This is a genomic window from Duganella sp. OV510 (assembly GCF_900100205.1).
Lineage (GTDB): Bacteria > Pseudomonadota > Gammaproteobacteria > Burkholderiales > Burkholderiaceae_D > Rugamonas.
In genome coordinates, this window is record NZ_FNEQ01000017.1 from 1 (window position 1) to 49,769 (window position 49,769).

Genomic DNA, 49,769 nt, shown 5'->3' on the forward strand with positions numbered 1-49,769 from the left:
GGCGTAGTTCGATTTTGGCTGCTTTGGCTTTTCCTCGATCGATACGGCGGTGCGCTGCTCGTTGAATTCGACCACGCCGTAACGCTCGGGATCGTGCACGTGATAGGCAAACACGGTGGCGCCACTGGTGCGCTCGGTGGCGCTGCGCAGCAGCGCGTCAAGGTCGTTACCGTAATAGATGTTATCGCCGAGGATCAGCGCCGACGGCGCGTCGCCGACAAACTCCTTGCCGATGATGAAGGCTTGCGCCAGGCCGTCCGGCGATGGCTGCACCGCGTAGCTGATGCTGATGCCCCATTGGCTGCCATCGCCCAGCAGGTCCTTGAAGCGCGGCGTGTCTTGCGGCGTCGAGATAATCAGCACTTCGCGGATGCCGGCCAGCATCAGCACGGTCAGCGGATGGTAAATCATCGGCTTGTCGTAGATCGGCAGCAGTTGCTTGGAGACGCTCATCGTCACCGGGTACAGACGGGTGCCGGAGCCGCCGGCCAGGATAATGCCTTTGCGTTGGATGGAGGTGCTCATTGCTGGCCTTCACGGTTAAAGTAATTGGTTTCCACCCACTTGGCGTAGCTGCCCGACTGCACGTCGGCCACCCATGCCTGGTTGTCCAGATACCACTGCACAGTCTTGGCGATGCCGGTCTGGAAGGTTTCGGCAGGCTTCCAGCCCAGTTCGCGCTCCAGCTTGCGCGCGTCGATGGCGTAGCGGCGGTCGTGGCCTGGACGGTCCTTGACGAAGGTGATCTGATCACGGTAGCTGCCTTCGGCTTTCGGTTTCAGCTTGTCCAGCATGTCGCACAGCGTGTGGACGACATCCAGGTTGGCCATCTCGTTCCAGCCGCCGACGTTGTAGGTTTCGCCCAGGCGGCCGGCTTCCAGCACGCGGCGGATCGCGGAGGCGTGGTCGGTGACGTACAGCCAGTCGCGCACCTGCTGGCCGTCGCCGTAGATCGGCAGCGGCTTGCCGGCTTGCGCGTTGGCGATGATCAGCGGGATCAGCTTCTCAGGGAAGTGGTACGGGCCGTAGTTGTTCGAGCAGTTGGTGGTCAGCACCGGCAGGCCATAGGTGTGGAAGTACGAGCGCACCAGGTGGTCCGATGCCGCTTTCGACGCCGAGTAAGGACTGTTTGGCGCAAACGCGGTGGTCTCGGTGAAGGGCGCGTCATCCGGTCCCAGTGTGCCGTACACCTCGTCGGTGGACACGTGCAGGAAGCGGAAAGCGGACTTCTCATCGTCCGGCAGCGCCGACCAGTAGGCGCGTGCGGCTTCTAACAGACTGAAGGTGCCGTTAATATTAGTATTGATGAACTCGCCAGGTCCGAGGATCGAACGATCGACGTGGCTTTCGGCCGCGAAGTGGACCACAGCGCGTGGTTTGTGTTGCTGGAACAACGCCAGCACTTGGGCCTGCTCGCAGATATCGCCGCGCACAAAGGTGTGGCGCGCATCCTGCTTCAGTGTTGCCAGGTTGTTGAGGTTGCCGGCATACGTCAGCTTGTCGTAATTAAGAACTGGCTCGTCCGACTGCGCCAGCCAGTCGAGGACAAAATTCGAGCCTATGAAGCCTGCACCACCGGTCACAAAAATCATTTGTCATTCCCGCATCAAAGTTGAATTAGTTGTAAGTGTGATTTTACGTCAAAACTATCTTGCACTGCACAAAAAAATCAGTCGTGCGCAACGCGTCTGGGCGCAGCAATTTTGCAACAAAGACTGAGGCGTGGGAACGAAAAAAAACCTCGCGGCGCGAGGTTTTTTACATCGTGCAGACGGGCAATTAAGCCGACTGGATGTTGGAAGCTTGCTTGCCTTTAGGGCCTTGCGTGACTTCGAACTGAACTTTTTGACCTTCTTTGAGGGTCTTAAAACCGTTCATGTTGATTGCGGAGAAGTGAGCGAACAAATCTTCGCCGCCGTCATCTGGAGTGATGAAGCCAAAACCTTTGGAATCATTGAACCACTTAACAGTACCAGTTGCCATAAAAAGAACTTTCTAAATTAAACCTATCACACGAGCCATAAAAGCAAGAAGCTTCTTGCCCCTCTCCTCACGCCCACTTCTTATCAACATGTACATTTCTGCACGCAGCCGATAAACGCATTGTTAGCGGACCAAATTTGAAAGTCAAGCAGATTTGTATGCATTTTGCTACTTTCCAACGCTAGGTGTTTATGCAACTCTTGATTTTGCGGAACGGGTCGCCATCTGCGGCAAGTTAAGAAAGCGCGTAAGATGGAAAACAATTGGATATGTGCAGCGAAATGCACATTGCATCAACCTCGAAAGCATTAGAATATAAGCGTATGGCAACCAAGCATGACAATGAAACCCTCTTGGAGCGGCAAACGCTGAAGCCGCCACCCCTGTACCAGGTGGCGTTGCTTAATGACGACTACACACCGATGGAATTCGTGGTAGCGGTCATTCAGGAGTATTTCAATAAAGACCGTGAAACAGCCACGCAGATAATGCTCAGTGTTCACCGCTACGGCAAAGGAGTGTGTGGAGTGTTCTCTAAAGATATAGCCTGTACCAAAGTGGAGTTTGTTTTAACGCATGCGCGCAAGGCGGGGCATCCCCTGCAATGCGTGATGGAGGAAGTATGATTGCGCAGGAATTGGAAGTAAGTTTGCATATGGCGTTTGTCGAAGCCCGACAGGCGCGCCACGAATTCATCACGGTGGAGCACTTGCTGCTGGCCTTGCTGGACAACCCTTCGGCTGCCGAAGTGTTGCGTGCATGTGCCGTCAACATTGAAGATCTGCGCAAAACGCTCACCAATTTTATTGGTGACAACACCCCGACCGTGCCAGGCACGGGCGAGGTCGATACCCAGCCGACGCTAGGCTTCCAGCGCGTGATCCAGCGCGCCATCATGCACGTCCAGTCGGCTTCCAACGGCAAGAAGGAAGTGACTGGCGCGAATGTGCTGGTGGCCATCTTCGGTGAAAAAGATTCGCACGCGGTGTACTACCTGCACCAGCAGGGTGTGACCCGCCTCGACGTGGTGAATTTCATCTCGCACGGTGTGCGCAAGGACCAGCAGTCCGACACCGCGAAAGCGTCGGAAGGCGTGGAAGAGGGCGCACCGGCCGGCGAAGGCCAGAGCAAGGAAAGCCCGCTCGACCAGTTCACCCAGAACCTCAACAAGTCGGCCGCCGACGGCAAGATCGATCCGCTGATCGGCCGTGAAGAGGAAGTGGATCGTGTGATCCAGATCCTGTGCCGCCGCCGTAAAAACAACCCGCTGCTGGTGGGCGAAGCAGGCGTCGGCAAGACCGCCATCGCCGAAGGCCTGGCCTACCGCATCACACAAGGCGATGTGCCCGAAATCCTGTCGAATGCCGTCGTGTATTCGCTGGACATGGGCGCGCTGCTGGCCGGCACCAAGTATCGCGGCGACTTCGAGCAGCGCCTGAAGGCGGTCCTCAAGCAATTGAAGGACAATCCGAACGGCATCCTGTTCATCGACGAGATCCACACCATCATCGGCGCCGGTTCGGCCTCGGGCGGCACGCTGGACGCGTCCAACCTGCTGAAGCCGGCCCTGGCCAATGGCCAGCTGAAGTGCGTCGGCGCGACCACCTACACGGAATTCCGTGGCGTGTTCGAGAAGGATCACGCGCTGAGCCGCCGCTTCCAGAAAGTCGACGTCAACGAGCCGACCGTCGAGCAGACGGTGCAGATCCTGCGTGGCCTGAAGTCGCGCTTCGAAGAGCACCACGGCGTCAAGTACTCGTCGTCGGCGCTGTCGACTGCGGCGGAACTGGCGGCGCGCTTCATCAACGACCGTCACCTGCCGGACAAGGCGATCGACGTCATCGACGAGGCTGGTGCGGCGCAACGCATCCTGCCGAAGTCGAAGCAGAAGAAAACCATCGGCAAGACCGAGATCGAGGACATCATCTCCAAGATCGCGCGCATCCCGCCACAGACCGTCAACCAGGACGACCGCAGCAAGCTGCAGACCATCGACCGCGACCTGCGCAACGTGGTGTTCGGCCAGGATCCGGCGATCGAAGCGTTGGCGTCGGCGATCAAGATGGCGCGTGCCGGCCTGGGCAAGACCGACAAGCCGATCGGCTCCTTCCTGTTCTCCGGTCCTACCGGCGTCGGCAAGACCGAGGTGGCGAAACAGCTGGCCTTCATCCTGGGCGTGGACCTGATACGCTTCGACATGTCGGAGTACATGGAGCGTCATGCCGTGTCGCGCCTGATCGGTGCGCCGCCGGGCTATGTTGGTTTCGACCAGGGCGGCCTGCTGACCGAAGCCATCACCAAGAAGCCGCACACGGTGCTGCTGCTGGATGAGATCGAGAAAGCCCATCCGGACATCTTCAACATCCTGCTGCAGGTGATGGACCATGGCACGCTGACCGACAACAACGGACGCAAGGCCGACTTCCGCAACGTGATCATCATCATGACCACCAACGCGGGCGCCGAGTCGCTGCAGAAGTCGTCGATCGGTTTCACCACCACCAAGCAGGCTGGCGACGAAATGGGCGACATCAAGCGCATGTTCACGCCGGAGTTCCGCAACCGCCTGGATTCGATCATCAGCTTCCGTGCGCTGGATGAGGAAATCATCCTGCGCGTGGTCGACAAGTTCCTGATGCAGCTGGAAGAGCAGCTGCACGAGAAGAAAGTCGAAGCGATCTTCACCGAGAAGCTGCGCAAGTTCCTCGGCAAGAAAGGTTTCGATCCGCTGATGGGCGCGCGTCCGATGTCGCGTCTGATCCAGGACTTGATCCGCAAGGCGCTGGCCGACGAGCTGCTGTTTGGCCGCCTGGTCACCGGCGGCAAGGTCACGGTCGACCTGGACGACAAGGATGGCGTCAAGCTGGAGTTCCCGGAACCGCCAGACGCGGCGCCGGCGCCCCCACCGGAAACCGTCGAAGTCGAATAAGCCCAAAGCCCGCGCAAGCGGGCTTTTTTTACATCGGGGTCAGAGCCGACGTGTGGTGAGAAAATTCCCCGTCGGACGCAAGCTGTGCCAGAATTGTCGATCCATTCGACAACTTTCCGACACTGTCCATGAACCTGTCCCGTTCGCTTGCCCTGATGTTGATGTCCGCCGGCCTGCTGTCCAGCGCCTCCGCCGCCGATGCTTACTATCGCTATCCCGCCATCCGTGGCGATGCCGTCGTGTTTACCGCTGAGGGCGACCTGTGGCGCACCGGCGCCCAAGGCGGCCAGGCCCAGCGCCTGACCACCCATCCCTCTGCCGAAACCAACGCCGCCATCTCGCGCGACGGCCGCTGGGTGGCTTTCTCGGCCTCCTACGAAGGCGCGCAGGAAGCCTATGTGATGCCGCTGGCGGGCGGCCTGCCGAAGCGCATCACCTTTGAAAACGGCGCGGTCTCGGTGCTGGGCTGGAGCGCGCAAGGCGAAGTGCTGGTAAGCATGGCGGGAGGTACCGGTCCGGGCCGCAGCTTTGTCATTGCCGCCGTCAGGCCGGACGACCTGCAACGCCGGATCTTCCCGCTGGCCGACGCCAACGACGCGGTACTCGACGACGCCGGCAAGACGCTGTACTTCACCCGCAACGGCCTGGCGCTGACCAACGACAACGTCAAGCTGTATCGCGGCGGCGCCTACGCGCAGCTGTGGCGCTACGAGGTGGACGGCAAGGGCGAGGCGGTGCAACTGCTGGCCGCCGACACCGGCAACAACAAGCGCCCGATGTGGTGGCAGGGCCGCGTCTATTTCATCAGCGACCGTGGCGGTTCGGATAACCTGTGGAGCATGGGCGCAGACGGCAGCGATCCGCGCCAGCTGACCAATCACGCCGCCTGGGACGTGCGCAACGCCAGCATGGGCGACGGCCGCATCGCCTACCAGCTGGGCGCCGATGTGCATGTACTGGATCTCAGCGCCGGCAAGGATGAAAAGCTGGCCATCGACCTGGTGTCGGACTTCGACCAGCAGCGCTCGCGCCAGATCCGTTCGCCGCTGGAGAGTCTGACCAATGTGCAGGTCGCGGGCAAGTTCGAGCGCATCGTATTGACCGCGCGCGGCCGCGTCAGCGTCGCCGGCACCGGCGCCCAGCGCCGCGTCGAAATCGCCATTCCGGAAGGCGCGCGGGCGCGCGAGGCGGTGTTCAGCCATGACGACAAGGCCATCTACGCGATTGTCGACAGCACCGGCGAAAACGAAATCTGGAAATTTGCCGCTGATGGCTCGGGCAAGGGAGAGCAGCTGACCAAGGACGGCAGCAGCCACCGCTGGCAGCTGTATCCGTCGCCGGACGGCCGCTGGCTGGGCCACACCGACAAGAAGGGCCGCTTCTGGCTACTGGACCTGGCCAGCAAGACCAATACCATCATCGACGATGCCGGCAAGGTCGGCCTCGGCAAGTATGATGAAATCCTGTGGTCACCGGACAGCAAGAACCTGGCGCTGGTGCGCGCCGGCAGTACCGAGCAGCGCAACCAGATCGGCCTGTACAACCTGGACGCCAGGCAGCTGAACTTCGTCACCAGCGACCGTTACACCTCGCGCTCGCCAGTTTTTTCGCCTGATGGTAAATGGCTGTACTTCCTGTCGGCGCGTAACTTCAACCTGGCCAATGGCTCGCCGTGGGGCGACCGCAATATGGGGCCGGTGTTCGACAAGCGCACCGGCATCTACGTGCTGGCGCTGCAACCGGATAATCGCTTCCCGTTCAAGCCGGACGATGAGCTGAGCAAGCCGGGCGACAAGCCGGCCGAAGGCGCGACCGAGCAGGCTGCCGAGAAGGCGGCCGAAAAAGCTGTCGCCAAGGCCGCGCCCAAACCAGCCGGCAAATCGCTGCCGGCCATCGTCTACGCCGGCCTGGCGGATCGCCTGTACGAAGTGCCGCTGGCGCCGGGTAATTACCGTGGCCTGCAAATCGACGACAAGCGCCTGTACTTCATCGACGCCGACGGCGCAGATGGCAAGGCCGCGCTGAAAACACTGGCCATCGCCAGCAACGAGCCGAAGCCGGAAGTGTTTGCGGCTGGCGTGCGCGAGTTTGACCTGTCGGCTGACAAGAAGCGCGTCTACTACCGCACCGCGACCGGCCCGGTGGGCGACATGCTGGTGGTGGAAGCAGGCGCCAAGGCGCCATCGGACGTCAGCAAGGCCAAGGTGAAAGTCGACGACTGGACCTTCACTTCCAATCCGCGCCTGGAATGGAAGCAGATGTTCAACGACGCCTGGCGTATGCACCGCGACTTTTTGTATGACGTGAAGATGCGCGGCGCCGACTGGCCGGTGGTGCGCGCCAAGTACGCGCCGCTGGTTGACCGCGTGACCGACCGCGCGGAGCTGGATGATGTGCTGGGCATGATGATCAGCGAAGTGGGCGCGCTGCACTCGCAGATCCGTCCCGGCGATGTCCGCCGTTCGGCGCCGGAAGGCACGCCGGCCGGCCTGGGCGCGCTGCTGTCGCGTACCGCCGACGGCTACCGCGTCGACCATATCTACGCCAGCGAACCGGAGCTGCCGTCGCAACGCGGCCCGCTGGCGCAGGCCGGTGTGGATGTGAAAGAGGGCGACATCATCACCGCTGTCAACGGCAAGCCGGTGCTGGAAGCGCGCGACATCGCTGACCTGCTGCTGAACCAGGCCGACAAGCAGGTGCTGCTGCAAGTGAAACGCAAGAACGAGATGCGCTCGGTGATCGTCCTGCCGGTCAACATGGGCAAGCAATTCACGCTGCGCTACAGCGACTGGGAACAATCGCGTGCACGCCAGGTGGACGCCGCGTCGAAAGGCCGCATCGGCTACCTGCACCTGCGCGCCATGGGAGCGAACGACATCGCCTCGTTCGCCCGCGACTTCTACGCCAACGTCAACCGCGAAGGGCTGATCATCGACGTGCGCCGCAATAACGGCGGCAATATCGACAGCTGGATTATCGAGAAGCTGCTGCGCAAGGCCTGGGCCTTCTGGGCGCCACCTGGTGTGGCGCCGTCGCCGAACATGCAGAACACCTTCCGTGGCCACCTGGTGGTGCTGGTGGATGAATACACTTACTCGGATGGCGAGACTTTCGCCGCCGGCATCAAGTCGCTGGGTCTGGCGCCGCTGGTCGGCAAGCGCACCGCCGGCGCCGGCGTCTGGCTGAGCGATAACAATCGCCTCAGCGACAACGGCATGGCGCGCGTGGCGGAGATGGGGCAGTTCAACACCGAGGATGGCCAGTGGCTGATTGAAGGCGTGGGCGTGTCGCCGGACGTGGTGGTCGACAATCCGCCGCACGCCACCTACCAGGGCCAGGATCGCCAGCTGGAAGTGGCGCTGGAGCTGCTGGACAAGAAGCTGAAGCAGCAGCCGGTCAAGCCGTACAATCCGCAGGTGATTCCCGGCCTGAATGTCCGGAATTGAACAGCGCAGCGTTCACTTTCGATCACTTCGGCGCTTGCCGGTGCTGAAAAACGCGTGGCATGGTTGTTGCAGTTTGAGGGCATGACCTCACACGGAGTTGACACATGAAGCTACGAGATTTGCGCATCGGCTGGCGTACCCTGATCCACGAACCGGCGTATACGCTGGCGGTGGTGCTGGGGCTGGGCATTGGCTTGGCCGCGTGCCTGCTGTTGCTGGGCTTTGTGCGCTACTCGCTGGACTACGACCGCCACGTGCCGCAGGTGGAGCAGGTCTACGTGGTCAAGCACCGCTTCAATGTCGAAAGCACGTCGCCATTGTTCGACATGGCGCCGATGTTCCTGCGCGAGATCGCGATGAAGATGCCCGGCGTGGTGGACGCCACCAGCTATATCTCCGCACGGCCGGCGATCACACCGCTGACCGTGCGCGCCGGCCGCAACCTGCTGACTGTGCATAGCCTGGTGGTGCTGCCGGGTTTTCCCTCGCTGCTGGGCATGCGCGCGCAGCAGGGCGACCTGGTCTCAGCGCTGGAGCGCCCCGACCGTTTTGTTATCACCGACACCGCTGCGCTGCGGCTGTTCGGCACGCGCAATGCGCTCGGCCTGACCATGGTGGCGGAAGGGCATACCATGCAGGTTGGCGCGGTGGTGCCTGCGTCGCCAGCGAATACCACCATCCCGTTTGAAATCCTGTTTGGCGTCAATGGCGCCGTCGTGGAACCGGATATCCGCCACGAGATGCTGACCGGTGAACATGGCTGGATGACCAAGATGCTGTTGCGGCTGAAGCCTGGCACGTCGGTGCCGGATATCGTCGCGCGCTTGCAGCAGGCGGTCGACGGCGCGCCGAGCCTGAACCTGTTTCCGCCCGAAGTGCGCGAGCGGCTGGGAGAGCGCAGGCCGATCGAACTGGCCATCACGCCGCTGCGCGACGCCTATTTCGACGAGCAGGTTCAGAACAGCTTCATCTCGCTGAGGGGCGATCGCACCAGTCCGCGCGTTGTCGCCGGCCTGGGCTTGCTGGCGGGGCTGATCCTGCTGCTGGCCGCGATCAACTACGTCAACCTGAGCACCGTCCGTGTGCTGCGCCGCCAGCGTGAAGTGGCGATGCGCAAGGTGCTGGGCGCCAGCATGCGGCGCATCGTACTGCAATTCCTGATCGAATCGCTGCTGGTGGCGCTGGCGGCGACCATGCTTGGACTGCTGCTGGCGTGGCTGGCGCTGCCGGTCTTTTCGCAACTGGTCAACCGCCAGCTGGATGCCTTGTTCTCGCTGCAGAATATCGTGGCGGCGTTTGGCATCGGCGCGCTGCTGGGTGTCAGCACGGCTGTCTACCCGGCCTGGATTGCGCTGCGCGTGCCGCCGACGCAGGCGCTGGCAGGGCGGCCCGATACCGAATCGCGTGCGAGCATGCGCTGGCGGCGGGCGCTCACCGTGGTGCAGATTGGCACGGCGATGGGCCTGGCCAGCGTGACCATCGCGGTGGCGTGGCAAACCAATTACGCCATCCATGCGTCGCCCGGCTTCGATCCGTCGGCCATGGTGATCGTCGATTTGCCAGACCATGTCAAGGACAGCGAGAAGGCACGGCGCTTCCTGTCCGCCCTGCAGGCACAACCGGGCGTGGCCGGTGTGGCGATTTCGGAAGACCCGGTCGGCCGCCTTGACTGGATCTGGACCCGCACCTTCAAGAGTCCCAGCGGCGTCAACGCGGCGCTGGAGATGAAAGCGGTCAGCGCGAATTTCTTCGAGTTGTATGGCATCGCACCGGCGGCGGGGCGCTTGTTCCAGTCCGCGCTGGACAAGGACGACGACAAGGCCGCGCTGGTGGTCAATGCGGTGGCCGCGCGCGAGCTGGGTTTCGCCAGCGCCGAGCAGGCCGTGGGGCAGATGGTGACTTTCTCCGGCTTCGACAACGTCCCCAGAGGTGCGCGCATCGTCGGCATTGCGCCAGAGCTGCGCTTCCGCTCCTTGCGCGACCGGCCCACTGCCACCGCCTACGAACTCAGTACGGCCGGCACGGTGCTGAACGTGCATGCCGCCGCCGCGCCGGCCGACATCGTCCGCACCGCGCAGACGCTGTGGCCCAGCTACTATCCGGATGCGATACCGCGTATCTATCGCGCCGGCGATGTGCTGGCGCTGCACTATGCCGAAGATGCGCGCATGGCCCGCCTGCTAGCGGCGGCAACCTGCATCGCGCTGGTGATTGCCGCTTTCGGCACCTACGTCCTGTCTGCCAATACGGTGCAGCGCAGGGCCAGGGAAATTGTGCTGCGCAAGCTGCACGGCGCGCGTGGCAGAGATATCGGCTTGCTGGTGTTGCGGGAGACTGCGGTGCTGATGCTGGCAGGCGGTGTGATTGGCCTGCCGGTGGCGGCGCTCGCCATCAGCCGCTATCTGGCCAGTTATGTCGAGCATGCGCCGATAGGCTACTGGACCCTGTTGTTTGCGTTGGCGCTGACCTTGTCGATCGCGTTGCTGGCCATTGCCCGCCACACCTGGCTTGCCATGCGCCTGCCGCCTGCCGACGCTTTGCGAAGCTGACCGGCGTTACAGGCTGGTCAGCGATTTGAACTGGGCCGCGCGACGGCGCGAGACCTCGACCTGCTTATCGCCGTGCAGCGTGAGATCCAGCCCTCCGGCCTCGTTGGCGGCGATGCGTTCCACCGCATCCAGGTTGATGATATGCCGGCGGCTGGCGCGGAAGAAGTGCTGCGGATCGAGCTTCTCCTCCAGCTGGCTCAATGAGCGCAGCATCAGCGGCTGCTGCGCGCCGAAATACACCCGCGTGTAGTTGCCATCGGATTCAAACAGGCGGATGTCCTGCAAGGGGACGAACCAGCATCGTTCACCATCCTTGATGAACAGCTTTTTCGGTGCCGCCGATGCCGCCGCATGTTGACGTACGGCGCAACGCTGCAACGCCGCCGCCATGCGCGTCGCCTGGATCGGCTTTTGCAGGTAATCCAGCGCATTCACTTCAAACGCCTGTAAAGCATACTGGTCGAAGGCGGTGGTGAAGATCACTTCGGGCGCTTCGTCCAGCGCTGCCAGCATGTCGAAGCCGGAGCCGCCCGGCATTTGTACATCCAGGAACACCAGGTCTGGCTTGAGGGCGTTGATCTGCGCCACGCCGTCGGCAGCATTGGTGGCTTCGCCGACGATTTCCACTTCGGGATGCGCCGACAGCAGGCGTCTTAGTTCGGCGCGCGCGAGGCGCTCGTCATCGATCAGCAGCGCGCGTGTCACGCGGCCTCCGTTATGGTCAGCGTGGCGCGTACCCAGCCACTGTGTTCAGATAAGTCCAGCTGCGCATTCTCGCCCAGCGACAGCGCCAGCCGCTTGCGGGTATTCATCAGCCCCACCTTGGTGGAATTGGCGAACGGCGCGATCACTCCCATGTTGGCAATCTCGATATGCACACCGCCATTGTCCATGCGTTGCGCGTGGATGCGGATTTCGCTGCCCGTGGCGCTGGCCTCGACGCCATATTTGACCGCGTTCTCGACCAGTGTTTGCAAGGCCATCGGCGGAATGCGCACCTGTTCCAGTCCTGCGCCGATGTCCACGCTGACACGCATGCGCTCTTCAAAACGGATCTTCTCGATGGCGAGGTAAGCCTGCACCGCCTCGATCTCCGCCGACAGCGGCACTGTGTCGTGATGGCCCGATTGCAGCGCGTAGCGCATCACGCTGGCCAGTTGGTCGATCATTTGCGCAGCAGCCTCCGGGTCTTCATAGATCAATGCGCGCACGCTGTTCATGCTATTGAAGAAAAAATGCGGATTGACCTGCGCCTGCAAGGCGCGCAATTCGGCATCCTTGGCAGCGACTTCCAGGCGCAGCGCCTGCGCTTCCGCGTGATTCGCGCGGCGCAGCGACTGCACCGCCATATAGAACACATTCCATACCAGGTACACGCCCCACCAGTACATCAGGGCGCCCGGTAGCCAGTACAGCCCTTTGGTCGTGATGCCCATCGGCCGTATCACCGCATAGCCGAGTGTCTGCGCCGCAGTGTGGATGACGCCGAGCACCAGCACCGCCAGCGCCATCTTTTCCCAGCCGATCCGTTCACCGCTGCTGATGCGGCGTTTGAGCAGATGGCGCCAGACGCCGGAAATCAGCAGCCCGAATGCCGCCCCCCACCAGGCGATCGCCATCATGCGCGCATCGCGCTGGCCGATCGGCTGCATGAACCACATCAGCAGCGGCAGGGTGCTCCAGCCGGCCAGCTGAAACATCCAGAACCAGTTCAGCCGGGCGAGCAGGGGGCGGTCATTGCGCATGGTGTCAGTTGAGGAAGCTGTTGATACGATCATACATCCAGGCCGGATCGTCGTACATGATGAAGTGGCGTGCATTGTCCGCCATCTCGATCCGCACGCCTTTCAGCTGGGCGAACTGGGTGGTGTAGACGGCGGTGGTGGTTTCCTTGGGCGCATAATCCTTGTAGGCGATCCAGGTGCCCAGCACCAGCGTTGGTGCCTTGATGCGGCTGATGTCCGCACGCAGATCGCCGCCCATCAGATCGGCCATGGCATTGATGACGGTGTCGCGGTCCGACTGCTTGCCAGCGGCGAGCACGCGATCCATGTCCTCCTGTTTGGTGATCATGCTGCGCATATTGCGCAACTGGGCGGTTTTGAACGCTTCCGCATCTTGCGAGCGCATGGCGCCGCGCATGCCTTCGGCCATTTGCTTCAGCTGCGCGCTGGTCATGTTCGGTGCCTGGATCGCGCCCAGTGCCGGCAGAGAATCGACGATCACCAGTTGCCCAACTTGTTCCGGGTGGTCGGCAGCCAGTTTTAGCGCGAGGTAGCCGCCGAGGCTATGGCCGATGACCACCGGCTGCGTGAATTTCTGCTCGGTGATATAAGCGCTCAATTGTTGTTCCACTGCCGGTAGCAGCGCTTCCTTGATGGCCGGCTGGCCGGCGAACCCTGCCAGCGTCAGCACGTGGCACTGACGCTTGCCGTCGCCGCAAAAGCGCGCCACCGTGCCGTCCCACACGCTGCCGGATGATGCCAGGCCGGGAATCAGGATGATGGGCGCGCCAGTGCCGGTAACGTCGACCTTGAAAGCCGGATGTTCGGCGGCGGTGGCCTGACCCAATATCAGGGTGGCAGCGAAAGCGGCGATGGTCTTGAGCAGCATGGTGTTCTCCGTTGGTGAGTAAGTGTCGCCATGCTAGCGGCGCGTCGTGCAGCTGGCGAGCGCTTTGGGATGAGCGGTATCCCGGCGTGATGAGTGGTCGTCAGCCTTCTGCCTTGAGCTTGCGCCAGAGCGTCGTGCGGCTGATGCCAAGGTAATCGGCAGCGGCGTCACGGCGGCCGCCGAAGCGGGCCACCACGTCGGACACCCGCTCGCTGGACGGCAGGGTAGGGACGGATGCGGCGCCCGGCCATGGCGACGCAAGCGGCGTAGAAGTAGATCCCGGACGGCCAGAGAGTTCGGGCGCCACGCTCAGCACGAAGGCGGGCGTCAGCGCCTGTAGCGGCTCGGCGGCGAGGAACAGCGCCAGGCGTTCGCTCAGGTTGCGCAGTTCGCGCACATTGCCCGGCCATGCGTAAGCTTGCAGCAGCGGCCCGCAGGCGGCCATTTCCGCGTGCAGATTGGGATGCGGACGGGCGCCGAGCGAGGCCAGCGCGTTTTTCAGCGACCACTCGGCAAGCGTCATGATGTCTTCCGGCCGCGCACGCAACGGCGGCAACGTCAGACGCAGCACCGCGAGGCGGTAGAACAGGTCGGCGCGGAAGCGGCCATCGCGCACGCGCTGTTCGAGGTCGCAATGGGTGGCGCTGATGATGCGCACATTGACCGGGACCGGCCGCGTTCCGCCTACGCGCACCACTTCGCGTTCTTCCAGCACGCGCAGCAGACGCGTTTGCAGCGTTAGCGGCATTTCGCCGATCTCGTCGAGGAACAGCGTGCCGTGGTTGGCCGCTTCAAACAGGCCGGCATGGCCGCCGCGCCGCGCGCCGGTGAAAGCGCCTTCTTCGTGGCCGAACAGTTCCGACTCCAGCAACGATTCCGCAATCGCGCCGCAGTTCACCGCGACGAAAGGACGGTTCTGTCCCAGCGTGCGTGGCGCCTCGCGGTGCATCGCCTGCGCCACCAGCTCTTTGCCGCAGCCGGTTTCGCCCTGTATCAGCACCGTCGCTGGCGATTTTGCGTACAGCACCACCGCCTGCCGCACCGACTCCATCGCTGCCGACTCGCCACGCAGGTCATTGATGCCATGCCGGGCGCGCAGCGTGTCGGTCACCACCGCGTTGCGCGTGCGGTGCCGATTGGATTCCAGCTGCGTCAGGCGCGCCATCTCCAGCGCGTCATCAAACGCATGGCGGATCGACGTAGCGGAGTAGACGAATACGCCGGTCAATCCCGCTTCCTCCGCCAGGTCGGTAATCAGGCCGGCGCCGACGATGGCCTTGATGCCGGCTGCCTTCAGGTCATTGATCTGCGCGCGTGCGTCCTCCTCGGTGGCGTAGGTGCGCTGCTCGACATCGAAGCCGAAGGTAGTGCAGAACTCTGCCAGTTCCGCCAGCCGGTCCTGGTAGGTGACGATGCCGATGCGGTCCGAGACTCGCCGCGCGCGCGCCAGCGCCTGCATCACATCCAGCCCGCTGAACTTCGCAATCACCACTGGCACCGACAGCCGGCCTTTCAGGTAAGCGGCGTTGGAACCGGCTGCGATCACGGCGTCGCAGCGTTCCGTCGCCAGGCGTTCGCGGATATGCCGGGCAGCTTCGTCGAAGCCCAGGTTGATCGGTTCGATGGTGGCCAGGTTGTCGTATTCCAGCGTGATGTCGCGGAACAGGTCGGACAGGCGCGATACCGAAACCGTCCAGATAACCGGCTTGTCGTTGACATCGAAGGGCAGGGGAGTGGAATGGCGCATGTTTCAATTATAGTTCAAATCTGTTTCAGTGTTTCATGGTGAAACGTTGTGTCTGGCGTAAGTGATTGATTTGTAAGACTTGATAAGGTGGCACGGCCTTTGCAATATAAAGCCCAACTTAACGCAACATCGAAAGGTCACACCATGAGTCAATACTCCGCAGGCGCCGCTTTCCGCAAAGCAGTCCAGGAAGAATCGCCATTGCAGGTTGTCGGCGCCATCAACGCCAACCACGCCTTGCTGGCCAAGCGTGCCGGCTTCAAGGCGATTTACCTGTCCGGCGGCGGTGTGGCGGCTGGCTCGCTTGGACTGCCCGACCTGGGCATCTCGAATCTGGACGATGTGCTGACCGATGTGCGCCGCATTACCGATGTGTGCGACCTGCCGCTGCTGGTCGACATCGATACCGGTTTCGGCGCTTCCGCGTTCAACGTGGCGCGCACCGTGAAATCCATGATCAAGTTTGGCGCCGCCGCCATCCATATCGAAGACCAGGTAGGCGCCAAGCGCTGCGGCCATCGTCCCGGCAAGGAGGTAGTCAGCCAGCAGGAAATGGCAGATCGCGTGCGTGCGGCAGTGGATGCGCGTACTGACGACCAATTTGTCATCATGGCCCGTACCGACGCGTTGGCGGTGGAGGGGCTGGACCGCGCGATCGAGCGGGCGGTCGCTTGCGTGGAGGCGGGTGCGGACATGATTTTCGCCGAGGCGCTGACTGATATCGACATGTACAAGCGCTTTGTCTCCGCCGTCAAAGTACCGGTGCTGGCGAATATCACAGAATTTGGTTCGACGCCGCTATTCACCAAGGAAGAGCTGCGCGACGCTGGTGTGGATATCGTGCTGTATCCGCTGTCCGCCTTCCGCGCCATGAACAAGGCGGCGGAAAACGTCTACGCGGCGATCCGCCGCGACGGCACGCAGCAGAACGTGCTGGCAACCATGCAGACGCGCGAAGAACTCTACCAAAGCATCAACTATCACGATTTCGAACAGAAGCTGGACGCGCTGTTCGCTGCACAGAAAAAATAAGAGGAGACACCAACATGACCGAAGCCACCACCTTCAAGCCAAAAAAATCCGTTGCCCTGTCGGGTGTCGCCGCCGGTAATACCGCGCTGTGCTCCGTCGGCAAAACCGGCAACGACTTGCACTACCGTGGCTACGACATCCTGGATGTCGCCACCACCTGCGAGTTCGAGGAAATCGCCTACCTGCTGGTGCATGGCAAACTGCCAGCCGAAGCGGAGCTGCGCGGCTACAAGGCCAAACTGAAATCGCTGCGCGGCCTGCCGCAAGCGGTGAAGTCGGCGCTGGAGGCGCTGCCTGCTTCGGCGCACCCGATGGACGTGATGCGTACCGGTGTCTCGGTACTGGGCTGCGTGCTGCCGGAGAAGGACGATCACAATATGCCCGGCGCACGCGATATTGCCGACCGCCTGATGGCCTCCTTCGGCTCCATGCTGCTGTACTGGTACCACTACAGCCATAACGGCAAGCGCATCGAAGTCGAAACCGATGACGACTCGATTGGCGGCCACTTCCTGCACCTGCTGCATGGCGAGAAGCCGCGCGATTCGTGGGTGCGCGCGATGCACACCTCGCTGATCCTGTATGCCGAACATGAATTCAACGCATCGACCTTCACCAGCCGCGTCATCTCCGGCACCGGCTCCGACATCCATTCGGCCATCACCGGCGCCATCGGCGCGTTGCGCGGACCGAAACACGGCGGCGCCAACGAAGTCGCTTTCGAGATCCAGAAGCGCTACGAAAATCCGGACGAAGCGGAAGCCGATATCCGCAACCGCGTCGCCAACAAGGAAGTGGTGATCGGTTTCGGCCATCCGGTGTACACGGTTTCCGATCCGCGCAACGTGGTGATTAAAGACGTGGCGCGCCAGTTGTCCGAGGAAGCCGGCTCCACCAAGATGTTTGATATCGCCGAACGCCTGGAGTCTGTCATGTGGGAGATCAAGAAGATGTTCCCGAACCTGGACTGGTTCTCGGCCGTGTCGTATCACATGATGGGCGTGCCGACCGCGATGTTCACGCCGCTGTTTGTTATCTCGCGTACCTCCGGCTGGTCGGCGCACATCATCGAACAGCGCATCGACAACAAGATCATCCGCCCAAGCGCCAACTACGTTGGCCCTGAAGACCTGACATTCGTCCCGATCAAGGACCGCAAATAATCATGAACACCGCATTTCGCAAGAACCTGCCGGGCACCCAGCTAGACTACTTCGACGCGCGTGAAGCGGTCGATGCGATCCAGCCAGGCGCCTGGGCCAAACTGCCCTACACTTCGCGCGTGCTGGCGGAGAACCTGGTCCGCCGCTGCGATTCAGCCATGCTCAACGCTTCGCTGTCGCAACTGATCGAGCGCAAGCGCGATCTGGATTTCCCCTGGTTCCCGGCGCGCGTGGTGTGCCATGACATCCTCGGCCAGACCGCGCTGGTTGACCTGGCCGGCCTGCGCGACGCCATCGCGGAGCAGGGCGGCGATCCGTCGCTGGTCAATCCGGTGGTGCCGACGCAGCTGGTGGTCGACCACTCGCTGGCGGTGGAGTGCGGTGGCTTCGATCCGGACGCCTTCGACAAGAACCGCGCCATTGAAGACCGCCGCAATGAAGACCGTTTCCACTTCATCGACTGGACCAAGAAGGCTTTTCGCAATGTGGACGTGATCCCGCCGGGGAACGGCATCCTGCACCAGATTAACCTGGAGCGCATGTCGCCGGTGATTCAGGTGGGAGATGGCGTGGCCTATCCGGATACGCTGGTCGGCACCGATTCGCACACGCCGATGGTCGATGCGCTTGGTGTCATCGCCATCGGCGTCGGCGGCCTGGAGGCAGAGACGGTGATGCTGGGGCGCGCGTCGTGGATGCGCCTTCCCGACATCGTCGGCGTTGAACTGGGCGGCAAGCCGCAGCCAGGCATTACCGCCACCGACATCGTGCTGGCGCTGACGGAATTCCTGCGCAAGGAAAAGGTGGTGTCTGCCTACCTGGAATTCTACGGCGAAGGCGCCACGGCACTGACGCTGGGCGACCGCGCCACGATCTCCAACATGGCGCCGGAATTCGGCGCCACCGCCGCGATGTTCTCGATCGACGCGCAGACCATCAAGTACCTGAAGCTGACCGGCCGCGATGACGCGTTGGTGGCCCTGGTCGAGCAGTACGCGAAGCATACCGGCCTGTGGGCGGACAGCCTGAAGACCGCCGAGTATGAGCGCGTGCTGACGTTCGACTTGTCGACCGTGGTGCGCAACATCGCTGGTCCATCCAATCCGCACAAGCGCGTGCCAACCAGCGAGCTTGCTGCACGCGGCATTGCCGGTGTGGTCGAGAATGAACCGGGCAAGATGCCGGACGGTGCGGTCATCATTGCCGCCATCACCAGCTGCACCAACACCAACAATCCGCGCAATATGATTGCCGCCGGCTTGTTAGCGCGGAACGCCAATAAGGCTGGTTTGCTGCGTAAGCCATGGGTCAAGACTTCGCTGGCGCCAGGATCTAAAGCGGTGACGCTGTATCTGGAAGAAGCGGGCCTGCTGCCGGAACTGGAGCAGCTGGGCTTCGGCGTGGTGGCGTATGCCTGCACCTCGTGCAACGGCATGTCCGGCGCGCTGGACCCGGTGATCCAGAAAGAAGTAGTGGAGCGCGACTTGTACGCCACCGCCGTCCTGTCGGGCAACCGTAATTTTGACGGACGCATTCACCCATACGCCAAGCAGGCCTTCCTGGCGTCACCGCCGCTGGTGGTGGCTTATGCGATCGCCGGAACTATCCGCTTCGATATCGAAAAGGATGTACTGGGCCATGACGCCGACGGCAATCCGGTGACATTGAAAGACCTGTGGCCGAGCGATGAAGAGATCGACGCTGTCGTCGCCGCCAGCGTCAAACCGGAGCACTTCCGCAAGGTGTATATCCCGATGTTCGCGCGCAGCGAGGACACGGGCGAGCGCGCGGCGCCGCTGTACGACTGGCGAGCGCAATCGACGTATATCCGCCGTCCGCCGTACTGGGAAGGCGCGCTGGCTGGCGAGCGCACGCTGACGGGCATGCGTCCTTTGGCAGTCTTGGGCGATAACATCACTACCGACCACCTGTCGCCATCCAACGCCATCATGATGGACTCGGCTGCGGGCGAGTACCTGCACAAAATGGGCTTGCCGGAAGAGGACTTCAACTCCTACGCCACGCACCGCGGCGATCACCTGACCGCGCAGCGCGCCACCTTCGCCAATCCAACGCTGAAGAACGAGATGGTGCGGAACACCGACGGCCAGGTCAAAGCCGGCTCGCTGGCGCGTGTTGAACCGGACGGCAAGGTGATGCGCATGTGGGAAGCGATTGAAACCTATATGGCGCGCAAGCAGCCGCTGATTATCGTGGCCGGTGCGGACTATGGCCAGGGCTCGTCGCGTGACTGGGCGGCCAAGGGCGTGCGCCTGGCTGGTGTGGAAGCGATCGTGGCCGAAGGTTTCGAGCGCATCCACCGCACCAACCTGGTGGGCATGGGTGTGCTGCCGCTGGAATTCCAGCATGGCGTGAACCGCATCACGCTGGGCCTCGACGGCACCGAGACGTATGACGTGATCGGCGAACGCAAGCCGCGCGCGACGTTGACGCTGGTGATCCATCGCCGTAATGGCGCGCGCATGGATGTGCCGGTGACCTGTCGCCTCGACACAGCCGAAGAAGTATCCATCTACGAAGCCGGCGGCGTGCTGCAGCGCTTCGCGCAGGACTTCCTTGCTTCCGCAAAGGCCGCATGATGACGCACAAACCGCAAATCAAAATCCCCGCCACCTATATGCGTGGCGGCACCAGCAAGGGCGTGTTCTTCCGCTTGCAGGACTTGCCGGAAGCAGCGCAGCAACCGGGCGCCGCGCGCGACCAGTTGCTGCTGCGCGTGATCGGCAGCCCGGACCCATACGGCAAGCAGATCGACGGCATGGGCGGCGCCACCTCCAGCACCAGCAAGACAGTGATCTTGTCGAAGAGCAGCCGCGCCGGCCACGATGTCGACTATTTATTCGGCCAGGTCTCGATCGACAAGGCCTTTGTCGACTGGAGCGGCAATTGCGGCAACCTGTCCGCTGCCGTTGGCGCCTTCGCGATCAGTGGAGGTATGGTCGATCCGGCCCGGGTGCCGCGCGATGGCGTGGCGGTGGTGCGTGTCTGGCAGGCCAACATCGGCAAGACCATCATTGCCCATATCCCGATGAGTAACGGCGAAGTGCAGGAAACCGGTGACTTCGAACTGGATGGCGTGACCTTCCCGGCCGCCGAAGTGCAGCTGGAATTCATGGACCCGGCGGCGGAGGAAGAGGGCGCTGGTGGCGCCATGTTTCCAACCGGCCATCTGGTTGACGACCTTGAGGTGCCTGGCGTCGGCACGCTGAAATCCACGATGATCAACGCCGGCATCCCCACCATCTTCATCAACGCCGACGCCATCGGCTACAGCGGCGCCGAGCTGCAAGACGCCATCAACGGCGACGCCAAGGCGCTGGCGATGTTCGAGACTATTCGCGCACACGGCGCGCTGCGCATGGGCCTCATCAAGGATCTGAGCGAAGCGGCCACGCGCCAGCATACGCCGAAGGTGGCGTTTGTGGCGCCACCGAAGGCTTACACTGCATCCAGTGGAAAACCGGTGGCCGCAGGCGATATCGACCTGCTGGTGCGCGCGCTCTCGATGGGCAAGCTGCATCACGCCATGATGGGTACGGCCGCCGTCGCCATCGGCACGGCCGCCGCGATTCCCGGCACGCTGGTGAACCTGGCGGCGGGCGGTGGTGAACGCAACGCGGTGCGCTTCGGCCACCCATCCGGCACCTTGCGTGTCGGCGCCGAAGCAGTACAGCAGAACGGAGAATGGAGCGTAAAAAAAGCGGTAATGAGCCGCAGCGCGCGAGTACTGATGGAAGGCTGGGTACGCGTACCCGCTTAAGCAGTTACAAACCGGAGGAGACAATGAAGTACGCTGATTTTTATCAGCGCTCTATCGTCACGCCTGAAGCATTCTGGCGGGACGAAGCTGCGCTCATCGACTGGCACACGCCGTTCACGCAGGTGCTGGATGATTCCCGCCCACCATTTGCCCGCTGGTTCGTGGGCGGAAAGACCAACTTGTGCCACAACGCGGTGGACCGCTGGTGCGCGACGCAGGGTGAGAAGCCGGCGCTGATCGCCATCTCCACTGAAACCAACACGGAGCGCAGCTACTCCTTTAATCAACTGCATGTGGAAGTGCAGCGCTGGGCGGCGATGATGCAATCGCTTGGTGTGCGCAAAGGCGATCGCGTGCTGATCTACATGCCGATGATCGCCGAAGCCGCATTCGCCATGCTGGCCTGTGCGCGCATCGGCGCGGTGCACTCGGTGGTGTTCGGCGGTTTTGCCGCCAACAGCCTGGCCAGCCGCATCGACGACGCCAGGCCGGTACTGGTCGTCTCGGCCGACGCGGGCTCACGCAACGGCAAGGCGATCCCCTACAAGCCGCTGCTGGATGAGGCGATCTCGCTGTCGTCCGCCAAGCCGTCGCGCGTGCTGCTGGTTGATCGCGGTCTGGCGCCGATGCAGCGCACGGAAGGACGCGATGTCGATTACGCGGCGCTGAGCGCTGCGCACCTGGCCGCGCATGTGCCGGTCACTTGGCTGGAGTCGAACGAGCCTTCGTATATTCTCTACACCTCCGGCACCACCGGCAAGCCGAAAGGCGTGCAGCGCGATGTCGGCGGTTACGCGGTGGCGCTGGCTGCTTCGATGCAGCACAATTTCTGCGGCAAAGCTGGCGAGACCTTCTTTGCCACCTCGGACATCGGCTGGGTGGTGGGCCACTCCTACATCGTCTACGGCCCGCTGATTGCCGGCATGGCGACCATCATGTACGAAGGTTTGCCGATCTGCCCCGATCCCGGCATCTGGTGGCGCATCGTCGAGAAGCACAAGGTCACGCGCATGTTCTCCGCGCCGACCGCGATCCGCGTGCTGCGCAAACAGCCGCCGGAATACATGCGCAAGCATGACAAGTCGTCGCTGAAGGCGCTGTACCTGGCCGGCGAGCCATTGGACGAAACCACATCAAGCTGGATTGCCTCCGAACTGGGCGTGCCGATCATCGACAACTACTGGCAGACAGAAACCGGCTGGCCCATCCTGTCTATCGCCAAGGGGATAGAGGATGTGCCGACCAGACTTGGCAGCCCAGGCGTCGCCATGTACGGCTACAAGGTCAAGCTGATCAACGAAGCCACCGGTGACGAATGCGCCGCCAACGAAAAAGGTGTGCTGATGATCGAAGGCCCGCTGCCGCCAGGCTGTATGCAAACCATCTACGGCGACGACCAGCGCTTCGTCGATACGTACTGGACGCAGCAGCTGTACTCCACGTTCGACTGGGGCGTACGCGATGAAGACGGCTACTACTTTATCCTTGGCCGCACCGATGATGTGATCAACGTTGCCGGCCACCGCCTCGGCACGCGCGAGATCGAGGAGTCGATCACCAGCCATCCGAATGTGTCGGAGGTCGCAGTGGTCGGCGTCGAGGACAAGATCAAGGGCCAGGTGGCGGTGGCCTTCGCGATTCTGAAGGACGCCAAAGCCGGCACGCTGGAACAGGATGTGATGGCGGTGGTGGACCGCCAACTGGGCGCGGTGGCGCGGCCAGCACGCGTGTACTTCGTCACGCAATTGCCGAAGACGCGTTCCGGTAAATTGCTGCGCCGCTCCATCCAGGCAATTTGTGAAGGACGCAGCCCCGGCGACGTCACCACCATCGAAGATCCTGCTTCGCTGCAGCAAATTCAGCGTGCGCTGTTGTAAGGCTTCGGTAAGGCTGCTCTTCTATTCTGTGTGTAAGCTCGAATAGAAGAGCATCAATAACGGAGACACACAATGCATGACGATCTTGTTCAACAACTCAAGCGCGACCCCAATTATCACAAACTGGTCAAGACGCGCTCCCGCTTCGGCTGGCTGCTTACCGCAGCAATGCTGGTCGTCTACTACGGCTACATCCTGCTGATTGCATTCGACAAAGAATTCCTGGCCGCGAAAACCGGTGATGGCGTGATGACCTGGGGCATGCCGATTGGCCTGTTCGTCATCATCTTCACGGTGCTCATTACCGGCATCTACGTACGCCGCGCCAACAGCGAGTACGATCAACTGACCCAAGCCATCCACGACAAGGTGAAAGCATGAGCATCTTGAAGAAACTGATGGCGCCAGCACTGCTGGCTGCATGTGGCGCCGCGCTGGCAGCCGGTGGAGACCTGGGCCAGGCCGCCAAACAGCCTACCAACTGGACCGCGATCACCATGTTCGGCGTGTTCGTGGTGTTCACGCTGTATATCACCAAATGGGCGGCCGCTAAAACCCGCTCCGCATCCGACTTCTACACCGCCGGCGGCGGCATCACCGGTTTCCAGAACGGCCTGGCGATTGCCGGCGACTTCATGTCGGCGGCGTCGTTCCTCGGCATCTCCGCTTCGGTCTTCCTGAACGGTTACGATGGCCTGATCTACGCCATCGGCTTCCTGGTCGGCTGGCCGATCATCACCTTCCTGATGGCGGAGCGCCTGCGTAACCTGGGCCGCTTCACCTTTGCCGACGTTGCCGCCTATCGCTTCAAGCAGGCGCCGATCCGCATCTTCTCGGCTTCCGGCACGCTGGTGGTGGTGGCCTTCTACCTGATCGCGCAGATGGTCGGCGCCGGTCAGTTGATCAAGCTGCTGTTTGGCCTGGAATACTGGATCGCCGTGGTGCTGGTCGGTACGCTGATGATGATCTACGTGCTGTTCGGCGGCATGACCGCCACCACCTGGGTGCAGATCATCAAGGCCGTGATGCTGCTGGGCGGCGCAAGCTTCATGGCGATTGCCGTGCTGGCGCAGTTCAACTTCAGCCCTGAAGCGCTGTTCGCCAAATCGGTGGAGCTGCACGCCAACAAAGAAGCCATCATGGGGCCAGGCACCTTCATCAAGGACCCTGTGTCGGCGATCTCGTTCGGCATGGCGCTCATGTTCGGCACCGCCGGCCTGCCGCACATCCTGATGCGTTTCTTCACCGTGCCAAGCGCGAAAGAGGCGCGCAAGTCGGTGTTCTGGGCCACCACCTGGATCGCCTACTTCTACGTCCTGACCTTCATCATCGGTTTCGGCGCCATCGTTTTGGTGAGCACCAATCCTGAGTTCAAGGATGCGGCAGGCAAGCTCCTGGGCGGTAACAACATGGCTGCGGTGCACCTGGCCAAAGCGGTTGGCGGCAATGTCTTCCTGGGCTTCATCTCGGCTGTGGCCTTCGCCACCATCCTGGCCGTGGTTGCCGGCCTGACGCTGTCCGGCGCATCGGCGGTATCGCATGACCTGTATGCCACCGTGATCGCCAAGGGCAAAGCCAGCGGCGCGAGCGAACTGCGCGTGTCGAAGATCACCACCATTGTGCTGGGCATCGTCGCCGTGGTGCTGGGGATCGCGTTCGAGAAGCAGAACATCGCTTTCATGGTATCGCTGGCGTTTGCGATTGCCGCCTCGGCCAACTTCCCGGTACTGTTCATGTCCGTGCTGTGGAAGGATTGCACCACGCGCGGCGCCACCATCGGCGGCTTTATCGGCCTGACGCTGGCGCTGGTAATGACCGTGCTGTCGAAGTCCGTGTGGGTCGATGTGCTGGGTCATGCCGAAGCGCTGTTCCCTTACGCTTCGCCTGCCATCTTCTCGATGCCGGCCGGCTTCCTGGGTATCTGGATCTTCTCGCTGCTGGACCGCAGTCCGCGTGCGCGCATCGACCGCGCCGGCTTTGAAGCGCAGGAAATGCGTTCGGAAACCGGCATCGGCGCAGCCGGCGCAAGCGCGCATTAATAGAAACATCACCTTGTAGCATAGACAACGCCCGGCATGCCGGGCGTTGTCGTTTTTAGGCGTTTGACGCAAGCACATTAATAGCGATTGCCTGGAATGTGGTTTATCATCGATCAACTATGCTGCCCAGGTATCGAGAGTCGACCCATCAGGAATTCGTTGCCGAAGCGCTTGCGCTGATCGGCGTGCCAGGCTGCGCCTGCAATGCCGAGGGCGCCGTGCTGGCGGCGAATGCGGAGCTGGTGACGCTGCTGGGCTTTGATCCTTGCGGTCGTCCTGTGGGTGAGCTGTTCGCGCGCCATATGCGCGCCGCCGCAGTTGAGCAACTGCACAGCGCCGATGCGGGCCGCTGGGACAGCTGCCTGATTTGCGCCGATGGACGCTACCTGTCGGTGCAGGTCTGGACCAAGCCGCTGCCCGACGATGGCGCCACCATCGTCTTCCACGACATCACCGAAGTCCAGCGCGACCAGCGCGCGCTGCGCAAGACGCTGCTGGAGCAGCAGGCCATCCTGGAGAATGCCGCCGTCGGCATCCTGTTCAGCAAGGATGGCATTATCCAGGAATGCAATATCCGCTGTGCCGAAATGCTGGGCTATAGCCGGCAGGAGCTGGAAGGCGCACCGAGCCTGATCGCTTATCCCAGCGAGGCGGACTACATCAAGCTGGGGCAGGATGCCGGGCCGCCGCTGACGCGCGGCCAGTCCTTCACCGGCGAAATCCAGTTGCGCCGCAAGGATGGCACGCTGTTCTGGGCGCGCCTGTACGGCCGCGCCGTCGATCCGCTGCACAATGCCGAGGGCACGGTGTGGATCATGGAAGACATTCATGACCTGCGGCTAGACGGTGAAAAGCTGCAGCGCATGCTGCTGGAGCAGAAGGCCATCCACGACAACGCCTCGGTCGGCATCCTGTTCACCAAGGCGCAGATCATGATGAGCTGTAACGTGCGCATGGCCGAGATGTTTGGCTACGCGCCGGGCGAGATGGAAGGGCTGCCATCGGCCACGGTGTTCCAGTCGGAGGAACACTATGCGCAGTTTGGCCGCGAGGCGGGGCCGTTGCTGGGCGTTGGCCAGCCGTTTGAAAAAACGGCCTGGCAGTTCCGCCGCAAGGACGGCAGCCTGTTCTGGTGCCGCGTGCGCGCGAATGCGGTGGACTTCGAACATCGCGGCGGCGGCACCATCTGGATATTGGAGGACGTGACCGAGTCGCTGCAAACCCAGATGGAGGTCGAGGCGATCATGACCAACGCCTCGATGAGCATCCTGTTTACCAAGAACCGCGTCATCACGCGCTACAACAGCGGCTTTGCCGAGATGTTCCGCTACGATGAAGCCTCGGGCCTGGGCCTGCCCGGACGCGCGCTGTATCCCTCGCAGGAAGCCTATGAGCGGCTGGGCGCGGAGGCGTATCCCTTCCTCTCGATCGGCAAGCCGTTTCAGACCGAGATCGAGATGCGCCGCGCCGACGATAGCACCCTGTGGGCGCAGCTGATCGGCTACGTGGTCAATCCGGACGACCCGTCGCAAGGCACGATCTGGGTGATCGAAGACCGCACCGAGCAAAAGCGCGCCGAGGAAGCGCTGCGCAATGCGCTGTTGGAGAATCAGGCGATCCTGGACAGCGCGGTGCTGGGCATCTCGGTGGTGGAGCATGGCCGCAACCTGCGCTGCAACCGCAAGATGGAAGAACTGTTCGGCTACGGGCCGGGCGAGATGAATCACCTCAGCGTGCAAGCCTTCTACGCCGACAAGCAGGCGTGGGAACGCGCCCGCGCCGAGACGGTGCGCGATTTCGGATCCGGCCATGTCAATGTCTCGGAATATGAGCTGGTGCGCAAGGATGGCAGCACTTTCTGGGGGCGCCTGTCTGGCCGCCCGTTCGACCTGGCGCAGGCGCGCGGGCGTTCGGTGTGGCTGGTGGACGACATCACCGCGCGGCGCGAGGCGGCGGAAGCGGTGGCGCGCGCCCGCGATGAACTGGAATTGCGGGTGCAGGAACGCACGGCGGAACTGGCCGGCGCCAATGCGCAGTTGCAGGGCGAGATCGTCGAGCGCCGCCAAGCGGAAGCGCGCGTGCATCATATGGCGTATCACGACAATCTGACCGGGCTGCCGAACCGCGCGCTGTTGTCGGACCGGCTGGACCGCGCCATGATGGCGGCGCAGCGCTCCGAGCGCAAGCTGGCGGTGATGTTCATTGACCTGGACCGCTTCAAGACCATCAACGATTCGCTGGGCCACATGACCGGCGACCAGTTGCTGAAGGAAGTCGCCGCCCGCCTGTGCGGCGCGGTGCGCGCCAGCGATACCGTGGCCCGTCTCGGCGGCGACGAGTTCGTGGTGCTGGTGCCGGGCATCCGCGCGACGGACGAGGCCAGCCAGGTGGCGGAAAAAATCATCGAGGCATTGTCGGACTGCTTCCCGCTGGAAGGCCGCAACCTGCATATCACGCCATCGATCGGCATCAGCGTCTATCCTGATGATGGCGGCGATGTCGAAACCCTGATGCGCAACGCCGATGGCGCCATGTACCACGCCAAGGCCAGTGGCCGTAATAACTACCAGTTCTTCAAGGAGGCGATGAATTTGTCGGCCGCGCTCCACTTCGAGCTGGAATCCAGCCTGCGCGGCGCGCTGGCGGCCAAGGAATTCGAACTGTACTTCCAACCCATCATGGACATCGGCACGCGCCGGCTGCACGCGATGGAGGTGCTGCTGCGCTGGCGGCGCGGCGGCACGGAGCTGGTCACGCCGGACCAGTTCATTCCCATCATCGAGGAAAACGGCATGATCGTGCCGATTGGCGAGTGGGTGATACGCCAGGCGTGCAAGCAAAGCATGACGTGGCAAAACCAGGGCATGAAGCCGGTGCCGCTGGCGGTCAACCTGTCGCCGCGCCAGTTCATGCATCGCGGGCTGGTGGATTCGGTGCGCGACATCCTCGACGAAACCGGCATCGATCCGGCGCTGATCGAGTTTGAGATCACCGAGACAGCGCTGATGCAGCACGGCGAGCAGACGCTGGAAATCCTCGGCCACATCAACGCCATGGGCATCCGCCTGTCGATCGACGATTTCGGCACCGGCTATTCATCGCTGGCTTACCTGAAGCGCTTCCCGGTCAAGAAGATCAAGATCGACCGCGCCTTCATCAAGGACCTGGAAGAGAGCGCGGAAGACCGCGCGATTGTGGCGGCGATCATCGCGCTATCGGACAGCCTGCAGCTGTCGGTGGTGGCGGAGGGCGTCGAGACGGAAGGGCAGTATGCGCTGTTGCAGCGGCACGGCTGCCAGTTCGCGCAAGGCTATCTGTTCTCGCAGCCGGTGCCGCACATGACGGCCCAGCTGCTGCTGCCGAGGACTTAGGCGAAGGTGGCGATCACCGGCGTGTGGTCGGACGGCTGTTCCCATTTGCGTGGCACGCGGTCGATCGCGCAAGCCGTGCAGCGCTGCTTGAGCGCATCCGACAGCAGCAGGTGGTCGATGCGCAGGCCTTTGTTGAGGCGGAAACCGAGGCCACGGTAGTCCCACCAGCTGTACGATTTATCGGCCTGCTCGAACATGCGGAAGGCGTCGGTCAGGCCGATGTCCAGCAGGCGCTTGAGCTGCGCGCGCTCTTCCGGCGACACATGCACCATGCCTTCCCACGCGGCCGGATCGTGTACGTCGCGGTCTTCCGGCGCGATGTTGTAATCCCCCACCACCGCCAATTGTGGATATTGTGCCGCCTGTTCCTGTATCCAGTCATGGAAGGCGTTCAGCCAGGCCATCTTGTACAGGAATTTTTCCGAGCCCACCGCCTGGCCGTTCGGCACATAGGCGCACACCACGCGCACGCCGTCGATGGTGCCGGCGATGATGCGCTGCTGCGGGTCTTCAAATTTCGGGTTGTTTTTGACGATATCGTGGATCGGCAGCTTCGAAATCAGTGCTACGCCGTTGTAGGTCTTCTGCCCGGTATAGGCTACGTGATAGCCCGCCGCCTCCAGTTCTGCCAACGGAAACTTGTCGTCCGTCAATTTTGTTTCTTGAATCGCTAGCACATCTACCGGGTTTTCCTCTAGCCACTTTATAACGTGCGGCAGTCTTACGTTCAAAGAGTTAACATTCCAAGTGGCTATTTTCATATCATGCTTTCATGCGATGGTTCGTGTTGCTTGCATCTTACAGCATCCGGATTTAACACATATCATTACCATCTTGTAAAGCTGTATGAAAAAACATGAAAAACCCTTCCTTAGGATGGGGGCGAGGCCCTAAAATGTTGCGTAATGTGTGAAATCAAAAAATAATTTCCAATACTGTCTCCTTGTTGTCAAAATAGAACTGGAAACCAAGACAAAGTAAGCAAATTAGAAATATACTTGTACAAACTTAGTGGAAAACTTGTGTTTCCGTTTAGCAACATAAAACAGCAAAATCCGCGTATCTTTTTGCGTTGTAGTGATGCAATGAATGATACTATATGGAAATAATTTGTAGTTTTTATCGTGAATTGCGCGTAGCGCATTTGCAAAGGAATAAAAAATGCGAACTGCATTTGAGGCATGGGCACAGCGCGACGGCCACATCGTCCGCCGACGTGAAGACAAGCCAGAAGAGTATCTGGTCTTCGAAACGCAACGCCGCTGGGTTATCTGGCAAGCGGCGCTGGAACATGGCAAAACGCCAGGCGGCCGCAAGACCGCTGCGCAAAAGGAAGCTGCTGCCGCTGAAAAGCGCGCCGCCGAGTCCGTGCAACGTCCGCCGGCGATCAACGCCGACGAAGCGGCTGTGCGCAACCAGGTGCTGAACGAAGTGCTGGACGCTTTCTCGACGCTGGGCGGCGAGCGTGGCATGGACGACATCCTGAAGGTGGTGCAGGGCCTGAAGAAAAGGCAGGAGCAGGCCGCCGAGCCAGTGCAGGCAAAAGCGCAAGCGCCGGCACGCCAGGACGCCTGAAGTACAAGGCGTAAAGTGCAAGGCTTTACGCCGCTTGATTAAGCATATAGAACCGCCAGCGGGCTGCTACACTGGTCTGTATCTTCATTCCAGAGACAGACCATGTATTTCCGCCCCGCTGCAGCGGTTGCGTTGCTTGCCTCGCTGGCAGGCTGCGCCTCCCTGACTGAATCCACCGATCAAAACGTGCTGGTGCAGACCGTGCTCGATCATCGCGAAATCGCCGGTGTCGGCTGCGTGCTGTATAACGACATGGGCAAATGGTTTGTCACCACGCCGGCGCGCATCACGCTGCGCAAGAGCGCGGGACCGCTGCGCATCGACTGCCAGAAAGCCGGCAGGGGATGGGCGTATGAAAAGGTCGACTCCAGGGCGGACGCCAATATCTGGGGGAATCTGGTGTTGACGGCCGGTGTCGGCGTCTATGTGGACCGGAATACCGGCGCGGGCTATGACTACCCGGACGTGCTGACCGTCGTCATGCGTCCCGCGCAGGAAAAGGAAGAAGGGCCGGCGCCGGCATCCGGCGTGACCCTGTTCTGATGCGTTTAACGCTTAGTTGGAACGATTGATCAGGAAGTTCGACAGCAGCGGCACAGGACGGCCGGTTGCGCCTTTCGCACCGCCCGATTTCCACGCGGTGCCGGCGATGTCCAGATGCGCCCAGGTGTACTTGCGGGTGAAGTTTTCCAGGAACGCGGCGGCGGTGCACGAAGCGCCGCCCGGCGTGCCGATGTTGGCCAGGTCGGCGAAGTTGGACTTCAGCTGCTCGTTGTACTCTTCGCCGATCGGCAGGCGCCATGCGGTGTCGCTGGCGTTTTTACCGGCGGCCATGATCTCGTCGGCCAGCTGGTTGTGGGCGTCGTCGTCACGCGTGAACAGGCCGCTCTTGTGGTGGCCCAGGGCGACGATGCAGGCGCCGGTCAGCGTGGCGATGTCGATCACCGCAGCCGGGTTGAAACGCTCGGCGTAGGTCAGTGCGTCGCACAGTACCAGGCGGCCTTCGGCGTCGGTGTTGAGGATTTCGATGGTCAGGCCGTTCATCGAGGTGACGATGTCGCCCGGCTTGGTGGCGCGGCCGGATGGCATGTTCTCGCACGAAGCGATGACGCCGATCACGTTCAGCTTCAGGTTCATCTCACCGATGGCGCGGAAGGTGCCCAGCACCGAGGCGGCACCGCCCATGTCGTACTTCATTTCATCCATGCCAGGACCGGCTTTCAGCGAAATGCCGCCGGTGTCGAAGGTGATGCCTTTGCCGACCAGCACCACCGGTGCATCCTTGGCCTTGCCGCCCATGTGCTTGATGATGATGAATTTCGGCGGCTGCTCGCTGCCGTTGGTAACCGACAGGAAGCTGTTCATCTTCAGTGCTTCCAGCTGTTTGCGGTCCAGCACTTCGACGTCGAACTTGTAGTCCTTGCCCAATTTTTTGGCAACGTTGGCCAGGTGGGTCGGGGTGCAGACGTTGGCCGAGGTGTTGCCCAGCTCCTTGGTCAGGTCCATGCCGTTGGCGATTGCCACGGCTTGCGCCAGCGCGACCTTGGTGGCGGCGCTATTTGGCACGGCCAGGGCGATTTTCTTGACGCCAGCGACGGCCGGATCTTTCTTGCTTTTCTGGCCGTCGGTGCGGAATGCCGACTCGTGGGCGGCCTGCACCACGCAGCGGATCGCCCAATTGACGTCACGCTCTTTCACTTCGGTCATCGGCAATGCGATAATAGCGTCGCTCGTGCCGAGGGTGGAGAACACTTTCAGCGCGGCAGTCACGCCGCCGGCAAAGCTTTTCTCGGCGACCGTGTCATCGCTGCCCAGGCCGACCAGCAGCACGCGCTCGGCGGCCGTGCCTTTGACGCCGCGCAGCAGCAGGGTGGTGCCGGCTTTGCCGGTAATGTCGCCGGACTTCAGCGCAGCGGTGATTTCACCAGCGCCGTCCAGCGCCTTGGCAGCTTGCGACAGCTTTTTGTTCTCGAAGACCGCCACGGCGATAACGCCGGCTTTGGCCGTAGCGATGGTGTTTTTTGTGTCGAATGCTTTTATGCTAAAGTCCATTTGATTCTCCGTGTCGTGTACGTACTTAAAACTTTTATGGTCCCGCATAGCGTCAGTTTGCGCTTAAAAGCGGGGCCAAACTACCGAATTATAATCTTCAATGATCTTTCAACGCGCCCTACGACGTGAAATGGCCAATACGGCCGGCGCTTCTTTCACGGTGCTGTTCAGTATCTGCGTTACCTGGACCCTGATCGCAGTCCTCGGCAAGGCCGCAGGCGGCAAGGTGGCGTCCAGCGACGTTGTCGCGCTGATCGTCTTCGCAACACTGAATTATCTGCCAACTATCCTGATCCTCACCAGCTTTATTTCCGTGCTGATGGTGGTCACGCGGACCTACCGCGATTCCGAAATGGTGGTGTGGTTTGCCTCCGGCCTGTCGCTGACAAGATGGATCGTCCCGGTTCTCACGTTCGGCCTGCCGCTGGTGCTGATCACCGGCTTGCTGAGTTTCGTCGCCACGCCGTGGGCCAAGCAGAAAAGCGCCGAATATGTCGAGCGCTTTGAAAAGCGCGAAGACCTGCAAAAGGTGTCGCCGGGCCAGTTCAAGGAGTCGGCGTCGGCCAACCGTATCTTCTTTGTCGAGGGCGTGGCCGGCAAGACGGCGGTGGTGCAGAACGTGTTCGTGAACACCGTCGATGAACGCGGCACTGCCGTCATCGTCGCGCGCGAGGGCATTATCAACACCGGGCCGAAAGGCGAGCGCTATCTGGTGCTGAAGAACGGCCGCCGCTACCAGGGCACGCCAGGCCAGGCGGACTTCCAGACCATGGAGTTTGAAAGCTACAGCATGCGCGTCACCAGCCAGACGCAGGACCTGGAAGGCGACAAGGACACCGATTCCATCCCCACCATGGCGCTGCTGAACGACGACAGCAACGGCGCGCGCGCCGAGCTGCTGTGGCGCATGTCATCGCCGCTGACCTGCCTGGTGCTGCTGTTGCTGGCGATTCCACTGGGCTTCGTCAATCCGCGCGCCGGCAGTTCGGCCAACCTGATCATCGCGCTGCTGATCTTCTTCAGCTATAACAACTTCGTCAAGCTGCTGGAGTCCAGCGTGCGGCAGGGGAAATTCCTCTTCGCGCTGTCCTGGTGGCCGCTGCACCTGGCGGCCGCGCTGACCGTGTTCGCGCTGTTCGCCTGGCGCCTGTACCTGAACCACCCATATCATCCGCTGGCGCTGCTCGCCGCGTATAAACGTTCGCGCGATGGCGCGAACAAGAAAGTCGTCTCGCAATGAAAATCCTGCAACGCTATTTCGCAGTCTCGATACTGCAAGCCGTGGCCTTTGTGCTGGTGGCGTTCCTGGCGCTGCAAGCCTTCATGGACCTGACCGGCGAACTGCCGAAGGTCAGCAAGAACGGCGTCGGCGTGCAATATGCATTCCTGTATGTGCTGACGCAGCTGCCCGGCCACGTGTATGAAGTGATGCCGCTGGCGGCGCTGATCGGCACCATCTACACGATGGCGCAGTTTGCGGCGACGTCGGAATTCACCATCATGCGCGCATCCAGCATGTCGACCGGCATGGTGGCGTGGATGCTGGCCAAGATCGGCGTGATACTGGTCATCCTCACCTTCCTGGTCGGCGAATTCGTGGTGCCACGCACGGCGCCGCTGGCGGAGAAGTTCAAGCTGACCTCGCGCGGCACGACCATCTCCACCGAATTCCGCTCCGGCCTGTGGACCAAGGATATCGTCAAGTCCGAAGGCATGACCGGCACTGTCACCGGCTCGCGCTTCTTCAACGTCAAGGAAGTCCGCCCGGACGGCACGCTGAAGGACGTGAAGCTGTACGAATTCGATAACAGCTTCCGGCTGCGCTCGATCACGCAGGCCAAGAGCGCCACTTTCCAGGGCAGTAACAAGTGGCTGCTGCGCGATGTGACGGAAAATATCTTCACCAATCCGGAGCTGCTGAAGCCTGGCATCGAAGCCAATCTGGCCAATAACTACGCGCTGGAATCCAGCCTGATCGAAACGCGCACCAGCGCCACCAAGGACCTGTTGTCGGAGATCACACCGCGCATCCTGTCGGTGTCGCGCTCCGATCCGGAGCGCATGTCGGCGGTGGAACTGGCGGTGTACACGCGCCACCTGATCGAGAACAAGCAGGAGACCGAGCGCTTCAAGATCGCGTTCTGGAAAAAGCTGTTCGATCCGCTGGCGATATTCGTGCTGATGGCGCTGGCGCTGCCGTTCGGCTATCTGCATACGCGTAGCGGTGGTGTCAGCCTGAAGATCTTCCTCGGCATCATGCTGGGCGTCAGCTTCCTGCTGGTGAACACGCTGTTCTCGCATCTGGGCCTGCTGAGTACCTGGCCGGCGATGCTGACAGCGATTGCGCCTAGCCTGTTGTTCCTGGTACTGGCGATAGGGGCCTTGTGGTGGGTGGAGAGACATTAGAGATGAATCAACGTGCATTGGTATTGTTTGCGCACGGCGCGCGTTCTGCCTCCTGGGCGGCGCCGTTCGAGCGGCTGCGCGGCCTGACCCAGGCGCGCGAGCCTGAGGTGCGGGTGGAGCTGGCCTATCTGGAACTGATGACGCCACGCCTGCCGGATGTGGTGTCGGCGTTGGTTGCCGCAAGCATCAGCGACATCACCGTGGTGCCGGTGTTCCTGGGACAGGGCGGCCATGTGCTGCGCGACCTGCCGCTGATGATCGACGAACTGCGCATCGCCTACCCGCAAATCGCCATCAAGGTGGTGGAGGCGGCGGGTGAGAACGCAGCGGTGCTCAAGGCATTGTCCGACTACTGCGTCGGCGCTTTATCAAGCCCACATTGACAGCGTGTGCTAATCCCACGCACGCGCTGTGGAGCGGTGTGCAGTCCAGGTAAAGCCTATGCCTGCCGAAAGTCCGCTGTTCTTGCGGAAGAGCGGACTCTCACGATTCGCCGCGTGGCTGAGGTTATCGTAGCGCGCGAAGCCGAAGATGCGCCAGTCCGGCGACAGCTGGCGTGACAGGCTGGCGCCTAAGCGTGTCATCATCAAGCCGCCGCCTGCCTCATAGCGCGGGCGTGTCGCCGTCACATACTGCGGCGCGACTTCGTAAAAATACTGGTTCAGTTTCTGGTTGCCGTAGACGGCGCCGATGTTGGCGTCCGCGTGCCACTTGCCGGACCGGTCGCTGGTCTCAAACACCAGTCGCGGCTCGAACACCAGGCCCTGTCGCGCAAAGCCGTTGCGCAGTTCGACCGGCACGCGCAGCGGCAGTTCCAGCCGCATGCGTTCGGCCAGTTGCACTTTCAGCCGTGGGCCGAATTCCAGCAGCGAGTTCAGGTCCGGCATGCCGGCACGCGCCGCGACATCGTTGGAGCGTGCCGGCAGCGACAGCGCAAAGCCGATATCCAGTTCGACCCGTTCGGTGTTGATCAGGCGTGCGCCGATGCCGGAGCGGTCGGCGCGCAAAATTTTGCCGCGATAGATCAGCATAGGCAGCACCAGCGCGCGCGTGGAACGGTCTTCCGCGCCGGGATAGGCAGGTGTGCTCGCCGCGCCGCCGAACAGGCCAGCTTCCCATAGCGGCAGGCTGGACGCCGGCTGCTGTTCCTGCGATTGCGCCGTCGCGGCCAGCGTTAAACAGGCGATACCAAGACAGGCGCGGATGGTCATAGGATTATTTGCGCGGAACGATGTTGACTTCGTAGATCTTCGGCCACAGCTTGCCGGTGACGAACAGGCGCTTTTTTACCGGATCGTAGGCGATGCCGTTCATGACGTTTTCGCCGTTCTGGCCTTTGCCAGCATCCGGGTACAGCTTGCCGAAGTCGATCCAGCCAGTGATCTTGCCGCTGGCCGGATCGATGCGGGCGATGGTGCTGGTGTGCCAGATGTTGGCGAAGATCTCGCCTTCCACGACTTCCAGTTCATTCAGCTGGTTGACGGCGATGCCGTCAGCCGTCACTTTCACGCGGCGCACTTCGAGAAAGGTTTTCGGATCGAGGAAGCGCAGCGTGGCCGTGCCGTCGCTCATGATCAGTTCCTTGCCATTGTGCGTCAGGCCCCAGCCTTCGCCGGGATAGGCGAACTGGCTTTTCATTTCGAAGGTCTTGAGGTCAAACACAAAGCCGGTCTGCGTTTGCCAGGTCAGGCCGACCAGCGTGTCGCCCCAGTCGGTCAGGCCTTCGCCGAAGTATTGCGGCGGGATGTCTTTGCTTTGCAGGATTTTGCCGCTGGCCAGGTCGACCTTGCGGATCGAGGATTTGCCGTTCAGGCCCGTGCTCTCGTACAGAAAACCGTCGCGATACAGCAGGCCTTCGGTGAAGGCTTGCGTGTCGTGCGGGTAGCTGCGCACCACCTTGTAGTCGTAGGTGGGCAGCGCCGCCTGGACAGCGGCTGCGGGCAGCAGGGAGGCGAGAAGGAGGGCTTGAGCGTAAATCTTGTTCACTATGCAGTCACCGAATTTTGTAGTTCAACCATGGCGTCCAGCGTGGTGCCGGGAGCATCCAGCTCCGCTTGCACGCAGGCGCGGGCTTCCGGCGCCTGCACCAGGCTGACGGCCTGCTGGCGTGCGCGTTCCGCCGCAGCAGTATCGCCGCAGCCGTTCAGCAAGTCCAGCACCAATGCGACTTCGGTGATGTAGTTGAATACGTCGGCCAGCAGTTCGGCCATGCCTTCGGTGGTGAGCACGTTGATGTGGCTCTTGAGTTCATTCAGTTCGGCCGCCGCCTGCGCCAGGTGCTGCTCGGGATGCGGAAAGTGGCGGCGTGCCAGCGCGTAGTCGCCGCAGGCCATGACCGACGGCAGCGCTTCGCGCGCATGCTGTTGCGCCTGCGCTTCCGACAGGTGCTCAAACAGGCGGTAGGTGTTTTGCAAGTCGCCCAGCTTGTCGTTGATGATGCGGATATCGTGGAACAAGTCGGGCGCCGATGGCAGCTGCGCGGCCATGCGGTCGCGCTCCTCGACCAGCGCGCGGCGCGCCGGCACGTATTCCTCCGCCAGCTTGGCCCAGGCGGCCAGCACGTAGGACAGGCGCAGCGACGCAGTTTCCGGGTCTTTGCCTGTGGCGTCGAACAGCGCGATGTATTCCTGCAGGGCGGGTTCAAATTCGCCGGCAGAGTGGGCGTTCCAGGCGCTTTCCAGTCGTTGAACAGTGTCCATTACATCCTCTTGTGATCGTGATGGACATTTTAATACCGAAATCTGGAATTCAGGCGCGGAGTTGGGTGGCTATTGTCTTGCTAATCTCGGTATCGAAATTTTGCTGCGGGCGGGGGCGCATCGCTTCGCCGATCATCACCAGCACCGGGCCGTGCGGCGTGCCGAGGCCTTGCGTCAGTTCGGCGATCGTCATGCGGTGGACTTGCTGGTCAGGGCGGCTGACGTTTTCGATCACTACCACCGGCTTGTCCGGCGCGTGGCCGTGGGCCAGCAGGCGCTCGGCGGTGGCGATGGCTTCGCGGCCTCCCATGTACTGCACCAGCGTGTCGGTTTCCGGGATGGCGTCGTGGTCCGCGTGCTCGGGCGCGGTGGACGAGGTGAAGAAGGCCACGCTGCGGGCGACGCCACGCTTGGTCAGCGGCTGTCTGGTGGCGGCTGCGGCGGCCAGCGCGGTGGTGATACCGGGGACGATTTCGACGTCGATGCCGGCTTCCTCCAGCGCGCGCAGTTCCTCATCGGCGCGGCCGAACATCATCGGGTCGCCGCCTTTCAGTCGCACCACGAGCGCCGCACGTTGGGCTGCTTCCACCAGCTGCTGGTTGATGAGTTGCTGTGCCATCGAGCGCTGGCCGCTGCGTTTGCCGACCGGGATTTTCTCGGCCTGCGGGCAAAGTTCCAGCATCTCGGGTGTCACCAGCGCGTCATGCAGAACGATGCCGGCTTGCGCCAGCAGGCGCGCGCCGCGCAGGGTGATGAGATCCTGCGCGCCGGGGCCGGCGCCGATTAAATACACTTTTCCGTGAGAGGTCATGGCGTGTCAGCTTTGACTTCGTCATTCCGGCGTTGGCAGGAATGACGGCGGGGTGGTTACAGGCGGATCATGCCGGCGGCGACGGTCTGGTGGGTGACTTCATCGATCAGGATGAAGGCGCCGGTGGCGCGGATATCGCTGTAGGCATCGGCCGCCAGCGGCTGCTGCACTGCCAGCTCGATGGTGGCGATGTCGTTCAGCTTCAGGCCGTCCGCTGCATGGCGTTGCTGCGTGTTGATGTCCAGCAGGGATTCAATCGCCTTCACCTTGGCCGAAGTCTGCTTGGTGCCATGCTTGATCCAGTACTTGCGGCGCACGTCCAGCGGTTCGTCGGACATCCAGCATACGTCAGCCTTCAGCTGTTTCAGCTGCGTGGCCGGCTTGTCGGCACTGGCCAGCAGATCGCCGCGCGAGATGTCCAGGTATTCTTCCAGCAGCAGCGTGATCGACTGGCCGGCCACCGCCGACCGGTGTGAACCTTCCAGCGTGACGATGTCTTTCACGGTCGCGGTCTGGCCCGAAGGCTGTACCACCAGCTTGTCGCCCACCGACACCTTGCCGGCTTCGATGCGGCCCATATAGCCACGGAAGTCATTGGCTTCGTGGCCGTTGTGGCGCGCCACCAGCTGTACCGGGAAGCGGAACGGTGCGTCGTGCGATTCGTCGTACACCGACAGCGATTCCAGCAGCTCGATCAGCGTCGGGCCCTGATACCAGCCCAGCTTCTCGCTCTTTTCCACCACATTGTCGCCGGTCAGCGCGGACAGCGGAATTGGCGTGATGTCTTTCAGGCCCAGCGAGGCGGCAAATTCGCCGTATGCCTTGATGATGCGGTTGTAGACATCCTGATCGTAATTCACCAGGTCCATCTTGTTGACCGCGACGATGACGTGCTCGATCTGCAGCAGGTGGGCGATGGTCGAGTGGCGCTTGGTCTGGATCAGCAGGTCCACGCCACCATCTTCGCGCAGCTTCACTTTCGACACATCGACCAGGATGATGACCGCATCGGCGGTGGAGGCACCGGTCACCATGTTGCGGGTGTACTGTTCGTGGCCCGGCGTGTCGGCGATGATGAACTTGCGTTTCGGCGTAGCGAAGTAGCGGTAGGCCACGTCGATGGTGATGCCTTGTTCGCGTTCGGCTTCCAGGCCGTCGGTCAGCAGCGACAGGTCGACGGTGTCGCCAACGGTGCGCTTGTGCTTGGAGCGCGACATGGCGTCCAGCTGGTCGGCAAAGATGCCTTTGCTGTCGAACAGCAGGCGGCCGATCAGGGTGGACTTGCCGTCGTCGACGGAACCGGCGGTGATAAAGCGCAGCAGGCTTTGTTCGCTGGCGTTGTTATGCGTAACTTGAGTCATTAGAAGTATCCTGCTTTTTTACGTTTTTCCATCGAAGCTTCGGACGTCTGGTCGTCCATGCGGGTGGCGCCGCGCTCGGTCACTTGCGTGATCGCGGTTTCAGCGATGATCTGGTCCACGGTCGCCGCGTCCGAAGACACCGGGCAGGTGCAGGAAATATCGCCGACGGTACGGAACCGCACCACCTGCTTTTCGACGGTTTCGCCGTCGCGTGGCGGCGTCAGATCGGTCACCGGCACCAGCAGGCCGTTGCGCGGAATGACTTCCCGCTCGTGGGCGAAGTAGATCGGCGGCAGTTCCAGCTTTTCGCGGGCGATGTACTGCCACACATCCAGCTCGGTCCAGTTCGAGATCGGGAACACGCGCATGTTCTCGCCTGGGTGGACGCGGGTGTTATACAGGTCCCACAGTTCCGGGCGTTGCGATTTCGGGTCCCACTGGCCGAATTCGTCGCGGAAGGAGAAGATGCGCTCCTTGGCGCGGGCCTTCTCTTCGTCGCGGCGGGCGCCGCCGATGCAGGCGTCGAAGCCGTGTTCGGCGATGGTTTCCAGCAGCGTCACCGCCTGGGCAGCGTTGCGCGAATCGGTCTGCGGATTACGCAGGCGCACAGTGCCCTTCTTGATCGAGTCTTCCACCGAGCCGACGATCAGGCGTTCGCCCAGTTCGGCCACGCGCTTGTCGCGGAAGGTAATCACTTCCGGGAAGTTGTGGCCGGTGTCGACGTGCACCAGCGGGAACGGGAATTTACCCGGACGGAAAGCCTTCTCGGCGATGCGCAGCAGCACCACCGAGTCCTTGCCGCCCGAGAATAGCAGGGCAGGGTTGCTGCATTCGGCAGCGACTTCGCGCATGATGTGGATCGCTTCCGATTCCAGTGCATCGAGATGGCGCGAGTTCATATGCGCGTTGTTTTCTACTAAAGCGTTCATTTGAATTTCTTTCAGGCTGCGACAGATTTTATGCGTATCAGTTTGCCGTCGACGACGTGGAGGCCGCATTCTTTCGATTCCGGGTTCTCCCACCACCAGCGACCGGCGCGGACATCTTCACCTGGCTGGATGGCTCGGGTACACGGTTCGCAGCCGATCGACGGATAACCCTGGTCATGCAGCGCGTTGTACGGCACGCCGTTTTCGCGGATGTAGTGCCAGACGTCTTCCTCGGACCAATCGGCCAGCGGATTAAACTTGGTCATGAAGTGGGCGGCATCATCTTCCTCGACCATCAGCGAACCACGGGTGGCGGCTTGCGCGCGGCGCTGGCCGGTGACCCAGGCCTTTTTGCCCAGCAGCGCGCGGCCCAGCGGTTCGACCTTGCGGATGCGGCAGCATTCCTTGCGCATCTCGACGCTGTCGTAGAAGGCGTTCAGGCCATTCTGCGCAACGTAGGCGTCCACCGCGTCCTGCTGCGGCTTGAACACTTCGATCTGGTAGCCGTAGTGCTCTTTCACTTTGTCGAGCATGGCCAGCGTTTCCTGGTGCAGGCGGCCGGTTTCCAGCGAGAAGATGCCGATGTCGTAGCTGCCCTTCAGTATCAGGTCGGTCAGTACCATGTCTTCCGCCGCCAGTGAGGACGCGAAGACGGCCGGGGTAAAGTCGCTGGCGATGCGGGACAGCGTGGCGCGCGTGTCCGCAATCAGCTTGCTTAAGTCACTCATGGGACTACTCCAATCAGATGCCAGCGCCGTCGTTGTTGCTTGCAGCCGGTGTCGGACGTGCGTGACGGCGGAACAGCGGCACCTTCTGATCCACCGAAGCCTGATAGGTTTCGGAGAAGTCGGACAGGCCTTTCAGCGCATCGTGCACGTCGCGGTCGGCGCGCACCGAGTAGGCGTCGAAGCCCACGCGCTGCATCGAGAACAGCTGGTCGCGCAGCACATCGCCGATGGCGCGCAGTTCACCGCTCCAGCCCAGGCGGGTGCGCAGGTTGTAGGCGATCGAGTAGCCACGGCCATCGGTGAATTTCGGGAAGTCGACCGCGATCAGCGGGAACTGCTCCAGCAAGCCTTTCAGCGTTTCCGGGCGTTCGTCCGGCGCGATCCACACGGCGATGTCGCCGGCGGCGGTGCGCGCCGCCAGTACCTCGCGCTGCACCAGCCACAGGCTCAAAGGAACGATGAATTTGCCTTCAGGGACGGCCACGGTGGCGGGATCGACCGCCGGCGCGCCTTCGACCGGCTCGGCCAGGCGCAGCACCTGCCAATCATCTTCTACCACCTCACGGCCCTTGATCATCAAATGCTTAGACATATTCATCCTCTCCAACCAGGCGGCCGCCTTTTTCAGCGATCGGCGTGGCGTACACAAATTCCTTGAACGGGGCGACACCGATGCGCGCAACGCATTCGGCAAACGATTCACCCTCAAAACGGTCACGCAGATAAACCTGCAGCAGGCGGTCGATCACTTCCGGCATTTGCAGCGCGGAGAACGATGGGCCGATGATCTTGCCGATGGCGGCCTTGTTGCCTTGCGCGCCGCCGATCGACACCTGATACCATTCACTGCCGTCTTTATCCACGCCCAGCACGCCGATGCTGCCGACGTGGTGGTGGCCGCAGGCGTTGATGCAGCCTGAGATATTCAGTTCGATCTCGCCGATGTCGTGCTGGTAGTCGAGGTTATCGAAGCGCTCCGAGATGGCGGCGGCAATCGGCAGCGACTTGGCATTGGCCAGCGAGCAGAAATCGCCGCCCGGGCAGCAGATCATGTCGGTCAGCAGGCCGATGTTCGGCGTCGCCAGACCGTGCGCCTTGGCTTCCTGCCACAGCGCGAACAACTGCGACTGCTCGACGTCGGCCAGCACCACGTTCTGTTCGTGGGTGACGCGCAGTTCGCCGAAACTGTAGCGGTCCGCCAGGTCGGCCATGAAGTCCATCTGCTCGGCGGTGGCGTCGCCCGGCGGCACGCCGGTTTTTTTCAGCGACAGCACCACGGCGGCGTAACCCGGCACCTTGTGCGGCTTGATGTTACGGTTAACCCAGTTGGCGAAAGCCTTGTTGCCGGCTTGCGCTGCCACCACGTCGGAGTCATCCAGCTGTTTGTACTGCGGCGGCTGGAAGTAGTCGATGATGCGCTGCATCTCTTCGGTAGTCAGGGTTTCCGGACCGTCTTTCAGGTCGACCCATTCCGCTTCCACCTGGCGGGTGAATTCTTCCACGCCCAGTGCCTTCAGCAGGATCTTGATGCGGGCCTTGTATTTGTTGTCGCGGCGGCCGTGCTGGTTATACACGCGCATCACGGCTTCGGTGTAGGTCAGCAGATGCTGCCACGGCAGGAATTCGCGGATCACGCTGCCGATGATCGGCGTACGGCCCATGCCGCCGCCTGCCATGAACTTGAAGCCGATTTCGCCAGCATCGTTGCGCACCACGGTCAGGCCGATGTCGTGGATGGCGATCGCCGCGCGGTCTTCGACGGCGCCATTGATGGCGACCTTGAACTTGCGCGGCAGGGCGATGAATTCAGGGTGGAAGGTCGACCACTGGCGCAGCACCTCGGCATACGGACGCGGATCGATGATCTCGTCGGCGGCCACGCCGGCATACGGATCGGACGTGGTGTTGCGGATGCAGTTGCCCGAGGTCTGGATGGCGTGCATTTCCACCGAGGCCAGGTCGGTCAGAATATCCGGGGTCTGTTCCAGCTCAATCCAGTTAAACTGGATGTTTTGACGGGTGGTGAAGTGGCCATAGCCGCGATCGTACTTGCGGGCAATATGCGCGAACATGCGCATTTGCTTGCTGGCGAGCAGGCCATATGGCACGGCGATACGCAACATATAGGCGTGGCGCTGCATGTACAGGCCGTTTTGCAGGCGCAATGGCAGGAATTCGGCTTCGGTCAGCTCATCGGACAGGCGGCGGCGTACCTGGTCGCGGTACTGGGCGATGCGCTCACGGACGATAAGGTGGTCATACTGGTCGTATTGATACATGAATATTCTTCCTGGATAGTCGCTGATTCCCCAAACTAGCGCTAATAGTAATAAACTTCGTCTTTATTCCATACGACTTAGTCTTTATTTGCTTATATAAGGATTGGGCATAAGCATGGACGCAAATAATTTTAAGATGGGCCAAGACCTGCAATGAACCTTCATCAACTGCGCTTTGTGCGCGAAGCAGTACGCCAGAATTACAATTTGACCGATGCCGCCAAGGCGCTGTTCACCTCGCAGCCGGGCGTGTCCAAAGCGATTATCGAACTGGAAGAAGAGCTGGGTGTCGATATTTTCACCCGCCACGGCAAGCGTATCCGTGGCCTGACCGAGCCGGGGCGGCTGGTGCTGCAATCAGTGGAACTGGTTATGCAGGAGATCGACAGCCTGAAACGCATCGGCAAGGAATACGCAGCCCAGGACAGTGGCAGTTTCACCATCGCCACCACGCATACGCAGGCGCGCTACACCTTGCCCAAGGTGGTACAGGCTTTCATGGTCAAGTTCCCGAAAGTGCGATTGTCTTTATTGCAAGGTAATCCGCAGCAGATCGCCGAGATGGTCCAGCGCGACCAGGCCGACATCTGTATCGCCACCGAATCGATCGCTGGCGTCACCGGGCTGGTGACGTTGCCATGCTATCAATGGGAGCACGTGGTGGTGGTGCCGCCCGACCATCCGCTGCTGCGCAACAAGCAGCCGACGCTGGAAGAGATCGCGGCTTTCCCCATCATCACGTATGATGGCGCCTTTGCCGGCCGTAGCAAGATCGACCACGCGTTTTCGCTGCGCGGCCTGAAGCTGGACGTGTTGCTGGAAGCCATCGATGCCGACGTCATCAAGACTTATGTGGAGTTGGGCATGGGGATTGGTATCATAGCGGGCATGGCCTTCGACGCCGAGCGCGACAAGAACCTGCGCGCCATCCCTGTCGGCCACCTGTTTGGCATGAACGTATCGCGGGTGGCGGTCAAGCAGGGCGCCTATCTGCGCAGCTATATCTACACCTTTATTGAACTGCTGGCGCCTACGCTCAACCGCAAGTTGATCGAGCAGGCCATGAGCGGTGAAAAAGATAACTACGAACTATAAAAGAAAGCATCAACATGATTACCAACCAGTTGACACAATATTACGCCGTCAACGCGGACAACTATGACCAGGTCTACGCCCAGGAAGAACGCTACGACGACCTGGACGATTTGCAGGAAATGATCGCCGAGCTGTTCCAGGATCACAAGGTGCTGGAACTGGCTTGCGGCACCGCTTACTGGACCGACCTGATCTCGGAAGTGGCCGAGTCGGTGCACGCCACCGATATTTCACAGGAGATGCTGGATCTGGCCGCCACCCGTGGCCTTGACGAAGCCATCGTCACCTTCGAGCAGATGGACGCCTTCAACCTGCCGGACGGCCTGGAAGGGCAGTACACTGCCGTGTTTGCCGCCGGCCTGTGGGCGCACCTGCCGCGCGAGCAGTACGAGAAATACCTGAAGACGCTGCGTGCCAAGCTGGGCAAGGACGTGCTGCTGGTGCTGCTGGACGAGTCATATGTCGATGGCAACTCGATGGTCATCGCGCGCACCGATGCGGAAGGCAATACCTATCAGATTCTGACCGCCGACGATGGGCAGCGTTACGAAATCCTCAAGAATTACCTGACCGACAGCACGCTGCGCAAACGCTTCACCAACCATGCGAAACAGTTCCGCATCGAGCGCTTGCAGTACTACTACCTGCTAAGTTGCCGTCTTAAGTGATTAAAAAGCCGCTAAACAGCGGCTTTTTTTTTCGTCCACTGATGTTCATTTACAACAAATTGGCTTTGTCACATTGTTGAAGTAATTGATAGGCAAGATCTCGGCCGTGGATTCAACACGTAGCCCTTCAACCTTAAGTAGAGAACATCAAGTGAAAAAACTTACTCTGGCAGCACTGATCATCGGCGGCTTCGCTGCACAAGCCCAAGCGCAATCGAACGTCACCATCTACGGCCTGGTGGATGCAGGTATCGTGAGCGAACGTGGCGGTGTCAATGGCTCCGTGACCAAAGTCACCAGCGGTATCGGCGGCCAATCGCGTCTGGGTTTCCGTGGCACGGAAGACCTGGGCAATGGTCTGTCGGCGATCTTCCAGATGGAAACCGGCTTCAAAGCTGACGACGGCTCGCTGGACACCGCCAACTCGATCTTCAACCGCCAGGCCTTCGTTGGCCTGAAATCCAAAGACGCCGGCCAGCTGACCATCGGCCGTCAATACACCATGCTGTACAACGCGCAAAGCCAGGTAGCCGACCCATTCGGCGCAGGCTATGCCGGCACCATCAAAAACCTGTTCCCATCGGCTGGCGCCAACACCCGCGTGAGCAACGCCATCGTCTACGCCACCCCAACCATGGGCGGCTTCAGCGCTGAAGCCCTGTACGCGCTGGGCGAACAGGCTGGCAGCGCCACCGCCGGCCGCCAGTTCGGCTTCGGCCTGAACTACGCACAAGGCCCGCTGAACGCGCGTCTGGTGTACAACAACAAGAACAACGACACCGCTGCGGTTGGCACTACCCCAGCCAAGGCACAGGACACCGGCCGCAACACCATGTTCGCCGCCAACTACGACTTCAAAGTCATCAAGGCTTACTTCGCTTACAGCGCCGACAAAGGCGTGAACAGCGCCCAGATCCCCGTGGCCAACGCTTACGGCTTCGCCGTGGCACCAAAGGCTAGCACCGACAGCAACGACATCCTGATCGGCGCGCAGATCCCTGCTGGCAACGGTTACTTCATGACGTCGTACATCCGCAAGGATGACAAGACCGCCAACAACCAGGACGCCAACCAGTTCGCGCTGGGCTACCTGTACTCGCTGTCGAAGCGTACCGGCGCGTATGTGTCGTACGCCAAGATCAAGAACAAGAACGGCGCTGGCTACACCGTGGGTAACAACAACGAGGCTGGTAGCGGCGACAAAGCCTTCAACGTCGGCATCCGTCACGCGTTCTAAGCTGGTCTAAGCAGTTTCCGGCGGTGGCAGCGGCAGGCGGATCATGATCCGCGTGCCGCCGTCGCTGACGATGGCGATCTCGCCATGCAGTGCCCAGACGCGTTCGCGCATCCCGATCAGGCCAAAGGACGATGCCTTGTCCATGTCTTTTTCGGCGATGCCCCGGCCGTCATCATGTATTGTCACATGCAGGTTTCCTTCCTGGCGGTAGAGTGACAGCGTCACCTTGCGCGCCTTGGTGTGGCGGGCAATATTGGTCAGCGCTTCCTGCGCAATGCGGAAGATTGCCGTGCTGTAGTTATCATCAAGTACCAGATCCTCTTCATTCGCGTCCAGCGTGCAGGCAATGTTGTTGCGCTCGACGAATCCCTGGCGCAGGCTCTTCAGCGCGAAATACAAGCCTCCTTCATCCAGCGCGCGCGGGCGCAGATTGCCGGCGATGCGGCGCAGCGAGCTGATCGCGGACATCAGCAATTCATCCATGCCGGCTTGCAGCCGGCGCGCGGCGGCATTGTTGCTGCTTTGCCGTTGCAGCAGCGCCAGGTCGCCGCGCAAGGTCGCCAGCAACTGGCCGAGATCATCATGCAGCTCGCGGGCGATGTGCTTGCGTTCTTCCTCGCGGATGGTCTGCAGCGTTGCCGACAGCTCGCGCAGCTGCGAATACGATTGCTCCAGCTGCTCTTGCACCTGGACGCGCGCGGCCTGCGCCGGCGTCTCGGCGGTCTGGCCCAGGCGCCAGCACAGGCGTGCGCCCAGGGCCAGCGCGGCCAATATCAGCAGGGAAGAGGGAAGGCGATGCATGTGCAACTCCATGCGGCCGGCGGGCCGCGTGGAATCACACTAAAGCAGAAGCGGGGAAGGGGATTTGATTTACATCTGTTTAAACAGATGCAGGAAGCTGCGGCTGACTTCCAGCTTGTCGGAGCGGCCCTTGATCATCACCAGGTGGCGGCCACGGATGTCGCGCGTCACGCCTTCGATGGCGTTGACGTTGACCAGCGTGGCGCGGTGAATCTGCCAGAACAGCGCCGGGTCCAGTTCTTCGGCCAGGTCGCGCACCGGCTTGCGGATCAGCGCTTCATATTTCTCGGTCTGCACGCAGGTGTACTTCTCGTCGGAACGGAAGAACAGGATTTCCTCGACCGGGATCATGCGCAGGTCCTGGCCGATGCTGGCCTGTATCCATTGCAGGTGGGCTGGTTTCGGTGCGGCGATCTTTTCGGTCAGCTGGGCCAGCATGGCGGTCACGCTGGCGTTGACGTCGACTGCGGCGGCCGGCTTGCTGAGGCGGGTCTTGAGGCGGTCGACGGTGACTTGCAGACGCTCCGGCTCCGGCGGTTTCAGCACGTAGTCAATGGCGCCGCGCTCGAAGGCCTCCACCGCGTAGGCATCGTAGGCGGTGACAAACACGATATTGCTCTTGTTGCCGATGACGCTGGCAGCTTCCATGCCGGTCTTGCCCGGCATGCGGATATCCAGGAAGGTGAAGTCCGGCTTCAGCTGGTCAACCAGCTCGATGGCTTCGTCGCCGTTCTTGGCTTCGCCAATAATGTCCAGTTCGGGCCAGACCTGGCCCAGGCGCATGCGCAACTGGTCGCGCATCAAACGTTCGTCATCTGCAATGATTGCTGTAGGCATTGTGTTCGGGTGTGAAGTGTTAATTATTTAATTAATTATTCAACGAATCGGCGTAATAATCAATCGCTGTTATTTTTGGGTTTGCTTGGCCAGCTGATATGGCACCTCGATGGTGACGATCACGCCGCTCGGACTATTGGCGGCGATCAGCAGCTGCCCCTGCTCGCCGTGCAGCAGTTTCAGCCGCTCGCGGATGTTGGTCAGGCCGAGGCCGGTGCCGTCGCTAGGCTTGGCGCCGAAGCCCAGGCCATTGTCGATGACGATCACGCGCAGCTTGTTGTGGGCGACATCGGCGCGCACTTTCAGCGTGCCGCCTTCCGGCTTGCCTTCCAGGCCGTGCTTGATGGCGTTTTCCACCATCGATTGCAGCATCATCGGCGGGAAGGCGGCGGTGCGCAGGCCTTCCGGCACGTCGATCTCGACGGTGAGGCGTTCTTCCATGCGCATTTTCAGCAGGTTGAGATAGGCTTCCACCATGTCGGTTTCGCGGCCCAGATTGGTGAACAGCGAGCTGTCGCGCATCTGTGGCAGCACTGCGCGCAGGTATTTGATCAGACTCCGCTGCATGGCGGACGCGCGCGGAGGGTCGGTTTCGATCAGGTGCTCGACCGAAGCCAGTGTGTTGAACAGGAAGTGCGGCTCGACTTGGGCCTGCATCATTTGCATCTTGGCTTCGCTGAGCTGGCGCTGCATGGATTCGCGCTCGGCGGCAGCGTTGGCGGACTGGGTTTCGGCCTCGGCGCGCTTTTTACTGCCCATCAGGAACTTGGTGCCGAACAGGGCCAGCACCAGCAGCGTGATGAAGCTCTTGAACCAGGTCGAGGCCTGGCCGTGGTAGCGGGCGACTTTCTGCTCGGCGGCGTCATCGACCGCCTCCTCGATGGCATTCGACAGCTCCTCGCCAATCTGCGGCGGCAAATCGATGTGAACTTCCTCGCCCGGCAGCGAAGGCAGGGAAGGGACGGACGCCATGCCGGGTTTGCTGGCCTTGGCTGGCGCGGCTGGCGCCGCCGGCGCCTCGGGAGCTTCAGCGTCGGCCGGTGCTTCTGGTGCTTCCGGCTCGGTGACGGGCGCCGCCTGGCCATCCTCGGTATTCTTGTTGCGGATCTTGCCGCGCTGGCTGAAGTGAATGCCACTGTCATCGATGCGGATATTCGTATCGTTGCCTTTGCGCTTGTTCGTGCGCGCATGTTCGATCTCTTCCTGCACCGGATTGCTGGAGAACAGCTCGTCCTGCAGGATGGAGCCCGCAATCAGCATCAGGATGGCAAACACCAGGAACTTCCACCACGACAGCTGGGTAACCCAGGTGACGATCGCATCAAAGCCACGATGCAGCAGGCTGCCGGCGGTCTTTAAGGTGTCTTGCGTTTTAGGCGTAGGAAACATGAACGGCTTTCACTCTTAACATGATGCAAGTGTACCCAGCGCGGCCGCTGCGCGCCATGCGCGTGCGACAGTCTGCAAAAAATGGCGACCAGACGGTATTTACGCGGCAGGCACTTGTCAAAGTGAATTTGGCTTGCTATAGTTCTGTCCCTCGCAAGACAACGCAGACGCTGCAAAGCGAAACGAAGAAAACGAGGGGTTGACGAGATAAATCAAGTGCTTCATAATCTCGCTTCTGTGCTGATGAACAAAACGCTTCAACAGCAAGTGACACCGGTCTTTAAAAATTTACAGTCGATAAATGTGGGCGTTTGATGCTGCAACAAAAAGCATTAAATGCTCAACAAAGAAATATTCAGTAGAAATACTGTC

The 49,769-nt window shown here is 61.5% G+C and carries 41 protein-coding genes; 20 read left to right on the plus strand and 21 right to left on the minus strand.

Going from position 1 to position 49,769, the window contains the following annotated elements:
* The 3 genes from BLS51_RS28685 to BLS51_RS28695 form a co-directional block, all read right to left on the minus strand.
* Positions 1 to 525 (minus strand): sugar nucleotidyltransferase (locus BLS51_RS28685; protein ID WP_175472720.1); only part of this gene is annotated, 525 nt, incomplete at its 3' end.
* Positions 522 to 1,592: a dTDP-glucose 4,6-dehydratase gene (rfbB, locus tag BLS51_RS28690; RefSeq protein WP_090191461.1), complete on the minus strand. Its 1,071-nt coding sequence runs from the start codon at positions 1,590 to 1,592 to the stop codon at positions 522 to 524. The genes BLS51_RS28685 and rfbB, both read right to left, overlap by 4 nt.
* Positions 1,593 to 1,779: 187 nt before the next feature.
* Positions 1,780 to 1,983 carry a transcription antiterminator/RNA stability regulator CspE gene (locus tag BLS51_RS28695; RefSeq protein ID WP_008446468.1) on the minus strand — a complete coding sequence of 68 codons (204 nt, stop codon included), beginning with the start codon at positions 1,981 to 1,983 and terminating at the stop codon, positions 1,780 to 1,782.
* A 323-nt stretch (positions 1,984 to 2,306) separates the two neighbouring features.
* Here BLS51_RS28695 and clpS point away from each other — a divergent pair, with 323 nt between their 5' ends.
* The 4 genes from clpS (at position 2,307) to BLS51_RS28715 (ending at position 10,907) form a co-directional block, all read left to right on the plus strand.
* Entirely contained in the window at positions 2,307 to 2,609 is a 303-nt protein-coding gene (gene clpS, locus BLS51_RS28700; protein WP_090191571.1) for an ATP-dependent Clp protease adapter ClpS, read from the plus strand.
* The gene (gene clpA, locus BLS51_RS28705) at positions 2,606 to 4,912 is read left to right on the plus strand and encodes an ATP-dependent Clp protease ATP-binding subunit ClpA (protein WP_090191464.1); all 2,307 of its coding nucleotides are present in this window, start codon (positions 2,606 to 2,608) and stop codon (positions 4,910 to 4,912) included. The genes clpS and clpA overlap by 4 nt, the downstream gene beginning before the upstream one ends.
* Positions 4,913 to 5,040: 128 nt before the next feature.
* Positions 5,041 to 8,358, plus strand: coding sequence for a S41 family peptidase (locus tag BLS51_RS28710; protein ID WP_175472721.1), 3,318 nt, complete (start codon positions 5,041 to 5,043; stop codon positions 8,356 to 8,358).
* A gap of 104 nt (positions 8,359 to 8,462) precedes the next feature.
* On the plus strand, positions 8,463 to 10,907 hold the full coding sequence (locus tag BLS51_RS28715; protein WP_090191466.1) for an FtsX-like permease family protein: 2,445 nt from the start codon (positions 8,463 to 8,465) through the stop codon (positions 10,905 to 10,907).
* Between the two features lie 6 nt (positions 10,908 to 10,913).
* On the opposite strand, the gene BLS51_RS28720 is transcribed toward BLS51_RS28715, so the two are convergent.
* From BLS51_RS28720 to prpR, 4 genes are all read right to left on the minus strand, one after another.
* Positions 10,914 to 11,612 (minus strand): LytR/AlgR family response regulator transcription factor, encoded by a 699-nt coding sequence (locus tag BLS51_RS28720; protein WP_090191468.1) that lies wholly within the window; start codon positions 11,610 to 11,612, stop codon positions 10,914 to 10,916.
* A complete protein-coding gene (locus tag BLS51_RS28725) occupies positions 11,609 to 12,652 on the minus strand; it encodes a sensor histidine kinase (protein WP_090191470.1) in 1,044 nt (347 codons plus the stop codon). Before BLS51_RS28725 ends, BLS51_RS28720 begins: the two co-directional genes overlap by 4 nt.
* 4 nt (positions 12,653 to 12,656) lie before the next feature.
* Complete coding sequence (locus BLS51_RS28730) at positions 12,657 to 13,520, minus strand: alpha/beta fold hydrolase (RefSeq protein WP_090191472.1); 864 nt, start codon at positions 13,518 to 13,520, stop codon at positions 12,657 to 12,659.
* Between the two features lie 100 nt (positions 13,521 to 13,620).
* Positions 13,621 to 15,267 (minus strand): propionate catabolism operon regulatory protein PrpR, encoded by a 1,647-nt coding sequence (gene prpR / locus BLS51_RS28735; protein WP_090191474.1) that lies wholly within the window; start codon positions 15,265 to 15,267, stop codon positions 13,621 to 13,623.
* Between the two features lie 144 nt (positions 15,268 to 15,411).
* Between prpR and prpB the strand changes: the two genes are divergently transcribed.
* The 8 genes from prpB to BLS51_RS28775 all read left to right on the plus strand — a co-directional run bounded on the left by prpB (position 15,412) and on the right by BLS51_RS28775 (position 28,530).
* A complete protein-coding gene (prpB, locus tag BLS51_RS28740; protein ID WP_090191476.1) occupies positions 15,412 to 16,299 on the plus strand; it encodes a methylisocitrate lyase in 888 nt (295 codons plus the stop codon).
* 14 nt (positions 16,300 to 16,313) lie between these two features.
* A complete protein-coding gene (gene prpC, locus BLS51_RS28745) occupies positions 16,314 to 17,462 on the plus strand; it encodes a bifunctional 2-methylcitrate synthase/citrate synthase (RefSeq protein WP_090191479.1) in 1,149 nt (382 codons plus the stop codon).
* Between the two features lie 2 nt (positions 17,463 to 17,464).
* Complete coding sequence (gene acnD, locus BLS51_RS28750) at positions 17,465 to 20,062, plus strand: Fe/S-dependent 2-methylisocitrate dehydratase AcnD (protein WP_090191483.1); 2,598 nt, start codon at positions 17,465 to 17,467, stop codon at positions 20,060 to 20,062.
* Complete coding sequence (gene prpF, locus BLS51_RS28755) at positions 20,062 to 21,243, plus strand: 2-methylaconitate cis-trans isomerase PrpF (protein ID WP_090191577.1); 1,182 nt, start codon at positions 20,062 to 20,064, stop codon at positions 21,241 to 21,243. The genes acnD and prpF overlap by 1 nt, the downstream gene beginning before the upstream one ends.
* A gap of 23 nt (positions 21,244 to 21,266) precedes the next feature.
* Positions 21,267 to 23,120 (plus strand): propionate--CoA ligase, encoded by a 1,854-nt coding sequence (locus BLS51_RS28760; RefSeq protein ID WP_090191486.1) that lies wholly within the window; start codon positions 21,267 to 21,269, stop codon positions 23,118 to 23,120.
* Between the two features lie 72 nt (positions 23,121 to 23,192).
* The gene (locus BLS51_RS28765) at positions 23,193 to 23,501 is read left to right on the plus strand and encodes a DUF485 domain-containing protein (protein ID WP_090191488.1); all 309 of its coding nucleotides are present in this window, start codon (positions 23,193 to 23,195) and stop codon (positions 23,499 to 23,501) included.
* A complete protein-coding gene (locus BLS51_RS28770; RefSeq protein WP_090191491.1) occupies positions 23,498 to 25,159 on the plus strand; it encodes a cation acetate symporter in 1,662 nt (553 codons plus the stop codon). The genes BLS51_RS28765 and BLS51_RS28770 overlap by 4 nt, the downstream gene beginning before the upstream one ends.
* 119 nt (positions 25,160 to 25,278) lie before the next feature.
* Positions 25,279 to 28,530, plus strand: a complete 3,252-nt coding sequence (locus BLS51_RS28775; protein WP_090191493.1) for a bifunctional diguanylate cyclase/phosphodiesterase — start codon at positions 25,279 to 25,281, stop codon at positions 28,528 to 28,530.
* Here BLS51_RS28775 and xth read toward each other — a convergent pair.
* Positions 28,527 to 29,291 (minus strand): exodeoxyribonuclease III, encoded by a 765-nt coding sequence (gene xth / locus BLS51_RS28780; RefSeq protein WP_090191496.1) that lies wholly within the window; start codon positions 29,289 to 29,291, stop codon positions 28,527 to 28,529. The two genes, BLS51_RS28775 and xth, sit on opposite strands and share 4 nt — an antisense overlap.
* Before the next feature lie 400 nt (positions 29,292 to 29,691).
* Here xth and BLS51_RS28785 point away from each other — a divergent pair, with 400 nt between their 5' ends.
* Positions 29,692 to 30,105, plus strand: coding sequence for a phiTE_015 family protein (locus tag BLS51_RS28785; RefSeq protein WP_090191498.1), 414 nt, complete (start codon positions 29,692 to 29,694; stop codon positions 30,103 to 30,105).
* A 102-nt stretch (positions 30,106 to 30,207) separates the two neighbouring features.
* The gene (locus tag BLS51_RS28790) at positions 30,208 to 30,648 is read left to right on the plus strand and encodes a hypothetical protein (protein ID WP_229207761.1); all 441 of its coding nucleotides are present in this window, start codon (positions 30,208 to 30,210) and stop codon (positions 30,646 to 30,648) included.
* A 12-nt stretch (positions 30,649 to 30,660) separates the two neighbouring features.
* Here BLS51_RS28790 and BLS51_RS28795 read toward each other — a convergent pair whose 3' ends face one another.
* Positions 30,661 to 32,157, minus strand: coding sequence for a leucyl aminopeptidase (locus BLS51_RS28795; protein ID WP_090191501.1), 1,497 nt, complete (start codon positions 32,155 to 32,157; stop codon positions 30,661 to 30,663).
* Between the two features lie 100 nt (positions 32,158 to 32,257).
* Here BLS51_RS28795 and lptF point away from each other — a divergent pair, with 100 nt between their 5' ends.
* Genes lptF through BLS51_RS28810 form a run of 3 tightly spaced genes read left to right on the plus strand, consistent with a single transcriptional unit; the run spans position 32,258 to position 34,946 of the window.
* The gene (gene lptF / locus BLS51_RS28800; protein WP_090191503.1) at positions 32,258 to 33,397 is read left to right on the plus strand and encodes an LPS export ABC transporter permease LptF; all 1,140 of its coding nucleotides are present in this window, start codon (positions 32,258 to 32,260) and stop codon (positions 33,395 to 33,397) included.
* Entirely contained in the window at positions 33,394 to 34,563 is a 1,170-nt protein-coding gene (gene lptG, locus BLS51_RS28805) for an LPS export ABC transporter permease LptG (protein WP_090191506.1), read from the plus strand. The genes lptF and lptG overlap by 4 nt, the downstream gene beginning before the upstream one ends.
* Positions 34,564 to 34,565: 2 nt before the next feature.
* Complete coding sequence (locus tag BLS51_RS28810) at positions 34,566 to 34,946, plus strand: sirohydrochlorin chelatase (protein ID WP_090191508.1); 381 nt, start codon at positions 34,566 to 34,568, stop codon at positions 34,944 to 34,946.
* Between the two features lie 9 nt (positions 34,947 to 34,955).
* Here the strand turns inward: BLS51_RS28810 and BLS51_RS28815 are convergent, their stop codons facing one another.
* The 9 genes from BLS51_RS28815 to BLS51_RS28855 are packed head-to-tail and all read right to left on the minus strand — an operon-like array spanning position 34,956 to position 43,370.
* Entirely contained in the window at positions 34,956 to 35,774 is an 819-nt protein-coding gene (locus tag BLS51_RS28815) for a MipA/OmpV family protein (RefSeq protein WP_090191511.1), read from the minus strand.
* 4 nt (positions 35,775 to 35,778) lie between these two features.
* On the minus strand, positions 35,779 to 36,549 hold the full coding sequence (locus BLS51_RS28820; RefSeq protein WP_090191514.1) for a glutaminyl-peptide cyclotransferase: 771 nt from the start codon (positions 36,547 to 36,549) through the stop codon (positions 35,779 to 35,781).
* Entirely contained in the window at positions 36,549 to 37,262 is a 714-nt protein-coding gene (locus BLS51_RS28825) for a hypothetical protein (protein ID WP_090191516.1), read from the minus strand. The genes BLS51_RS28820 and BLS51_RS28825 overlap by 1 nt, the downstream gene beginning before the upstream one ends.
* Positions 37,263 to 37,311: 49 nt before the next feature.
* The gene (gene cobA / locus BLS51_RS28830) at positions 37,312 to 38,073 is read right to left on the minus strand and encodes a uroporphyrinogen-III C-methyltransferase (protein ID WP_090191518.1); all 762 of its coding nucleotides are present in this window, start codon (positions 38,071 to 38,073) and stop codon (positions 37,312 to 37,314) included.
* A 56-nt stretch (positions 38,074 to 38,129) separates the two neighbouring features.
* A complete protein-coding gene (locus BLS51_RS28835; RefSeq protein WP_090191521.1) occupies positions 38,130 to 39,434 on the minus strand; it encodes a sulfate adenylyltransferase subunit 1 in 1,305 nt (434 codons plus the stop codon).
* Complete coding sequence (cysD, locus tag BLS51_RS28840) at positions 39,434 to 40,363, minus strand: sulfate adenylyltransferase subunit CysD (RefSeq protein ID WP_090191524.1); 930 nt, start codon at positions 40,361 to 40,363, stop codon at positions 39,434 to 39,436. The genes BLS51_RS28835 and cysD overlap by 1 nt, the downstream gene beginning before the upstream one ends.
* Before the next feature lie 11 nt (positions 40,364 to 40,374).
* The gene (locus BLS51_RS28845; protein WP_090191526.1) at positions 40,375 to 41,091 is read right to left on the minus strand and encodes a phosphoadenylyl-sulfate reductase; all 717 of its coding nucleotides are present in this window, start codon (positions 41,089 to 41,091) and stop codon (positions 40,375 to 40,377) included.
* A gap of 13 nt (positions 41,092 to 41,104) precedes the next feature.
* The gene (locus tag BLS51_RS28850) at positions 41,105 to 41,689 is read right to left on the minus strand and encodes a DUF934 domain-containing protein (protein ID WP_175472722.1); all 585 of its coding nucleotides are present in this window, start codon (positions 41,687 to 41,689) and stop codon (positions 41,105 to 41,107) included.
* Positions 41,676 to 43,370, minus strand: coding sequence for a nitrite/sulfite reductase (locus BLS51_RS28855; protein WP_090191531.1), 1,695 nt, complete (start codon positions 43,368 to 43,370; stop codon positions 41,676 to 41,678). The genes BLS51_RS28850 and BLS51_RS28855 overlap by 14 nt, the downstream gene beginning before the upstream one ends.
* A gap of 153 nt (positions 43,371 to 43,523) precedes the next feature.
* Here BLS51_RS28855 and BLS51_RS28860 point away from each other — a divergent pair, with 153 nt between their 5' ends.
* The 3 genes from BLS51_RS28860 to BLS51_RS28870 all read left to right on the plus strand — a co-directional run bounded on the left by BLS51_RS28860 (position 43,524) and on the right by BLS51_RS28870 (position 46,370).
* Positions 43,524 to 44,465, plus strand: coding sequence for a CysB family HTH-type transcriptional regulator (locus BLS51_RS28860; RefSeq protein WP_090191534.1), 942 nt, complete (start codon positions 43,524 to 43,526; stop codon positions 44,463 to 44,465).
* A gap of 14 nt (positions 44,466 to 44,479) precedes the next feature.
* Positions 44,480 to 45,133: a class I SAM-dependent methyltransferase gene (locus BLS51_RS28865; RefSeq protein WP_090191536.1), complete on the plus strand. Its 654-nt coding sequence runs from the start codon at positions 44,480 to 44,482 to the stop codon at positions 45,131 to 45,133.
* A 151-nt stretch (positions 45,134 to 45,284) separates the two neighbouring features.
* Positions 45,285 to 46,370 carry a porin gene (locus tag BLS51_RS28870; protein WP_229207763.1) on the plus strand — a complete coding sequence of 362 codons (1,086 nt, stop codon included), beginning with the start codon at positions 45,285 to 45,287 and terminating at the stop codon, positions 46,368 to 46,370.
* Between the two features lie 6 nt (positions 46,371 to 46,376).
* Here the strand turns inward: BLS51_RS28870 and BLS51_RS28875 are convergent, their stop codons facing one another.
* The 3 genes from BLS51_RS28875 to BLS51_RS28885 all read right to left on the minus strand — a co-directional run bounded on the left by BLS51_RS28875 (position 46,377) and on the right by BLS51_RS28885 (position 49,397).
* Positions 46,377 to 47,171, minus strand: coding sequence for a sensor histidine kinase (locus tag BLS51_RS28875; RefSeq protein ID WP_307188175.1), 795 nt, complete (start codon positions 47,169 to 47,171; stop codon positions 46,377 to 46,379).
* A gap of 69 nt (positions 47,172 to 47,240) precedes the next feature.
* On the minus strand, positions 47,241 to 48,008 hold the full coding sequence (locus BLS51_RS28880) for a LytR/AlgR family response regulator transcription factor (protein WP_090191539.1): 768 nt from the start codon (positions 48,006 to 48,008) through the stop codon (positions 47,241 to 47,243).
* Positions 48,009 to 48,077: 69 nt separating this feature from the next.
* Complete coding sequence (locus tag BLS51_RS28885) at positions 48,078 to 49,397, minus strand: sensor histidine kinase (protein ID WP_090191541.1); 1,320 nt, start codon at positions 49,395 to 49,397, stop codon at positions 48,078 to 48,080.
* Between the last annotated feature and the right edge of the window lie 372 nt (positions 49,398 to 49,769).

Bases quoted from the DNA above. Each gene is read 5' to 3' on its own strand.
- rfbB (WP_090191461.1), bottom strand. From the start codon at position 1,592: ATGATTTTTGTGACCGGTGGTGCAGGCTTCATAGGCTCGAATTTTGTC.
- BLS51_RS28695 (WP_008446468.1), bottom strand. From the start codon at position 1,983: ATGGCAACTGGTACTGTTAAGTGGTTCAATGATTCCAAAGGTTTTGGC.
- clpS (WP_090191571.1), top strand. From the start codon at position 2,307: ATGGCAACCAAGCATGACAATGAAACCCTCTTGGAGCGGCAAACGCTG.
- clpA (WP_090191464.1), top strand. From the start codon at position 2,606: ATGATTGCGCAGGAATTGGAAGTAAGTTTGCATATGGCGTTTGTCGAA.
- BLS51_RS28710 (WP_175472721.1), top strand. From the start codon at position 5,041: ATGAACCTGTCCCGTTCGCTTGCCCTGATGTTGATGTCCGCCGGCCTG.
- BLS51_RS28715 (WP_090191466.1), top strand. From the start codon at position 8,463: ATGAAGCTACGAGATTTGCGCATCGGCTGGCGTACCCTGATCCACGAA.
- BLS51_RS28725 (WP_090191470.1), bottom strand. From the start codon at position 12,652: ATGCGCAATGACCGCCCCCTGCTCGCCCGGCTGAACTGGTTCTGGATG.
- BLS51_RS28730 (WP_090191472.1), bottom strand. From the start codon at position 13,520: ATGCTGCTCAAGACCATCGCCGCTTTCGCTGCCACCCTGATATTGGGT.
- prpR (WP_090191474.1), bottom strand. From the start codon at position 15,267: ATGCGCCATTCCACTCCCCTGCCCTTCGATGTCAACGACAAGCCGGTT.
- prpB (WP_090191476.1), top strand. From the start codon at position 15,412: ATGAGTCAATACTCCGCAGGCGCCGCTTTCCGCAAAGCAGTCCAGGAA.
- prpC (WP_090191479.1), top strand. From the start codon at position 16,314: ATGACCGAAGCCACCACCTTCAAGCCAAAAAAATCCGTTGCCCTGTCG.
- acnD (WP_090191483.1), top strand. From the start codon at position 17,465: ATGAACACCGCATTTCGCAAGAACCTGCCGGGCACCCAGCTAGACTAC.
- prpF (WP_090191577.1), top strand. From the start codon at position 20,062: ATGACGCACAAACCGCAAATCAAAATCCCCGCCACCTATATGCGTGGC.
- BLS51_RS28760 (WP_090191486.1), top strand. From the start codon at position 21,267: ATGAAGTACGCTGATTTTTATCAGCGCTCTATCGTCACGCCTGAAGCA.
- BLS51_RS28765 (WP_090191488.1), top strand. From the start codon at position 23,193: ATGCATGACGATCTTGTTCAACAACTCAAGCGCGACCCCAATTATCAC.
- BLS51_RS28770 (WP_090191491.1), top strand. From the start codon at position 23,498: ATGAGCATCTTGAAGAAACTGATGGCGCCAGCACTGCTGGCTGCATGT.
- BLS51_RS28775 (WP_090191493.1), top strand. From the start codon at position 25,279: ATGCTGCCCAGGTATCGAGAGTCGACCCATCAGGAATTCGTTGCCGAA.
- xth (WP_090191496.1), bottom strand. From the start codon at position 29,291: ATGAAAATAGCCACTTGGAATGTTAACTCTTTGAACGTAAGACTGCCG.
- BLS51_RS28785 (WP_090191498.1), top strand. From the start codon at position 29,692: ATGCGAACTGCATTTGAGGCATGGGCACAGCGCGACGGCCACATCGTC.
- BLS51_RS28790 (WP_229207761.1), top strand. From the start codon at position 30,208: ATGTATTTCCGCCCCGCTGCAGCGGTTGCGTTGCTTGCCTCGCTGGCA.
- BLS51_RS28795 (WP_090191501.1), bottom strand. From the start codon at position 32,157: ATGGACTTTAGCATAAAAGCATTCGACACAAAAAACACCATCGCTACG.
- lptF (WP_090191503.1), top strand. From the start codon at position 32,258: ATGATCTTTCAACGCGCCCTACGACGTGAAATGGCCAATACGGCCGGC.
- lptG (WP_090191506.1), top strand. From the start codon at position 33,394: ATGAAAATCCTGCAACGCTATTTCGCAGTCTCGATACTGCAAGCCGTG.
- BLS51_RS28810 (WP_090191508.1), top strand. From the start codon at position 34,566: ATGAATCAACGTGCATTGGTATTGTTTGCGCACGGCGCGCGTTCTGCC.
- BLS51_RS28815 (WP_090191511.1), bottom strand. From the start codon at position 35,774: ATGACCATCCGCGCCTGTCTTGGTATCGCCTGTTTAACGCTGGCCGCG.
- BLS51_RS28825 (WP_090191516.1), bottom strand. From the start codon at position 37,262: ATGGACACTGTTCAACGACTGGAAAGCGCCTGGAACGCCCACTCTGCC.
- cobA (WP_090191518.1), bottom strand. From the start codon at position 38,073: ATGACCTCTCACGGAAAAGTGTATTTAATCGGCGCCGGCCCCGGCGCG.
- BLS51_RS28835 (WP_090191521.1), bottom strand. From the start codon at position 39,434: ATGACTCAAGTTACGCATAACAACGCCAGCGAACAAAGCCTGCTGCGC.
- cysD (WP_090191524.1), bottom strand. From the start codon at position 40,363: ATGAACGCTTTAGTAGAAAACAACGCGCATATGAACTCGCGCCATCTC.
- BLS51_RS28845 (WP_090191526.1), bottom strand. From the start codon at position 41,091: ATGAGTGACTTAAGCAAGCTGATTGCGGACACGCGCGCCACGCTGTCC.
- BLS51_RS28850 (WP_175472722.1), bottom strand. From the start codon at position 41,689: ATGAATATGTCTAAGCATTTGATGATCAAGGGCCGTGAGGTGGTAGAA.
- BLS51_RS28855 (WP_090191531.1), bottom strand. From the start codon at position 43,370: ATGTATCAATACGACCAGTATGACCACCTTATCGTCCGTGAGCGCATC.
- BLS51_RS28860 (WP_090191534.1), top strand. From the start codon at position 43,524: ATGAACCTTCATCAACTGCGCTTTGTGCGCGAAGCAGTACGCCAGAAT.
- BLS51_RS28865 (WP_090191536.1), top strand. From the start codon at position 44,480: ATGATTACCAACCAGTTGACACAATATTACGCCGTCAACGCGGACAAC.
- BLS51_RS28875 (WP_307188175.1), bottom strand. From the start codon at position 47,171: ATGCATCGCCTTCCCTCTTCCCTGCTGATATTGGCCGCGCTGGCCCTG.
- BLS51_RS28880 (WP_090191539.1), bottom strand. From the start codon at position 48,008: ATGCCTACAGCAATCATTGCAGATGACGAACGTTTGATGCGCGACCAG.
- BLS51_RS28885 (WP_090191541.1), bottom strand. From the start codon at position 49,397: ATGTTTCCTACGCCTAAAACGCAAGACACCTTAAAGACCGCCGGCAGC.